Below are 49,764 nucleotides of genomic sequence, written 5' to 3' on the forward strand. Positions count from 1 at the left end.
AATCGCGCTCCACGTCCCCGGGCACACGCCCGCCGATATGGCCTACGTCATCGGTGACCTCGCCTTCGTCGGCGACACGCTGTTCATGCCCGATTATGGCACCGCCCGCGCCGATTTTCCGGGCGGCAACGCACGGACATTGTTTCAGTCGATCCACCGCCTGCTGGGACTCCCCGATCGGACCCGACTGTTTTTGTGCCATGACTATAAGGCGCCGGGGCGCGACAAGTTCGTCTGGGAGACGACCGTAGCCGACGAGCGGCAAGGCAACGTCCATGTCCATCCAGGCGTCACCGAGGAGGCGTTTGTCGCGATGCGTGAAGCGCGCGATGCAACACTCGGCATGCCGCGGCTGATCCTTCCTTCGATTCAGGTGAACATGCGCGGCGGCAACCTGCCCGAGCCCGAGGACAATGGTACCCGCTATCTCAAGCTTCCTTTGAACAGGCTGTAGGGCATTCATGCTCGAGCCAGTCCAATATCTGCTTGGCGCCGCTTCGGGCTCGCTTGTAGGCTTCACGCTCGGTCTGGTCGGAGGCGGGGGCTCCATCCTAGCGGTGCCGTTGATGGTCTATCTGGTCGGCGTTGCGTCGCCACACGTCGCGATCGGCACCAGCGCGCTTGCGGTCGCTGCCAATGCCGGCGCTAACCTCATTCCTCATGCCCGGCAGGGCACGATCAAATGGCGCTGCGCGGGCATGTATGCCCTTGCCGGTGTGCTGGGTGCCTATGGGGGTTCGACGCTTGGCAAGGCGTTCGACGGCCAGCACCTGCTCTTTTTGTTCGCGATCCTCATGCTGGTGGTCGGCGCGCTGATGCTGCGCAATCGCGACAATCTGGGCAATCCTGACGTCCAATGCCGGCGCGAAAATGCCCCCAAGGTCATCGCCTATGGCAGCGCAACGGGTCTGTTTTCAGGCTTCTTCGGCATTGGCGGCGGCTTCCTGATCGTGCCTGGCCTCATGGCATCGACCGGCATGCCGATGATCAATGCGGTAGGATCATCGCTTGTCGCCGTGGCCGCCTTCGGCCTGACAACCGCGCTCAATTATGCGTTTTCCGGTTTGATCGACTGGAGCCTTGCCGCGACGTTCATCGGCGGCGGCATCGTTGGCGGTGTCGTGGGGGCCGCTGCATCGAAACGGATGTCTGCCCGTAAGGGTCTTCTCAACAGCGTATTCGCGGCGCTGATCTTCTGTGTTGCTCTCTACATGATTTGGAGAAGCTGGTCGGCGATGTGACGCCGCGCGGGGAGGATCACGCCGATAGACACATCGGCCAGTGCGGATATTTTTGTTCCTGCCATTTAGAGAAGTCACAATTTCTGCCATATAGAAATGTCACACGTTGAGGACAGCAGGGGCTGCGTGGAGCCCTCGGGATAGCGCAGCGCAGACCCTGCTGATGCGCTGATCTTGGGGTAGTGGCCATGGACCCGCTGCCCTGCAGTGGGCCCGGTCATGTCCTCTGCACGAACCTGAGCGTGCCGCGTTCGTGCAACGCCTCATCACTGAGCCTGGGACCGCGCTTGAGCTTCGAGCCGCCCAGTTTGCGGCGATCGATCTTCGCGGGTGGTTCCGGCTCGGGGAACAGATGCATGGGTTGGTCACGGCGGGCAGGGGCGTCATTGTTGCGTTTGCGATGATGCGGCATGATCGCCTGCATCTGCCGGGCCAGCAGCAACGCTGCGTCCAGATGCTTGTTCTCGACAATGGCAGGCTGGTTCACCTGCCGCATCTTGTCGAACTGACGATAGGGCAGGACATGGCCCTCATGCTCGATCTCCAGTCGACCGTCGGGATATTCGCAGACCGTCACCCGCTTGCGCGCCAGCTTTTCGCTGACATCGTTCGGCTCCAGGATGAACATCGCCTTGTTGTAGTGCAGCGTCAGCGCTGCCGTCACCGTTCGCTGCTCCCGCCAGACCATGATCGAGCGCAGATCGTCATGCGGTGCAAGCGGGCGGTGCAGATCGCGGACATCGAAGGCAGGGCGGGCAAACCGCTCGTTGTGCCTGGCCATATAACTGTCGAGGAAAGCGTTTGCGTCCGCGATCGACGAGATACCCTCCAGTCGCATCGCTTTCACCAGGCGATCCTGCAAGGTGGCGTTGGCCCGCTCGACGCGGCCCTTGGCCTGTGGCGAGTTGGCGCAGATGATCTCGATGTTCAGGGCATCCAGCGCACGGCCAAAATGCGTCATCCCGTCGCCACGCGCGGCGCTGGCCCGCGCGTTCCGGAAAACACTGTGCTTGTCGGAATAAAAGGCCACCGGCTTGCCGTGCCGTTCGATATACGCGCGGGTCGCCTCCATGTAAGCGAAGGTGCTCTCGCTCTCGACCATCCTGAGGTGCATCAGTTCGCTGGTCGCGTCGTCGATATAGACCAGCAATGTGCATTGCGGGCCGCGGTCTTCGAACCACCAATGTTTTGAGCCGTCGATCTGGATCAGTTCGCCCCGACAATCCCGGCGGTAGCGCGGCTGATATGGGCGAGGACGGCGAGCCTGACGATCCTTCCAAATCCCGGCCTCGATCATCATCTGCCGCAGCTTCTCACGCGAAATCCGGAGATCATGCCGTTCGGCCAAATACTCCGCAGCCAATGTAGGCCCAAAATCATGATAATGGGTCCGAACCAGTGCGACAATCTGATCTCTGATGGCATCATCCAAGCGCCGGTTACTTGGTCGACCACGGCGGCGCGACAAAAGCCCGGATGATCCATCGTCAAGGTAACGCGTCAGCAGTCGATGGGCGTGGCGGCGGCTGACGCTCATCAGCCTTGCGGCCTGGGTGACGGTCATGCGACCTGAAACCACATGCATCAGCGTCTCGACCCGCGAAAGCTCCTCGGTACTCATACGCAACACCGCCATGCTCAATACCTCCGAACAGCCGGAGGGCACGGTAGCCCAAGTGAGACATCTCTACTTTGCGCAACTGTGACATCTGAACGTTGCTGCTACAATTTTCCGGATTGATAATAATGGTTATGTTAAATTCGGCCAATTCCGGAGCAATCAGAACGCCAGTTCAGCCTGCTTTGGGACCGCTCTCGGCTGTTCTTGTCTGCCGCCAATCAGACCGCGCGCGCACCCTGCCAAAATATAAACGGCTTGGCGCTGCGCACCGCGATTATGGTGATCGACGCAATAGCCTTGATAGTGCCGCTTGAGCAAGCCAGCGCGCACCAGCTCCGACACCGCCCGGCTCACATTCGTCTTGCCCGAAGCCCGTACCTGCTCACGGATGGCGTCTTCGACCATGGCCGTGGCCTGACCCCCATCCATCGGCAACGCGCCGGACATTGCCAGATCGCTGCGTATCCGTTCTTCCAGGGCCACGCGACGGGGGTCGCGCTGCCCCATCGGCGTCAGTGCATCACAAAGCCAGTCACGCAAGGGAATGAGGCCGCCGCCCTTGGCTACCAGCGGTCCTGCGCGGCCGTCGGAACGGGAAACTTGGGCAATCAGGTTGAGCACCATGAAGGCGTAGCGCGGCCGAGACGAGGACCGCGCAAGCATCTCCAACAAGGACGGCATATCCAGTTGCTGGCGGCTGTCGCCGATGATCGGAGCGTGCAACATAACAGGATTGAATCAAGCACATATGGGGGTTGAAGTGAATCCCATTTGGCCGGTGGCTTCATCATTTTGTCGGCTGTGACACTTTGCCCGAAGGTAAAGTGTCACGCGCGTCCTTTCATCATCGCACCGGGCAGCTCCCGGCTAAGACGACCTGTGCATTTGTTGCGGGGAGCTGCCTGCAGGACGCATCCAGTCTTGTTTTTCAATGGCTTCGCCGAACGGTGACTGGACGAAACCGCTATCGAAATGCGAATCATTCGCACTATGAGCAGTCTTGAAGATGCTGGCCGCTTGGGCGATATCACCGCATTCGAAGCCGAATGCCGGCAGGCGGCGACGCTCGATCAGCTCAAATCCTTGCTCGATGATATTGTCCGCCAGTTCGGGTTCCGCTGGTTCGCATTGGTGCACAATGTCGACTTGAAGCGAACCACTCGGAAAGCCCTGCTGATAACCACCTATCCAGTGCGCTGGATCGAGGAAATTATGGAGTCACGACTCTATCTTGAGGATCCGGTTCACGCCGCTTGCGTCAAAACCGTCTCCGGCCTCACCTGGGATCAAATCGGCGATTATATCGCGCCCAATACCCGCCAGCTTTCGATCCTTGAACGGGGTCGCGGACATGGACTGGTATCTGGGTTTACTATGCCGATCCGGATGCGCGATGAGCCTGACGCGATGTTTACAGTAGCGCGGCAAGGCGATGAGACGATCTCAAGCCCGGACCTTCTCTCTGCCCGATTGATTGGCACGGTTGCGTTCGACCAGGCTCGAGCCCTTCTCGGTCCCGATGAACTGGCAAACGTCCCGATAGCGCTCAGCCCGCGGCAGATCGACTGCATTGATCTGGTGGCACAGGGCAAGAGCGACTGGGAGATCGGACAGATCCTGGGTCTGAGCCGCGACACTGTCCATGAATATGTCGAAGGTGCGCGCCGGCGGTATGGCGTGCGTCGCCGGACCCAGCTTGTGCTTCGCGCTGTCCGAGACGGACATCTGAACATCGACGCGCTCGTCTAGCAGCGTCGCCCCCCACAATAGCGAATAGGCGCTTCAGGTCTCTCCGACTTGAGGCTCAAGGGATGGCTGGCGATCAACGCCGCCCTGCATTCCTGCCGTCTTGCACGACCTTGCACCTCGGCTCCCCCCTTGTGGGGGGATTGCACGAAATGGCCGCACCGAGTTCAAAAGAGAGGTGATTTTCAACGGAGAGTGGTCGGCGCATTTTTAATGCAGCGGCGCTGAAAAGCGGAGAAATCAGATGCGGCGCCTGCGCCTTGCCCTTGCCGTTCCGATCGTGGCGCTGTTCGCCCAGGCGGCTCCTGTGTCCGCCAACGATCTGGGCTGCCAGGTTTTGCTTTGCCTCTCGAACCCGGGCGGTGCGACCCAGTACCCCGCCTGCGTGCCGCCCATGGTGAAGCTCTGGGAGCGTTTGGCATTGGGCGGTTCATTCCCCGGCTGCTCCGGTGGTGGCGTTGCGAAGACCAAGGTCTATGATCGCGATTCCGCTTCGCGGCGCCGGGTGGTGATGACGTTCACCGACGGGCGGCAGCAATCCTATTCGCTTGCGAATATTGAACGCTTGCCAGCGTCTCCCGGCGAACCCGGGGCCACACCACAGTGATCCTGGAGCTCGCAACCGTGGTCGGACTGGCGCAGCAATGCGCACCATCGGTTGCGGTCGAAACGCTTGTGTCGGTCGTCCACACCGAGAGTCATTTCAACCCCTACGCCATCGGCGTGAATGCGAACGGCGTTGCCGCACCCAATCCCAGCGATCGGGTGTCGGCCGCCGCAGTCGCTCGATCGCTGATCGCCCGCGGCTACAACATCGATCTTGGTCTGGGGCAAATCAACAGCGCAAATCTCAGGTGGCTTGGCCTGTCGGTCGAGGACGCCTTCGATCCCTGCCGCAATCTCGCCGCAGCCGCACGCGTGCTGGCTTCCAACTATCTGAGCGTTGCGCGCTCTAGCCCCTCTACAGAGGTGGCCATCGCGACCGCCATGTCGATGTACAATACGGGCAGTCGTTCCCGCGGGTTTGGAAATGGTTATGTCGGCCGCGTCTATGCGTCGTCGAGTGTCGTCGTGCCGGCGATCAGGCGCCAAGCGATCCCAGAACCCGCCGCTTTGCCCGCGCCAGTGAAGCCGGAACCCACAGTCGCGCAGCCTTCGGCGGAGGTTCGCTCACCGCGCGTCCAAGAGGCATGGGACACCACTGCGGGGGCGCAGACGGCATCATTGATGGTCTTTGGGGGAGCATCCAACAGTTCACCGAAAGGACAATCCGAATGACTGCCTTAGCGACCAATTCCAAGATATGGTTGACGCCGCGGCGGCGCACTTTCGCGCAATATCTGGCACTGTTTCTCGCGGTCATTGCGGTGTCGCTCCTGCTCACTGATCCGGCCCATGCCCAAGCGGCCGACGGCGTCACGTCGATGGCCGAGAATATCAAGACCTGGCTGACCGGTACTTTTGCGAAAACGATCGCGGTGATCGCGGTCGTCATCGTGGGTTTCATGTTCTTCACCGGGCGGGCAAGCTTGGGGCTCCTGGTCACCGTCATCGTCGGCATCTTCATCGTGTTCAGCGCACAGTGGATCGTCGATACCATCACTGGCGGCGCGTGAGTGCGCTGTGATGGACGATGAAAAACTCAGGGAAGAAACGCTCTTCCTGGCCGTGACCCGGCCGACGATGTGGTTGGGCGTTCCGATCGAAGCATCGCTGCCGATTGCGCTGGCGGCGTGCCTGACGCTCATCGTCACCGGCAACCCGCTTTACGCTTTTGCGCTAGCCGGGGCCTTTCTGGCCATAGCCCGGCTGATCGTGCGGCACGACGCAAACGCCTTCCGCCTCTTGTGGCTCTGGACAACGACAAAGGCACGATGCCGCAACCGGGGATGGTGGGGCGGTAGCTCTTACTCGCCCCTGCCGATCGATGGGGCGAAACGCCGGGGCTTTGCGCATGGCTAGCCGGGCCAACTCGTTGGGCGGCGCTGCCGCCCGGACGCCGTGGCGGATCCTCAAGAACGAGGCGGACCCCGGGCGCTACCTCCCTTATGCGCGTCATATCGACGACAACGTCATCGCGCTCGACGGGCGCGACCTCATGATGATGTTCAAGCTCGATGGCCTCGCATTCGAGACGGCCGACCCAATCCATCTCAACGACTGGCACGAAAAGCTCAACGGCACGCTGCGTAATATTGCCGACGATCGCCTCGCGATCTGGACCCATATCGTCCGCCGGCCGATCACGGACTATCCCGAAGGCGAGTTTCGCTCGGCCTTTGCGGCCGATCTCGATGCAAAATACCGCGCGCGGGTGACCGCCAAGCGCATGTTCGTGAACGAGCTCTACCTGACGCTCATCATGCGCCCGTCCGTTGGATCGGCTGATCGTACCGGCGTGCTCCTTCGACGTCTGGCATCGGCGCGCAAGGAGCGAGCCGAAGTCGACGAGGACGAGCTTGCGCTCTTCGAGGATAAGGCGCGTGACATCGAGAAGCTCCTCGCACGCTGCCGGCCCCGACGCCTCCACTTGTACGAGTATAATGGCCTGATGTTCTCGCAGCCGCTCGAGGTTCTCGAACTGGTGATGATGGGCCGCGCTGGCAGGGTGCCCCTGGTCCGAGGCCATCTCGGCTCCGCCATCTATGGGGAACGGGTGATCTTCGGTCGCGAGACGGTCGAGGTGCGGGCGCATGACACGAGCCGGTTCGTCGGCCTTTTCGGCATCCGCGAATATCCGGCCATGACGCGGCCAGGACAGATGAACGCGCTCCTCAGCCAGGATTTCGCGTTCGTCGTCACACAGTCCTTCGCGTTCATGGGCAAAGCGCGGGCCTCGGAGCGCTTGCGCCGTCGGCAGAACCAGATGGCATCGACCGAAGATGCCGCTGCGAGCCAAGCGCTTGAGCTGGCCGACGCGGCCGATGATCTTCAGAGCAATCGCTTTGTCCTGGGCGAACATCATTTCTCGCTCGCGGTCTTCGGTGAAAATCAAAAACGCCTCGCCGAAAATCTCTCGACCGCACGGGCCGCCCTTGCCGACGCGGGTCTGGTAGCCGCTCGGGAGGGTCCGGCGCTGGAGGCCGCCTTCTGGTCGCAGCTTCCTGGCAACTTCGCATGGCGTGCGCGGCCTGCGGCTATCACGTCACGCAATTTTGCCGCGCTCTCGCCGTTCCACACTTTCCCCGCCGGCAAGCCCGATGGCAATCACTGGGGTGCTGCGATCGCGTTGATGAAGACCGCAGCCCAGTCTCCCTTCTATTTCAACTTCCATGTGAACGATCTTGGCCACACGCTGATCATCGGCCCGTCGGGCGGCGGCAAGACCGTCGTCCAGAATTTCCTGATGGGGCAGCTCGAGAAAACCGGCGCGCAGCAGATCTTCATCGACAAGGACCGAGGGGCCGAGATCTATGTGCGGTCATCCGGTGGCACGTATCTGGCGCTGCGCAATGGCGTGCCGACCGGGTTCGCGCCACTCCGCGCGCTTGAGCAAACCCCGGGCAACATAGTCTTCCTCGGCAGGTTGATCCGGCATCTGGTGACCCCCTCGGGCATCCAGCTCGGCGTCACGCAGGAGCGGATGATCGACGAGGGTATCCTCTCGATCGGACGCCTTCCCCCGGAGGAGCGGTCCATCCTCGCGCTTCGCCAATTGCTCGGACAGCGCGATCCGGAAGGGATAGGCGCGCGGCTTGAGAAATGGTCGCGCGGCGGCGCACTTGGCTGGGTGTTCGACAATGACCGGGACGAGTTGACGCTCGAGGCCCGGTTCATCGGTTTCGACATGACGGATTTCCTCGACAATCCCGAGATCCGCACGCCGCTCATGATGTACATGTTCCACCGGATCGACGCCCTGCTCGATGGCCGTCGCCTCGTGATCGACATCGACGAGTTCTGGAAGGCGCTGGGCGATGATGCCTTCCGCGCCTTCGCGCAGGATGGCCTGAAGACCTACCGGAAGCAGAATGCCTTTCTGGTGTTCGGGACGCAAAGCCCGGCTGACGCTCTGCGATCGGACATCTCTCATAGCATCATGGAACAGGTCGCCACCAAAATCCTCTTGCCCAACCCCCACGGACGAGAGGTCGATTATATCGATGGACTCGGCCTCACCCGTGCCGAGTTCAAGCTCATCAGAAACGATCTGATCCCCGAAAGTCGTCGGTTTCTGGTCAAACAGGGTCACGATTCCATCGTGGTGGAGCTCGATCTCGGCGGCCTGTCCGACGAGCTGGCCGTCCTCTCGGGCACCACCGAAACCGTCGGAATTCTCGATCAGGTTCGTCGCGAACTTGGTGACGATCCCAGCCATTGGCTGCCCGTTTTTCACGAGCGCCGCCGCGCCACCACCAGAAGGAAAGGATAAGGTCATGAAAGCACTACGAGCGCTCGCGATTGTCAGCGGATTGGCGATCTCCGTGCCGGCGTTCGCGCAGGGCATCCCGGTCTATGATTCCAGCACGTTCCTGCAGACCCTCTCAACGGTGAAGAACACCCTGTCGATGATCGAACAGGGGAAGCAGCAAATCTCCCAGGCCACCGAGATGTTCAACAGCGTCAACAAGCTGACGAACGTCAATCAGATTGCCTCGTCCCTGAACACAGACGCCGTTCGCCACCTCTTGCCAAGCGAGGCACGGGACATTCAGCGCCTTATGTCTTCGGACACGACAGGCCTTGGCAGTCTTGGATCTTCAGCAGATCGGATTCGCAGCAACTACCGGGTCGATCTTCCCGCGCTCCGCCCTGACGCGACCGCTTTCGAGCGCTCGAACCGCGATTCCATTTCTCGTAATGGCGACATGGCGGCGCGCGACGCGGCCATTGCCGAGGCAGCATATGGCGTCACTGCCCAGAGAACGACGGGTCTCGAGGAACTGCGTTCGTCGCTGGACACCGCGTCGGACGCGAAGGACGTGATGGATATCCAAGCCCGTGTTGGCGTGGAAAATGCACATATCCAGAACGATGCGGTCCAGCTTCAGGCGCTTCAGATGCGGCAGACCGCCGAGGCGAGACTGCGTTCGCAGCGAGATGACGAGACCGGCCTCGCCAAGCTTCAGCAGAGCCTGAGTAGCCGGCCGTGAAGGGGATCGCCGCGGCCCTCCCAGTTCTCGCGGCCACGTTCCTGAGTGGTTGCGGGCAGCCGATCGGCAAGGCGGACCTGAAGTCCGATCCCAAGTTACGCGCTGAGATCCTCGCCGCGTGCGCCAACGGCACCCACACCGATGCCCAGGAATGCAGCAACGCAAAGGACGTCGAGAACGCCGACAAGCTCGAGCGTTCGCTGGATCACAAATAGGCGGGGAATTGGCCATGGCGTCCACACTCTTCGCGGATATCTACACCAACATCGACGGGAAGCTCGATCTCTTCCTGAACGAGCGTCTCAACAACGTCATTGATGTCGTGCGGGGACCGCTGGCGCTTGGCTTGGTCATCTACATCGCGCTGTTCGGCTATATGGTGATGCGCGGTATCGTCAGCGAGCCTTGGGGCGAGCTGGTGTACCGGATGGTGAAGCTCTGCCTCCTCTATGTTGCAGCCACAACCGTCGCCTACTCCGAGTGGATCACGAATCCGCTCTTTCATGGGATGCCGGACGCCATCTCACAGGCGCTGGCGGGCAAGACCATCACTAGCGTCGGTTCGGTGTTCGACGATTATTTTGGTCAGGTCGATTCCCTCGTTTTGATCATCCGAACCGAAGCCGCGACCTATCTCGACATTAATCCGTGGAAGCTCGTTCTGCTCACGCTGGCGGTGGCGATTTACGGATTGGCGGGCCTCTCCGCAGCAATCGGATTTGCGATAACCGTGTTCGCGAAGGTGGCGCTCGCCATCGTGATCGCGCTTGGTCCGATCTTCATAGCGTTATCGCTCTTCGAAACCACGCGTCGCTTCTTCTACGGATGGCTCGGGCAGGTATTCAACTACATCGTCCTAATGGCGGTGATCATCGCCATCACGGCTCTGATCACCGATCTTGGTGCCACGGCGCTGACTGCGGCCGAAGGCACCCCGGACGTGACGATCGGCGCTGTCTTGTTTGCGGTCTACATCTTCCTTGGGACGATATTCTTCTTTCAGGCCCCGTCGATCGCGACCGGCATTGCGGGGGGCGCTGCGGCCGGCGTCGGCGCTTTTGCCGGCTCGGCCTGGGGGACCATGGCGGCACCGTTCCAGCAACGCCGCAGCGCTCGCAACAGTCGCAATCTCGAACGTGCCGCCCAGCGCGGTGGTTCGGTGAGCCGCGCATGAGGAAGGAAGACCCTTTGACGAGACCAACCACGATAGTCCGCGCGCTCTGGCGATCAGCCGTCGTCATCGCACTGATCCCGTCACTCGCCCAAGGGGCATCGGGGCCAAAGAAACTACCCGTCTGCAACGGCAAACATCTGCGCGAGGTGAACATCTACGGGAGCGTGCTGCCGGGTTCGCCGCTCCCGGCAATCGTGGCACCCCCTGCCCCGCCGCCCGTGCCGCAGATCAAACAGCCAGTTGATGCCGGCACTCCGCCCCCGCCTGTTCCCGCCCCGCTTCCCGAGAAGACGTCCGCGCGCGCGACCCCCGGCACCCTTGGGAGTTGCTGATCATGCGGAACCAGACCGAAGGCGTGCCGGCAAAAGACGCTGAACTCTATTTCGGGCATGCCCGATCCTGGGATCAGGACCGTCAGCGCAAATCGTTACGATCCGAACGCATCGCCTGGGTCGTGGCCGGCCTGGGGCTGCTTGCCGCGACCGCGGAGGGCTTCGCACTCGCGGGCCTGGCCCCGCTGAAGACGGTCATGCCGTACATTATTCGCGTCAATCAGACGACAGGCGCGGTCGATGTGCAGACCACCCTCACCCAGAAACCGATGCGCTATGACGAGGCGGTCACGAAATTCTTCCTCGCGCAATATGTCCGGACACGGGAAAGCTGGTTGCCAGCGGCGGCCGAAGAGAATTTTCGCGCTGTCACAATCCTGTCCGAACCAGGCGAGCAACAGCGCTGGGGCCGGTTTTTCAGTTCGAACAATGCCGCGAGCCCACAGGTTGTCTGGGGCAAGGGTGCGGTCGTCCAGGCCCGCGTGCGCAATATTGCCTTCATCAACGATCGGGTTGCAAACGTCCGCTTCACGCGGACGGTGCAGACCGACACCGATACGCAGAGCAGCGACTGGATCGCGACCGTCACCTTCCGGTACACGAATGCGCCGATGGCGGAGGGCGACCGCTATCGCAATCCATTGGGCTTCCAGGTCGAGAATTATCGCGCGGACCCCGAGGTGGTGCGATGAACCGCCTTCTCTCTATAGCGAGCCTTCTCGCCATTATAGCGACACCCGCCCTTGGGGAGGACACCCCGCGCGGAGGGCCGGCGGATCCACGTGTAAAGTTCGTCGAATATCAGGAGACCCAGGTCTACCGGATCGTCGGCACATTTCGGACGGCGACCCAGGTGGTGCTCGACGCCGATGAGACAATCGAACATGTCGCGCTCGGCGACACCGTCTCATGGGAAGTGGCGGTTGCCGGTCATATTCTGTTCCTGAAACCCCGCGAGCGTGCGGGACCGACCAACCTCATCGTCACGACCAATCGCGGGGGCGAACTGCGCAACTACGCCTTCGAACTGACCGCGCGCCGGGGACCGATCGGCAGCGGGAGCCGTGACACATTCTTCCAGGTTCGGTTTCACTACCCGCGCGATGAGGCCGATCGTGCCGCTCGCATGCGCGCCACCCAGGAGGCGCAGCGCGTTGCAGCGCTGCAGGCGAGCGCCGTCCGGGGCGCCCTCGACCATGGCGTCATCGATGGACCGCGCAATCTGAATTACAAGGTCCAGGGTGCGAGAGATCTTCAGCCGTCGGAGATCTCCGACAACGGCCAGTTCACGGTCCTGCGCTTCCCCGGCAACCACGAAATCCCGGCGATCTATCTGGTGCGACCGGACGGCTCGGAGTCCTTGGTCCCGTTCGATGTCCGCGACGAGTTTGTGGTCGTCCACGCCGTGGCGGCTCAACTGCGCCTGCGCCGGAACCGGGAGGTGCTGTGCATCTATAACCTCGCGCCGACACCTTATGGCGTCGATCACGGCACCAACACCGCATCGCCGCATGTCGAGCGCACCATACAAGACCCGAAGGAGTGAGTGCGATGGACGAGATTGCGGCCGAAGCCCCTCGCCGCCCGCAGGGCGATCCGACACCCGAACGCGACGAAATCGTCCGCGAGCGCGGCATCGACCCGATCGGGGGGATGACGCCGGCAAAGCGGAATACAGCCCTGATTTTCGCCGGGACGGCGATGGTGCTCGGCATTTTGTGGGTGAACTCGGGACCGAGCAAGACCGGCTCGAGTTTGATGGGAAAGCCCGAGGCAATGGCCAAGCGGCCGGATCTCGCGGCGCGCGAAACGGTCGCTTATGATGCTGTCGCAGCGAAACCCAAGCCGCTCGGCGCCTTGAGCGCCGATCCCAACGCTCCCGTCCTCAATCCTCCACCGACCGTTGGCCCTGACGGACAGATCGTTCCGGCAATAGAGCCCGGAGCGCAGCCAGCGGCGGCGCCGCAGAACACGCGCCAGAACCTGGCCGATCAGGCACGTCGTTCAACATTGATCGCCTATGGCGGCCGCGACGCGCTGCAGGCACCGGGAGGCTCTAACGGTGCTGGCTCCGATACCGGCAATGCGGGCACAGCTGGCGACGGCTCGACCGATCCGGCCGTCCGCAGCGCGCCCAATGCGCTCGATGCGCTTCGTCAGAGTTCGGCCGTTGGCGAGGCACGCGCCTCGATGCTGCCCAATCGCAACTATCTCGTCACCGCCGGCACGCTGATTCCCTGCATTCTTCAGACCGCCATGAATTCGGCGCAGCCGGGTTACACCTCCTGCCTCATTCCGCGGGACGTCTATTCGGAGAATGGCCTCGTCGTGCTGATGGAGAAGGGCACCAAAGTCCTTGGCGAATATCATGGTGGCATCCAGCAGGGGCAGAACCGGCTCTTTGTGCTCTGGACCCGGGCCGTCACGCCGCAGGGCGTGCGCATCGATCTGGCCTCTCCGGGGTCCGATGCGCTCGGGCGTGCCGGCATTGCCGGGTCCGTCGACACCTTCTTTTGGGCGCGGTTTGGCAGCGCACTGCTGCTCTCGCTGGTCGACGACGCCGCCTACATCGCCGGACAGTCCGTCTCCGGCGGGAGTAACAATTTTAACAACACGACACGGACCCCGAGCGAGGGGGCGAGCATCGCGCTACAGAACAGTATCAACATCCGTCCGGTCCTGAAAAAGAACCAGGGCGAGGAAGTCGGCATCTTCGTCGCCAAGGACTTCAATTTCGCCGACGTTTACAATCTCGAGTTGCGGCGCTGAGGATGGGCGATACCGCTGTCCTGCGCCATTATCTCGCACCGATCCTGCCGCTGCTGGAGCCGGTCGAGGTGACTGAGCTTGTCATCAACAAGCCCGGCGAGGTCGGCATTGAGGACCATCTGGGCTGGCATTGGCACAATGTCGCCGAGCTCGATAGCGAATGGCTCGCGACGCTCGCCGTCGCAGCGGCAAGCTTCACCCGGCAGGACGTGAATGCGGAGACGCCGATCTGCTCGACCATCTTGCCAGGGGGTGAGCGCTGTCAGATCGTCATTCCGTCAGTGACACCAACGGGCGCGCCGTCCTTCACCGTCCGCAAGCCTTCGCGCGTAACCCTCGCGATCGACCAGCTCGCAGATTCGGGGCTGTTCATGAGCACGCGCGCCGCTGCGCAAGGCCTTGGCGAAGTCGATGCGCAGCTGATTGCGCAGCGCGATGTCGGCGATTGGCCAGCTTTCTTCCGAACGGCCGTTGCCGCCCGCAAGAATATCCTGGTGAGCGGCGCGACCGGCTCGGGCAAGACCACCTTTGCCAAGGCGCTGATCCAGCTGATCCCGCCGGATGAGCGGCTGCTCACGATCGAGGATACGCGCGAGCTCGTTGTCGAACATCGCAATGTCGTGCACATGGTCTATTCGAGCGAGCGACAGGGGCTCGCGAAGGTCGGCCCCAAGCAATTGCTCGAGAGTGCGCTGCGCATGCGGCCCGATCGCATCCTCCTGCAGGAGCTGCGGGACGGCACGGCCTTCTTTTATCTGCGCAACGTCAACTCGGGCCATCCAGGTTCGATCACGACCGTCCATGCCGGCTCGGCGATGGGCGCGTTCGAGCAGCTGACGTTGCTGGTGAAGGAATCCGAAGGCGGACGCGATCTGGCCCGCGACGATATCCGTGGGCTCTTGCACATGCTCGTCGACGTCGTGGTCCAGACCCGCAAGCGCGCCGGAAAATTCGAAGTCGAGGAGGTGTATTTTGATCCGGCTGTCGGACGCACGACCGCTCACTAGGGTCGCCATCGTCGCGGCGATGCTCGCGACAACCTTTTTGGCGTGCGTCTTGTGCGCGGTACTGGTCGCGCTGGTCGGCTTGAACCAGATCGGCCCGCACATGCAGATCTCGGCGATCCCCGCCTGGCTCTGGTATTACCGAGGCGATCCGCTCCTGCATTTGTGGCTGGAGCGAGGCGCGCTGGTCAGCGGCGCAATCGCTTTCGTCATTCTGCTGGTCATCCTGAAGCGTGAGCGCACGCTTCATGGCGAGGCACGGTTCGCGCGTGAAAGCGAAATTCGGCGCGAACATTTGCGCAGCAACAGTGGGATCATCGTCGGGCAGAAAGGCGGCCGCTATCTCGTTTTCGGCGGCACCGAGCATGTGTTGCTCGAAGCACCGACGCGCGCCGGCAAGGGCGTCGGCGTGGTGATCCCCAATCTTCTGAGTTGGCCAGACTCCGTGGTGGTGCTCGACGTGAAGCGCGAGAATTGGGACATCACCGCTGGTTTTCGCGCACGGCATGGCCAGGCGGTCTATCTGTTCGACCCGCTCGATCCCGAGGGGCGAAGCGCCCGTTACAATCCCTTGAGCTTCATTGACCGGCTCGACGACACCGATGTGATCAATGAACTCCAGAAGATCGGCGGCATGCTGTTTCCGGCACCGGAAAAGGCCGATCCGTTCTGGGCCGAAGCCGCGCGGGCGGCCTTTGTCGGTGTCGGCGCGCTCGTCGCGGCCAATCCCGCCCTCCCCTTCACGATTGGCGAAATCTATCGGCGACTGACGACGGGCGACCCCAAGGTCGAACTGCCCAAGGTCGTCGAAGAGGCCCAGCGCCGCGGCCAGCGGCTGAGCCAGGCCTGCGTGTCGGCGCTGAGCGACTTCACCTCCGCGTCAGACAACACCTTCTCCGGTATCAAACAGACGATCACATCGAAGCTCAATCTGTGGCTCAACCCCTATGTCGATGCCGCGACGTCGGAGACCGATTTCGATCTGCGTCAGGTTAGACGCGAGCGGATTTCAGTCTATCTCGGGGTGTCGCCCGATAATATCGACCGCATCGCTCCGGTCTATAATCTCTTCCTCCAGCAGCTGATCGATCTCAATACGCGGGAACTGCCTGAGAATGGCGGCCGCGTGCCGGTGCTCATTTTGCTCGACGAATTTGCCCGCCTCGGCAAGGCGCCGGTCATCGCGTCGGCCTTTTCCTATGTCGCAGGCTACGGACTTCGCCTGTTGCCCGTGATCCAGAGCCGGTCCCAGCCCCGCGGCATCTATGGCGTCGATGTCACCGACGAGATCATCGCCAATTGCGGACTAGAGATCGTGTTCACCCCCAAGGAGTTGAAGGTTGCCAACGAACTCTCTGAGCGGCTCGGCTTTTTTACGATGAACGTCAAATCGAAGAGCCGGACCATCCATGGCCTGCTCGCCAACCGCAGCATATCGGAGTCGGACCAGCGCCGCGCGCTGATGATGCCGCAGGAGCTGATGCAGATGCCCAAGGGCGAGCTTCTACTGATGCGCGGCGGCATTCCGCCCGTCAGGGGCCGCAAGATCGAGTATTTCCGCTCGAAGCGCTTCACGAGCCGGATCAGTGACCCACCCAAGGTCGCGCCCCGTCCGATCACGATCAACGCCGTGTCGTCAGCCGCCAAATTGGCAGGCAAGGCGAGTGGCAGTGATCCTTTGGCACAGGCCCTTAGCGCGAAGAAGGCCGCCTTGTTGAGCGACGGTCAGGCGATTGCGCAGACAGAACGGGCGCAACCTGCGATGCGCGCGCTCACCGGTGACGAACTCTCGGACTTTGCCGAAATCACCGATGACATGTTGGTGCTGGGCGACATGGTGGATCTACCACCGCCCGGCGACGAACAGGCCGCTATCGCCTTTGTCACGGCGATGACAGCCCGGGCCGTTCTCGAGCCCGTGGGTGCCGGTGTCCAATCTCCAGAATTTGCGACCGAGAGGCATGAACATGGCAGAGAATGATTCCAAGCAACCCAGTATGGCGCGGACTAGTGCCAACAGCGTTGGCCTCGACGACGCCAAACAGCGCAAGGCGGCTGCGCCAGAAAAGTCCTCGCCCGGGGGACCAAAGGACGGGCCCACCGAAGCACCTGATCATGTCGGCGCTGTCGGTGCGTCACGAAGTGCGCCCAAGGTGCATTCCCTCGAGGCGGGCGACGTGCCGGAGAGCGTGCGGAAGCGCTATTATGCCGACAAGGCGAAATGGTCGGGCGAACCCGCCTTTTTCACGACGGCGCAAGCGAAGGATCCCGCGTTTCGCGATCAGGGGCGGCGCCTGGTCACAGCAACGGAGAGTCAGGAGGTCGTCAAGGATCTGGTGGCGATCGCACAACACCGCAATTGGGACCGGATTCACGTCACCGGATCGGAAGAATTTCGGCGATCGGTCTGGATCGAGGCCAGTCAAAAGGGGCTCGAGGTCCGTGGCTACAAGCCCAATGATCGCGATCTCCAAGAGCTCGACCGGCTGCGCGGGGAGACGAGCCGTAACACGATTGCGCCCATGGCAGCAGCCCGTGATCTCGATGCTGTGCGTGGGTCATCCGGGATGAACCGGCAGAGCGACGGCAGTGCTTTGGAACGACCGGATGCCCGGCGCGGCGATCGTGGCAACACGCCGAATGATCGTGCGGCCGACAGCCAGATGCGCGTGATGGAAGCAGTGATCCGACGGACGTTGTTCAACAATCCCGAGGCGGTTGCGCGGGTGATGACCGTCGCGCGCGCACAGCTTGATGCGCATATTGCGGCGGGACGGAACATCCGACCGGCAATGGTCAAGGACGCCTCCCCCAGCGTCAGGCAGGATGTGGTCCGCGGCCGTGACCCAGCTACGCTCCCCATCCCTCGTCCCGGTCGCGAGCCCAAGCCTCAGGAACGCAGCCGCTCTCGGTGACTGGGGATCGGACTTTTGTGCCGCAGCCCCTCTGCGATAAAAGGGGCAGGCGATCGCCTTCTGGCTTAAGAACCGGCACATTTGTTCGGCTTGACCGATCATTTATCGTGATTGAAAACCACGAGCGGTGCAGATCGAGCCTGCCAATATATACTATGCGCGCGAACCGTCCCGCAAAGCGCGACAATCTTGCCAGATAATATAATTACCGTTATATCGAACGCGCCGGACATCGCTCACGGAGGCTCGAATTGCGCGAAGGATATAATCTCAAGACGCTTGGACCTCGGGCCGCCCAGCTGATCGTCGAACTCAACGAGCGCCGTCAGCCGATCTTTTCGCTCGCGGATGTCACCGAGATCACAGGTCTGAGCCCGTCATCGGCACGTAGCCTCGTTGCGAACACCGAAGCGCGCGGCATCGTCACGCGCCTCAAGCCCGGTCTCTACAATCTGGTGCCCTTCGAACGGGGCCGCGACACCGAGCATGTGAGCGATCCTTACCTCATCGCAAGAACGCTGGTGGGCGATGCGGACTACTTCATCTCCCACGGCAGCGCCCTCGAGCTGCACCGCATGGTCACCCAACCGCAGTTGGCCATCATCGTCTCCTGCGCCAAACGGCTGCGCCCGCAGCACATTCACGGGTATGAGTTCCGCTTCGTCGACGTCAAACTAAAGGATTTCTTCGGCCTGACCGAGATCTGGATCACATCCCAAGAGCAGGTCCGGGTCAGCGATCCCGAGCGGACCATCATCGATGGTCTGGACCATCCGCAATATGTCGGTGGCGTCACAGAGGTCGCCAAGGGACTCTGGATGAAGCGCGATACGCTACGGGTCGAGCTGATGATCGACTATGCGCTTCGCCTCGGTGTTGGCGCGGTCATCCGCCGCCTCGGCTATCTGCTGGAATTTTACGGGCTGGCCGATGCAGCCGCACTGGAGCCGTTGCGCGCGCGGCTGACGCCGACCTATCAGCGTCTCGATCCCCTGTTTCCCAATGAGGGCCGGATGCTGGCCCGATGGCGCATCCGACTCAACGTCGAGCCCGACGAACTCAATATAATCCGGAGCAGTTGATGATTCCCCAGCGCGATCTCTCCCGGATCGCCATTGATGATAGACTCAAGATAGGATCTTTCGGTCTATGTGCTCCTCGGTGCCTGAGTGCCGATTGAAATACTGCCGCTCGTGATGTTTTGAGTGGTCACTGTCGGAACGACGGCGCGATAAGACAATTACGACTGCGGTGGCAGCAAGCCCATCATTAGGCTAACGTGGGACAAGCGCCTGCCAGCGTAACCAGATTCCGCGACCGGGGGGACGCCTTTTGCTCGAACGTATTCAATTGCTGCGCAATGTCGGGCAATTCGATTCAGTCAACGCGGGCGGTCAAATCCCGCTCTCGACGCTGACCCTGATCTATGGCGAGAACGGGCGGGGCAAGACTACGCTGTCCTCGATCCTCCGTTCTCTTGGCACCGGCGACGCCGGCTTGGTGCAGGAGCGCCATCGCCTTGGCGCGGCAAACCCGCCCCATGTCGTTCTCGGCTTCGCCGGCAACGTAACGGTGCAGTTTCAAAATAATGGCTGGTCGGCCACCATGCCGCGTATCGCGATTTTTGACGATGCATTTGTCGCAGCCAACGTCTGCTCGGGCGTCGAGATAGCGGCAGGCCACCGCCAGAACCTGCATGAGCTGATCCTTGGCGCGCAGGGGGTGGCCCTGAATGCGGAGCTGCAGGGGCATGTCACCCGCATCGAGGAGCATAACCGCGCGCTCACCCAGCGGAGCAACGCGATCCCGGCGGCCGCGCGGGGCACTATCAATGTTGACGATTTCTGCGCGCTCGCCCCCGATCCCGATATCGAGGCAGCGATCGCCGATGCCGAGCGCGCCTTGGCGGCCGCCCGATCGGCTGACGTGATCCGCCAGCAGGCCACGTTCCTTCCCTTGTCACTGCCCACCTTCGATACCGAGGCGATCAACGCGTTGCTCGCGCGGACGCTGCCCGACCTTGAAGCCGAAGCGGGCGCGCGCGTGCGGGCGCACTTGCGCAGCCTTGGAAGAGGCGGCGAGGCGTGGGTCGGTGAGGGCATGAGCCGCATCGCCGGCGCGTCCCAGGACCAGGGCCACGATGTTTGCCCGTTCTGCGCGCAGGATTTGGCCGGATCGGCGTTGATCGGGCACTATCAGGCCTATTTCAGTGAGGCTTACGAGGGCCTGAAAACAACGATCACGCAGACGGGGCAGGGGATCAACACGGCGCATGCCGGCGAGATACCCGCCGCTTTCGAGCGGGCTGTGCGCATCGCCAGCGACGGGCGCACGTTCTGGAATGCCTTCACCGACATTCCGGCGATCGAGGTGGACACGGCTGCAGTGCTGCGAGACTGGATCGCAGCGCGTGATGCGGTGCTTGTCATCTTGCGGGCGAAAGCGGCGGCACCGCTGGAGGCCATGATCCTTGCGCCGGAAACGATCGCCCTGATTGCCGCTTATGACGTGCGGCGGGATGCCATCGCCGCCCTGTCTGAGGCGCTACAAGCCTGCAACGCTCCGATCGCCATCGTCAAGGAGCAAGCGGCCAACGCAGATGTGGCGGCACGCACCGGCGACCTGGCGCGCCTGCACGCCGTCCGATCGCGTCACAGCGACCCGGTCAGCGGCCTTTGCGACGATTACCTGGGCGAGAAGGCCGCCAAGACGGCGACCGAAGGCTTGCGCGCCCAGGCACGCATTGCCCTCGACAATTACCGCCAGAACATTTTTCCGGCCTATGAGGCCGCGATCAACAACTACCTCCAGCGATTCAACGCTGGCTTCCGGCTCGGTGCCGTCAATCCGGTGAACGCACGCGGCGGCTCGTCCTGCAGCTATAACGTCGTGATTAACAACGTCGCCGTGGCGCTTACGGGCGATGGCGGACCGGCCTTCCGCAATACCTTGAGCGCGGGCGACCGCAACACGCTCGCCCTCGCGTTTTTCTTCGCGTCGCTCGATCAAGACCCCCAGCTTGCGCAGAAGATTCTTGTGGTCGACGACCCCATGACCAGCCTCGACGAACATCGCGCGCTGACCACCGTTCAGGAAATGCGCCGCATGCAGGCGCGCGTCAGCCAGGTCATCGTGCTATCGCACTCGAAACCGTTCCTGTGCCAGCTATGGGAGGGTGCCGATGCCGCTGCACGTCAGGCAATCACGATCCGGCGCGATGCGATCGGATCGACATTCGCCATCTGGGACGTGAATCAGGACTGCATCACGGAGCACGACCGGCGCCACGCGCTCGTGGAGGCCTATCTGCAGGCAGCCGATCCGGCGAACGAGCGTAATGTGGCGGCCGCGCTGCGCCATATTCTCGAAGCCTTCATGCGGGTGGCGTATCCCGCCACGTTCATACCCGGCATGCTGCTCGGGCCGTTCCTCGGGATTTGTCAGCAGCGCGCGGGGCAGCAGAACCAGATATTGGCCCAGGCTGATATTGACGAGCTGCGCGACCTGCTCGCCCATGCGAACCGCTTCCACCACGACACGAACCCCGCCTACATGACGGCGGTGATCAACGATCACGAACTTACTCAATTCAGCGGGCGCGTGCTTGCCTTCGCGCGGCGCGGCTAATCGCCCGCCAGCCTGTAGCGCCGTTCGCCGCCGACATCTTCCACCGCGATATCGCGGCCGCTGGTGCGGAGGGTCGAAAGGGCGGAATGCACGGTATTGGCTTTCCAGCCAGTCAGATCAACGATTTCCCTGATGGTTGCGCCGTGATCACGCGCGAGCATGCCGACTAACATCGCCTGCTTGGTTCCGGCGCGCGCCAAGGCGTCAGCCGCCTTCGATTTGCAGCGGCTTTCCGCTGAAAACGATGAGATTATCCGGCTCGGATGCAAACCACGCATAGCTGCCCCAGGCCAAGCCGCTCACCGTTTTGCGGAAAGGCTGGCCGCCGCGATCGAGGTAGGCGGTCACGAAAGCAACATGCTCGGAAGGGAAGCCGGCACCTTCGGATATCTGCAACAGTGCCGACTTACGGGCATCGTTGACCGGGCCATCCGTGTGAACGACCTCCACGAAAATCAGCAGCGGGTGCGCAGGCCCGAGATCGACAAGCACGATATCGGGCAGGCTCTTGTCAGCAGGGATGGTCAGGCCGATCGACTTGGCCAGATCGTCATCGCGCGCGACAACCTTGTTGCCGCTTTCGCTCAACGAGATCACGCCGGGCTGTTGCAGAAACTTCGAGGCAAAAACCTCGATTACGGCCTTTGAAATGTCGGTGCTCGCACCCGGAATCATGCGGCGCGTTTCCCCATTGGGGAACGTCACCAGCTCATACTCGCCGCCGCCGGCCGCGCCCTTGCGGACGATAGCGAGGCGGGCGAGCGCGCCTTTGTTCAGATGTTTTTCCCGCCATGCCGTTGCCTTGGCGTGGAATGTCGCTTCGTCGAGGTCTGGCGCGAGAAGGTCGGCAAACTCTGCCTGCAGAGCGTAACGGCCGGCCGGCGACGTTGTGGCAAGGCCCGCGCGTTCAATCACCGCGCCGTTCTGGATCAGCGCATAGCGGATTGTGTCGTCGCGGATGGATTCTCGCGTATTGCCGGCATACCAGCGACCGGGCACGTCGGCCTTACTCGGTTTGACCGATAGTTTCGTCCAGGCATCACGGGCGGCGTCATCGGTCTTTGCCGCCTGACTGTCCGTCATGCGCGTGACCTGATCGGGCCGCAGCCAAAGATCGGCACCTTCGACTGCGCCCGTATAGAGCATGACAAAAATGGTCTTGGCCGAAATCTCCCAAACCAGACGCTCACGGTTCGCTGAACCGTCAGGGAAGATAACCGGCAGTCGCCCGTGTATCTCATTCCAAGTTGCGAGGGCTGGCAGCATCATGCCTTCACCCCGTAAAGTGCGCGCAGACTCTTTTCGATAGCGACGCGCGACGCGCCCTTGGCGACCAGCTTCTCGATCGCGGCCATCGCCGAGGCGGGCGGCAGGGGAATGGATTCCAGCTCGAAAGCCGACACCGCGACGCTGCCACTGATGCAGCGAAAAACCTGATCAACGATATCGCTGTTGAGGACAGCCGCGACGGCTGCAGGCGAGACTTTCGCCGCGCCGATCGTCCGCACCATGTTCAGATGGTTTTCGACCACCACCCCACCGTGCGCGTCGATGAACTCCTGCGACAATTCCGCTGCGATCAGGCGGCGGTCCTGTTCTTTGGCCGTCGTGCGCTGCACGAGAACGCAGCTGCGATCCACGACCAGCCAGCCATCGCCGGCTTCCGGCTTGAAATAGGGCGCGTGATTGCGCTTGTCGGCGCGGAAGATAAAGCGGCCGTCAGCCGTTACGGCTTCCGCCCAGATCAGCGGATGCAGACCGCGACCCGCTCGCGTGCGCATCTGCGGCTTGAACCTGTTCCACACCAACGGCCCGGTCGAGACGCCATAGCCCCAATCGGCTAAGCGCGCCGCCATACCTTCGGCGGCTTTGATCAGGCCGATGTGAGCCGGTTCGCGCGGAGCCAGCCACGGTGCAGATGCGTCAGCTGGCAAGCCGACCTTGCCGTTTTTGGTTAAGCGCGCTTCGCGCTCGTTATCGACGTTGAGATAGTGAACTTGGAAACGCTGGCGGGTGCCGCCCTTGCGGTAGAGCGCGAGCAGGGTTTCCTGCAGAACGTCCTCAAATACGCCGCGCCGCGCATGGACGAAGTCGATCGCCACGGGTGGTGCTTCATCGGCAAGGAGCTTGCGGAGGGCCGCATAATACTGCCCGCCGAGCATGCTTGTCGGCGTGAGGTAAGCAATAACGCCGCCCGGACGTGTCCACCGGAGAGCTATATCCGTGAACACCCCATAGAGGTTGGCGTGGCCATAGAGGCTGCGGGCAAAGCGCGCCCGCTGGGAAGCCGTCAGGGCCACGCGACCATAAGGCGGATTGCCGATCACAAGATCGTAAAGCGCTGCGGGCGTTTCTTCGAGCGTATCGCAGACCTTCACGAACACCGGCACGTCGCGGCCGCTTGCTGTGCGAAGGTCGGACAGGAAGATCTCAAGGGCGGCCTGCGAAAGCGAAGCGGCGTGGGGATCTAGCTCAAAACCCGAAAGCCTGTTTCCGAGCTGGGCAAGGATAAACGCGGGTTCGCTGCCATCGAGCGCGCGCCGCATGCGTGCGGCGGCTTCGAGAAGGAAGGCACCGCCGCCACTGGCAGGATCGAGCACGCGCGCCGTTGACCAATCCACGCCGCCTTCGCTCGCAAGATCGAGCAAGCGCTGCGTTAATGCTGGCGGCGTGTAGAATGCGCCAAGGGCGCTCCGTTCCTTGCCCGGCAGGAGTGTCGTGTAGAGGCTCGTCAAGAAGTGACAGCCTTCTAGGACCGGCAGGGCTGCAGCTTCACGGCCGATCGAGGCCGCCAGCTGGCGCGCCATTGCATCGAGCTTGCCGCGCGGGATGATGAAGGGGGCGCTCAGCGCCAAATCTGGCACGACCACGCCCGCGAAGGCTTCGATCGCGCCACGCGCGAAAAGCGCGGCCTGACTCGTGCGCCGGCTTTCAGGGACAGTTTCAGACCAGGCCCGCGCGACGAAACGGGCACGCGCCAGCTCAATGCGCCGGGCTTCGAAATCGATATGCGCCGATAGCGCAATCGGCTTTTTCAGGCGGATAGATGCTTTCATGCGGCTTTGCTCTTGTTGGCATCCAGGGCGCGATAAAGGGTCGATCGGCCGACCTGCATCGTGCGGGCAATGTCGGTCGGTCGCTCGCCGGCTTCGAGCAAAGCCCGCGCATGGCGTATTTGTTCGGCAGACATGGCGCGCTTGCGGCCGATGCGGACACCGCGCATGCGCGCAGCTGCAAGGCCTGCCTTGGTGCGCTCGCCGATCAGAGCGCGCTCAAATTCTGCCAGGGCGCCCATCAGTTGGAAAACAAGGCGGCCGCCTGCAGTCGTCGTGTCGATGTTCTCTGAGAGCGACTGGAATCCGCAACCCTTGGTGCCCAGCTCCTGAATGACTTCGATCAGGTGCGGCAACGATCGGCCGAGGCGATCGAGTTTCCACACCACCAGCACATCGCCATCGCCGCATTTCGCCAGCACATCGTCAAGGCCTGGCCGCTTTGTGGATGCGCCTGATATCTGATCTTCAAACAGCCGATCGCAGCCGGCGGCGTTCAACGCGCGCCGCTGCAGATCGAGGTTCTGATCCTCCGTAGATACCCTGGCATAGCCCCATTTCATGCCGCCATTTTGGGACAGAGTTTTGGGACGCGCAAGCATTTGTTTTTGCTATGTTCGCGAAAGTGTCCCTTAAACGGAGGATTCTGGGACGCTCACCTTCTGCCTTTCACCAGTATTTTTCGCAAGATACATTATGGAACCGGGCGGTTCTCGCTGCCTTCCGACATTGGAAAGCCTGGATATTGGCCGAAGTCGTACTGCGGGTTAACCGCGGTCCCATAGGTGTTCGAGATTCCCGCCTGCTTGGCTGCTTTGCACACTTTAGCGCTCGCGATCATCGGGCTTAAGTTGACCTCGATCGATGATGGATCGTTGTACCGCAGCGCTGTCTTTGTCTCGCCCGTCGCGGTCTGCAACCTCGCTCCGATCGGCGATCATGATCTCCCGCGCCCGCTCCAATCGCCGCGACACCGCCGCCGGCATATCGGCGACGAACCCTGCGATATCCTCGGCCAGCGCGCGATCCTCGGCCTTCCCGGTTGCCGCCAGCGCGGCCGCAGCATCTGCGTAAGCCCCCCGGATCTGCTTTTGGCGGCCGAGCGCCAGCACGTCCTCCACCCGACGCTCCGGGTTCTTCGACCGTGCGAACGCCTGCGCGCGCTCCTCAATCAGCCGGTTAAGATCCAAGTCCCTCCCCTGCCCTGCTGTCCGCGCCTCCAGATGGTGCGCCGGCGACCGCACCCGCTTCTGGACATGGCCGCGCGCGCGCCGCGGCGTCGCTTCGGCGGCGACACCGCGCTGGCGCAATTCATGGGCGAAGCTTTCGCGCCAATGATGAAGGTCTGCCTTGCGCGGATTGAACCGCGCCCCGTCCGCACCTTGGGTCGCGACGGTCAGATGGACATGGGGGTGAGCGGTGTCGGTGTGGAGCGCCACCATATAGCTGAACTGCCCTTCGAACTCGGCGCGCGCGAACGCCTGGACGGCATCATGGATCGTTGCGGCATCGGTCGTACCGCCGGGCATCGACAACACCATCGACATCGAGGTCGGTCGCTCCTTGCCATAAGCATTCATCGCCTGATCGAGCATGTCCCAATCGGCCGCGATCGCCTTCAGGCGCTTTTCGTCGGTGACGATCTCGCCTTCGCTGCTCCGAACCTCGAGCTTCCCGTGCCGCGATATATACCCAAAATGTTCGGCGAGGTGCCTGGCCCCACGCTGCTTGCCCGAGATCTTGACCATGACCTCGGGCGCCTTGCGCACGATCCGCTCAAGCTTGGCGCGCGCCTCGGCCGGCGACAACATCGGCGCAGCGGCGCTCCCGCCCCTCCCCTTGCCGCCCGAGCGGATCCGCAGCGTCGCCCCGCGCAGGCTGCGCTTGCCTCCGGTCGGCGGTCGCCAGGCTTCCATCAGACTGGGGAGCGGCAGGACGCCGTCATCATCCTCAGTCATCGGGCGTATCCCAATAGCTCAGGTCACCTTTGAGCGCGCGGCCAAGCGCGCGCAGCTGGTCGGCCACCTCGTCACGGAAGGAAGCGACCCGCGCGGCCTCGCGCGCCAGGTCGAGACGGGAATCCACCATGGTCGCGGCATGAAGGGCATGGACCGCTTGGTTGAGATTGATGCCAATCCGGTTGAGCTCGCGCCAGGACTGCGCGATCTGCACCCGGTCGGCGCGCGGCGGAAGCGGATGGGTATGAAGCCGCCGACGCAACAGCATGACGAGCCATTCGGTGCGTTTTAGCCCGCGCGCATCGGCGGCCGCATCGAGCCGCTCAATATCCTCGCGCAACAGCCGAAGCTGCAGCCGGTCAGTCGTGCGGGTCCGAGGCGAAGCCGTCTCACTCGACCTGTCCCCGGCGTCCTCAAGCGCACCGTCGATCAGCTTGCGCAGGAGCGCTGAGCGACCACCGGCGGCAGTCGCCCTAGCATCGAAGCGCGCCGCGAGATCATCGGGCAGACGGAGGCCAAAAAACGCCACACCCCATTGCTATTGTTTAACAATGACGGCGCCAAGCCTATCCGGCCCTCACCTAAAACCACTCGTCTTATAGTCTGCTCAAGCAGACTCTGCCCGTCTTCAAGGCAAGTATCTCATCCAATCTGACATCTACAAAAAAGCAGAATATTTCCGAGCGATCCAATCCGCCCGATCCGCGAAAATGAAGACAGCCGCGCCCCTGAAGAAGGGGCGCGGCTGTCAAAATTGTCTGAAAAGCTCGATCGTTTCTACGCGGAGTGAGGGGTGAATGAGTGAGCGCCCGCCCCGCCCCGCCGATGGTTTACCCCACGGCGATGTCAGTTACGGGCGCTTCGATCTCCTCGCCGTCGTCGAACACCACCCGAACCCGCTCGGGCAGGATCAAACGTCCGGTCCGCCCGCCCAATGTCACCCGAACCGCATCGAGGGGCCGGGGCTGCAAAGACACCTCCGTGCCGAACATCGACCGCAGGCCAGCACCGGCACGCACCGACCTTCTCGGCGCAGCGCGCTCGGCACCCTGCCCATTCGACAGGGCAGGCACGACATGCAATCCGGCATCGGGCGAAGCCTCGGATGCCTTGAGCCCTGCGATGAACCGGCCGCCCTCGGCCAAGGTCACGCTTTCATCGCCGAGCCGCTCGACATAGGCGCGCACCGCGCCGCCATGCGTGCGGGCAGCACGGTGGAGGTCGTAAAGCAACCGGATCGGCATCTGATCGATCGCTGCTCGCAACCAGGGCGCCATATCGGCGCAGGCGGCGTAGAGCGATACAAACTGTTTCGAGCGGCCGAGCGCGCGGGCGATCTCCGCCTGGGTGACGCCGGCGGCCAGCATCCGTTCGATGCCGGTCGCGAGATCATGCGAGGTCAGGCCCGCGCGCTGGTCATTCTCGACGATCTGATCGGCGAGCGTGTCGGCCCGATTCACCACCGCCATCACGATCGCCGGAATAGTCTCGCGCCCCGCAAGGCGCGATGCCCGAAAGCGCCGCTCGCCGACGCGAATGACATGAAGCCCGTCCCCATTTTTCGGGGCAACGATGATCGGCTGCAGGACGCCGCGCGCGGCGATCGAAGCGGCAAGATCCTTGAGCTCCGTCTCGTCGAACATGCGGCGCGGATTTTCGGGGTCGGCGATGATCCAGTCGAGCGGCAGATCCTCGACGCGCCGCGCGCTGTCGTGGAGACCGACAAGCAGTCCGAACTCTTCGGCGCGCTGATCGAACTTGCCCATCACGCCGCACTCAGGCGACGGTCATCCATCCGGCGAACGATTTCGGCCAGGATCGGTCGGATTTCGTCAGCCGCCGCTTTCGCGCCGCTGCCTGTTTCGCGCCAGACCGGATGATGCTGTTCGGCCGAATGCTTGTAGGTCGGGCGCGCCTTGATGAAGGCAGGAAACATCAGTTTCTCGCCGACGGCGCGGGCGAGCTTGACCGCATTGTCCATTTCGCGCCGGTCGAACGGATTGACCATCGAGGGCAACAGCCCGAGAAAATCGACCTTGCGCCCGCCTCTCGCCCCTTCCGCTTTTTTGAGCGCGGTGAGCAGCATCTTGGCGCACTCGATCGAATCCTCGGCGACCTGGACCGGTGCGATCACCGCGTCGGCCACCGCCATCGCGCTCAAGGTGAGCTCATCCCATTTGGGACCGGTGTCGATGACGATATGATCGAAATGCGCACCAAGCGCGGGAAACCGGCCGAGGAAATCGCGGACATCCGCGGCTGCCTTGACCATCTGCAGGCGCGGATCGGCGGCGAAAACCGTGATGCCTGGCGCATCGCTCAGGTCGAGCCGCGCCTCGGGATCGAACAGGTCCGCTGCGAACCACCCGGTCCGCTCGCCGGCGAGCCGGCGGGTGGAACTGCCCTGCGGATCGAGGTCGAGAAACGCGACCCGGTTGCCGGCTTGCTCGGCAAGATACCAGGCGAGGTGCGTTGCGAGAAAGGTCTTGCCGACCCCGCCCTTGAGCAGGCTGACGACGATCGTTCGCATCGCCGCCGCGCCGTCAGGATTCATAGTCTTTGGGACCATCGCGCAGGTTGCGCTCATAATGCTCGCGCGACGACCTGTCGCCGCCCCCGCCGATGCCGGGTCCGACATAACGGAACAGGTAGACGGTGATGACGAAGCAGGCGAATGCGAACAGCAACGCATGGTCTGGATGACGCGAAAAATAGTCGGCCACGGCGGGTCTCCTTGGCATGTTCCAGGGAAACCGGTCGGTCCCCTCGCCGCGCAGCAAAACGCGGCCGCTCTCGCCGCACAGCCTCCCCTCTCGTGCCGGGGAGCAAGACCCGGTGGGCGTCAGACGGCACCGGCGATAGTCTGCTCAAGCAGACTTTTCGGCCATCCCCCCGGTTAGGGGGATGGCCGGTGTCACCATCGCTCGGTGAGACATTGTGCGCAGCCCGGCGGCCATGCCAGCGGGCTCGGTTGGCGCGATGCGACGCCTTGGTCAGTCGGCGACCTCACGCAACCGCCACTGGTGGACTAGGGCGACGATCTTGTCCTCATAGCCGAGCTGGTCGGGAAAGATCGCGCCGTGATGACCGCCCAGATAGACGAACACGACGGCCATGTCGGCCGCAACGGCGTGGTCGACGCCGAACAGGTCGGCAAGATCGAACCCGCCATTGTCTTGCGCATTCCACCAGGCGAGCAGGAAGTTGGCAGCGCGGCGCGCTTGCCCCGTGTCCGAGGCGGCCAGATCGAAAAGCCGGTCGAGGGCTTGGATGACAGGCTCGCTCATCTGCGAATCCTTTCGGTAAAAGGTGGCCCCGACAGGGTCGGGGCCATGATAGCTCAATATTCGTGGGTGAGAAGCAGCGTCAGCACGCGGGTGGTGACCTCGGGATCGGTCGGATCGGGCGACCCATAGGTCAGCGCGCGATCATAATAATCGATCTTCCAGTACAAGGCTTCGCCGGCAAATTCGAAGCGCCCGAAATCACGCTCGCCATGGGGATCGACGTCGGGACCAAAGGCGTCATAGTCGCGCACGGTGCGCAGCAATTCGGCGCGACGCTGGAACCCGCGAAACAGGCTGGTATCGCCGATCAGCTCGGCGACGCCGGCGGTCATGACCACCTGGTTGACGCCCGGGCTATGGATGGACTGGCGCAGGGCATCATTGAGCCGCGCGATGGTCGCGACGCGCTGGTCTGCGGATACGGCTTTGTCATTCTGGGGGTCGGCCATGACGTTCGACTTCCTGATCTGTGTCAGACCCCGCCGATCGGGGCCTTTCGACAGGCGACCGGACCGCCGGGGCATAGCGCGCCCGCGCACCCGACAGGGTCGCAACGGATGTGGAGAAGCCCGGCACCGGGCTTGCGCTGGCAAGTGCCGCGGCGAGGACGTCAAGCCAGGAAGGGACCGTCGGTGCGGCGGTCAGAGGGAATAAGGAACGGCATGGCCGACTTTTCAGACGTGCTGCTGGACGCGCGAGCGAGGGCTTCGCTATCATCCGATCATGACAGACACCGCCCGGATCATCGCCCTTTGGCCACGCTGGACATCGAGCGTCGGCGCAATGCAGCGGTTGCAGATCCAGGTTCGTACCCAGTGCCGTCGCTGCGGCGCCCTGATGCGCGCCGATCTCGACGAGCTGGTCGCCCGCTATGGCGGGAATGCGTCGTTGATCGATCGCCAGGAGCAATGCCGCATGGTCGCGTGCGATGGCGCGACCTTCTACCTCGCGGCCCGGCGCTATGGTGGACCGTGGCGGATCCTGGTCGATGATGCGGCGTTGCGCGACGGGCTGAGCCTGTGCCCGCCCGCGCATCTAGCGCATGGGCGACCAGCCCCTGTCGCGAATGCCGCAGACCTGCCGAGTCCACAGCGCCGTTGACGACCTGCCCTCGGCAGGGATCGTGACCCGCATGGGCCGAGACCCGGCACGGGGCTCGGGGCGGTCCGCCTAGAGCCCGGTCCGGCGCAGCCGGAGCCGCCCTGCCCGCTTAAGCCCCCTTCGCGTTAGCCAGATCACCGAACAAACGAAGCAATATCTCGTCCAGGCTGGCGACCTTCTCGAACCTGGATATCCGGACCTTGCGGTGGTTCGGCCGCACATTCTTCTCGCCCTCCGCCGTGCCCTTGCTATGTTTGGCGACGGCGAACGGACTGATATCCGGCAAAGGCTCGCCTGGCTCCGCGCCGAACCACAGATAATGGTCGAAGAGGAGATCCGGCGTCACCACGATCCAGATGACGCATCCGCTCGGCTTCTCCATCAGCTTGAGGCTGATCTTGACCTCATCGGTCTTGCCGCCGACGATTTTGGTCTTGAACTGGATATGGCGGGTCACGCTGCGGCGGGCCATGACCAGATCATAGCCGCCCGCGTCGAATTCGGAGCGCAGCACCTCGACGTCGGTCACACCCAGTTGCCACAGGCGGCGCAGCGCTTCCCCGACAAAGACATGCTCCACGATGCGCTCACGCAGGGTCGAGTGGATGAAATGCGGGCTCGCTTCCTCGGTAAGATCGTCCAATCAGCGCTCGCACAATAAGGGCGGGGGCGGATGCCCCCGCCTGAAGGTTTCAGCTGAACGGATCATATTCGTTGATGACGACCACGTCGCCGTCAAAGTCGTCGGCGGTAATCACGGCGAACTGGTTGCCGATACCGATGACCATCGTTGCGATCATGAGGGTTTTGGAAAGGCCGAGCGCATTGAGGCGGGCGATCTTGATGTCGGTGAACATGTCGAGGCTCCTTGAAAGCCGGCGGGTTCATCCCCGCTCGACTGGCGCCCGAAGTGTTCGGTGGGTGGCCGCGATCACTTTTTGCCGCAGGCCAAAAGCCGTAGCGAAGCGACCGGACCCTTTATGGGTTGATGGCATTAGGCCGCCCGCCGGACCAAGGATTGCGCCTCAAAGAGCGGGGTGAAACTGCTGGCCAGAAGAGGTCATGGCCCCACCGGACGGACATCATGCGATGCGTGGGTCGGCCTCACCGCAGACATGGGTTTGGGTCAGCTGTTGTGATCGCCAATCCGGCCGAACCGGCTGTCATTTTGCGCTAGCAACAGCTTGATCGTGCTTCATTACACCGATTGCGGGATCGAGGGCGGCTACCATCATGCCGCCAACGGCAATCGCGTATCGCGACAAAAGTGCGCATGTTCTGCTTGATGATTGTTCTTTGTTTGTTCTATTCTCCAGCCATGCTCCGAGTCGATGAAGATAGCCTGGCCCTCCATCTCGAGGTGTCGCTCGCAACGGCCGAACCGGCACTAGTGACGGATATTCGCTGCGGTGACGCGACCGCACGGCGGCGTGCGGTCGCGCAGCTGGCCCGGCATCTGGCGGTCCGTTTGCGCTGCTATGATATTCTCGCCGATGAGCCCGCCGCGATGGCGGGGACATTGCCGCTCTTCCCCGACACATGACGAACGATTCGTCCCTGTCCGATCGCTGATGCTCATAGCCTTGCTTCTCGCTGTCGCGACCGTACCCGCCGGGCAGGCATTCATTTGCACGCCCATCAGGGTGTGGGACGGCGATGGACCGGTGTGGTGCCGGGAGGGACCACGGATTCGGCTTGGCGGAATAGCGGCGCGCGAAATCGACGGCTCATGCCGGCGGGGACAACCCTGCCCGCGCGCCAGCGGCATTGCCGCGCGGGACGCGCTGGTCCGATTGCTTGGCGGCGCCAGGGGCAAAAGCGGCACCGGCCATACCCTTGTCACTGGTCCGACGCTCCAATGCCGGTCAACCGGCAACGCGAAAGGGGATCGCACCGGGGCCTGGTGTTCTGCGCCGGGGATCGGTGACCTGAGCTGCGCGATGATCGCGACGGGCACAGTGCTGCGATGGCAGCGCTATGCGGCAGGCCATTGCCGCTGACAGGGCGCAAAGGGCAGACCGAGAAATTTGTCCGAAATCTGCGTACAAATTTCGGACGGGTTCGATTTACTCTTGTCCGAAATTTGTATAGGTATTTCGGACATGGCCATTGATGCTACCGACCTAAAAGCCGCCATTCTCCAGCGGATCGACGCGCGCGTGCCCAAAGCGGTGTGGACGCCGGGGGATTTCCTTGACCTCGGCAGCCGCGATGCGGTCGACAAGACACTGCAACGCCTAGTGACCGCCGGCATGCTCCGCCGGATCGATCGCGGACTCTACGACAAGCCAGGGCGCAACAGCCTGACCCAGCAAAGCAGCCCGCCCGATCCGCGCGAGGTCATCGACGCGGTCGCCCGCCGCGATCAGATCCGGGTGCTGGTCGACGGCATGACCGCCGCCAATGATCTGGGTCTCACCAATGCGGTCCCGGCCAGGATCGTCGTTCATACCGATGCGCGGCTCAAGACAATCCATCTCGGCCATCTCACCATCAGCTTCCGCCTGACCGCTGCCAGCAAGCTCTTCTGGGCGGGGCGGCCCGCGATGCGTATAGTCCAGGCACTCCATTGGCTGCGCGATACGATGGGCGGTGACAGTCAGGACGATGCCATGGTCAACCGGCGGCTCAGGACGCTGCTGCATGACTCCCGGCAGGGCAAAACCCTGCGCGACGATCTGGCCGATGGCCTTTCGACTTTGCCAGCATGGATGCAGGCATATCTCAAGCCGATGCTGGCCAGCCAGGCATCGGCCGCATGATGAACCCTGATTATGACCGGATCATCAGCGCAGACGACGAGACCCGTCTCGGCCTGTTCACGACAACCGCGCAACGCATCGGCACGACGCCCCAGAATGTCGAAAAGGATTTCTGGGTCTGCTGGACGCTCGACGCCTTGTTCAACGGATTGCCGTCAGGTCCACGCCTGCTGTTCAAGGGTGGTACCTCGCTGTCGAAGGGCTTCGGGCTCATTCGGCGCTTCTCCGAGGATATCGACGTCACCGTCTTTCGCGACGATCTGGGGCAGACCGCGTCGATCGCCGAACTCGAGGCGATGAGCGGAAAGAAACGGCAAGGCGCGCTCGACGCAATCGGCAAGGCCTGCGAGGCGTATATTCAGGGACCGCTGCACGACCAGCTCGCCACGCTCGTTGGCGAAGCCGCAGACCGCCTGAACATCGCCACCGGGCAATGGCGCGTCGAACCGGACCCCGAGGACGCGCAGGCGCTTTATCTAAGCTATCCTACGGTCACGCCTGTCGACGCCTATGTCGGCAAGGCGGTGAAGATCGAGTCTGGCGCGAAGTCCGCGCTCGATCCTCACGCATTACAGACGGTCCGGCCCTATCTCGAAAGCGACGTGCCGGGGATCGATCTGGCCATCACCAATATCACGATCGTCGATGCGGAGCGGACCTTCTGGGACAAGGTGGTCATCCTCCATGGCCTGCGGCGCTGGTTCGAAATTCGCGGAGTACTGCGCGGCAATGGCCAGCGCGTATCGCGTCATTATTATGATCTTCACGAGCTGTTGCAGTCCGACGCCGGTAAACGCGCGCTGACCGACCCGGCGCTCGGCCGTGACTGTGTCGCCCATGCTCGGCTGTTCTTCAACCGGCCGGCTTTCGATCTGGCGACGGCCGTGGCGGGAAGCTTCGCGCTATGTCCGGAAGGCAATATGGTCGATGATCTGCGCCGTGATTATCGCGCCATGACCGGTATGGTCTTCGGTGATGCGCCAAGTTTCGACACCGTGATCGAAAGCATCGCTGAACTGCAGAACAAGCTGAACACCGACACCCAGATGACCTGATAAGGAAGCGGCAAAAACAGCAAAAAGGCCCGGCGGCGTGAGCCGCCGGGCCTTGCCGGTCTCAGAAGGGAATTTCGTCGTCATCGACCGAGCTGTCATTACCGCCTTGGTCGCCACTGGCGGGCTTGGCGCGGGTGAGGAAGGTCACCTCGTCGGCGATGATCTCGACGCCGTACCGCTCGATATTCTCGTTGTCGGTCCAGCGGGTGTAGTGGATGCGACCGCGCACCATCACCTTCATTCCCTTGTCGACATATTGCTCGACGGTCTTGCCGACGCCGTTGAAGCAGGTGATCCGGTGCCATTCGGTATCTTCGATCCGGCGGCCATTGTCGTCCTTGACGATCTTGCCGTTGCTGTCGCGCTTGGGCCGCGAGGTCGCGAGGCTGAAGTGGGTGATCTTGGTGCCGCCCTGGGTGGTGCGGGCTTCCGGCGTGGCGCCGACATTGCCGGCGAGGATGACGAGGTTCTGCATGTCGAGGTTCCTTTTTTGAGTGCCGAAGGGACCGTCCCTTCGACTGACCCCCAAAAAAGGCGGGCATGGGCGGTGCTTCCACCGGAGCGCGTCAGCCGCGCAGGGGAACCCCGACACAAGGGGTGGTGCGGGCAGCCGTGGCACACGGCAACTCGGCCCGAAGGGGAGCGGGTTGGAAGAACCGAACGACCGACTTAGGGATCAGGTCAAAAAGAAGGGATGGTGACTTTGGTTCTATGAACCCAAGAACCGGTGCAGAAACCTTGCCCTATCGCCGCGGCATGTCCCCGCCAGGCAGAGACTCCACAACTGGCCGTCAGCGCTCTTCCCACCTTGGACTGTCGTCCGCAGCGAAGCGACGGCAACCCTCAAGGCGACAGACATAATGGCCGTCTGACGCACGGTACGCCGCAGGCCACCCCCATCCCCGGCTTCATGCGATCGGCGAGCGCCTTTTCAAACCGCGCACAGGATGAGGCGGTGGCGCGCCGTCACGCGATCTGCGCCCTGATCACGGCAAGGAGACGGTCGACGCAGTGAGAGGCGTCAGCCACATCGAAGGGTGACGCTCCGGCCCGGAACAAGGCGTCGATCTGGTGGCAGCGATAGGCCGGCGAAAGGATTGCGGCGAGTGCCGGCAATTCCGCAGGCAAACCAGACAGGCCCGCCTCCATCGCAAGCGCCAGGGCCTTTTCGAGGTCATGCCGAATATGGACACGGTTCCAGTCGTCGGCATAGCCGGCCTTCATCAGAAAGGCTTTGAGACCGAGTTCGATCGCGATCGCCAGCGAATGTGCGGCACTCGCGGGGGCGATCTTCACGCTACCCGCCGCACCGCGGGCAAATTCCCCAGCATTCGCCATGAAAATGGCGACCAGCGCCGGATCGGCGATCCCGGCGAAACGGCGCGCGGCCTCATCGAGCGTAACGGCAGGAAGTCCGATCAACCAGCGCGGCCCCGCGATATTGCGCAGATGGCGCAAATGCGCCGAATCTGGTTCATCGGTGTCCGTGCCGGCCGACCAGCGTAGCAGCAGCGCGGCCTTCCAGCAGCGCCCGTGACGCTGCCTGAAGGCCAGCAGCGCGCGCAGCTCCTCATCATGCAAATCGCGCATCATCATCTCTCTCTAGTTCGTGGTAAGGGCGACAGCCGGCAAAGCGTCGGCAACGCGGATGGCTGGTGGACTTTGAACCGCGTCCCGGCCGCCAGCACGGCCGACGGGTTCCAGTGCTATTCAGCGACACCAAAAGGGCCTCGGCACCCTCCCCTCTCGCCTGCGGGAATCTCGAGAGGACGACGGTGAACGGAGCGAAAAAGGGCCGCCGGAAAACCGGCGGCCCGCGGCTTCAGCCCGCACCGCGACAGGCAGCTGCAGGAGGGCTTCCCAATGGGCCGCGGCGATCAACGACACGCAGTCCCCGAGCCTTGGCTTCGATGACAAGCCGCTCCGTCACGCCGTTGCCCTGGAAGGCGACCACGAACCGCGGCTTGAGCGAGAGCATCTGCTCGTTGCGACGGAAGCCCGCGCGATCTCCGAGTTTGCGATCGAGACCGAACCGCACCTGCTGGATGCCATTCTGCTCGGCCCAGGACGCTGCAAGCCGCTCGATCCCCTTCATATCGCCGCCGTGTACGAGATACATGTCCCCGACATGAGCGCGAACCTTGTTGAGAGTGGCCAGCAGGTTATCGGCGAACGTCTTCATATCTTCGTCGTTGGCGAAGGTGAGGCGGCCACCGGCGAACACAACGGGCGTACCCTGCGCGGTGTTGGCGTTCAGAGCCCGCTCGCGGCGCGCTCGCAGGAAGGCATGGCCATCGACGATCCCGGCGGTGACCCCGAGCGAGATGCGGTTGCCGGACGATGGCACCCACGATCTCCCGGTCTCCCGGATATAGTGCGCGGCGGCGGCATCGCGCATGATCTCGAAGGCACCAGCGGATTCCTCGACCTTCTTGGCGAGATCGATCTTTTCTTCCAAATTGGCCGTGCTGATTTCGGAGCCGTCCTGTTCGGCAAGGAGAAGGCGGATGTCGTCGGTCAACCGATCGACCAATCCGTGTTTCTTGGCGGCGGCGCGGTGGAAGAGGTTCACCAGGCCCCAGCCCAGGTCTTCGATGTCGCGCTCCAGCGAGGTGTTTCCCATCGTCGTGAAGAGATCGCTCCAGATTGCGGTAACGGTCTGCTCCAGCGCCTCGGTTGGTGGCGGCGCCATGCCAATGAGGTCTTCAGCGCGGGGTTCGAGGTGCCCTAGCTCCAGTGCCGCGAGTGCGGCTGCAAGCGATGTGGACATGATAGCGAGCCTTTCTGTCTGTGCCGGCGGCCTCTCCGCCGGATGCGCATCCTCCAGGCGCTCGCAAAAGAGGGGCTGGCACCGAGGCACAGCCGAGGGGAACTCGGGAACAAGGGGTGGTGCGGGCAGCCGTGGCACACGGCAACTCGGCCCGCCGTTCGCGGGTTGCCAGCGCCTCGCGGGCGCCCATATGCGGCATCCTCTGGCGGGGAGGTGTCGGCACAGGCCGGTTTCGCCTTGTCTTCAGATACTGACGGATATCCGAAACGGAGGTATCTCCAACTCTGCCGCTGCGAGATGCGACAGCACCGCCGCATAGCTCCCGAGGCCGCGCACCGTTTCCGCCGAGATCAGGATCTCGTCATCGTCAGAGGCACTGAAACGCCGAATGGTCGTGCCGTCAAAGACCACCCGCTCCGGGCCGAACGCCCCAGGAGCGCCGCCAGCCCAGCGGGCGAAGACCAGGGCATGATCGACACAGAAAGTCTCGATCGCCTCGAACCGGCCCCAGGCGACCTCATGGTCGGCTAGGTATAGGGGAACGCTCGTATCGAGATCGTCCGGATCGAACGCGGTCCCCTCCCAATCCGTGAAGGCACCGTCGCTCGCGACGGCAGCACAGAAGTCGGGGAGGAGGTCAGGGGACAGCGATCCGCCGATGCGGATCGCGACAGAAGCGCGATCGGCCATGAGAGTCTCCGTAGCTAGTGAGGGGGTCAGCCTGCGGACTGACCCCGGTGGAATGCGTCGAGCCAGCGCGCCATCGACATACGCTGCTCGACGGGCTTGCGGGCTTGCGCCGCCTGGAACGCGACCAGCGCGAGCGGTGCATCCGCAACGATCCGATCAACCTCGCACGGCGAGAGAAGGCCGTGTTGACGGATATAGGCGGTGATATTGCCCGGTCTCGGTGTCGCCCCGCCTCGCCCGACAACGGGCTTGCGCCAGAGGCCATCGATCGTGCGCAAGCGCGGTTTTGCGCGAGCCTCCATCAGAACGATGGTGCGAAGCTCATCCTTGGAGAGCACATCCACCTCGTGCGGCCGCATTGCGGGACAGAAGAAACATGAGGATTTGGGCGGTATAGGGAGGCCCGCACGCTCAATGCGCGCAGTGCAATCCGCCCGGGTCCAACCCAGTTCACGAAGGGGATACCGATAATCATAGCGAGGGTCGGCATATCCTTCGGCATGCGCGTAGCGTCGCTGATCGGCACTGGAACAGTCATAGCCGATCAGTTTGACGACACGTCCGCCTTCTCTCCAGCACCGTATCGCGGGCGCCCATTGCGCCGTCCATTTGTCCTGGGGCGCCACCTTCCATTTGAGCGAGCACGACCCCCGCCCAAATGCCTTGGACGGCAGGGTGGCGTTGGTCAGCATGTTGGTGCCCAAGCTATCATAGGGCGGCCAATGCTTGAAATTTCGCGGTTCGTAGCGGACGATGTCGGACGCGACATCGTGACGGTCCATCCAACGACGAAAGACAGGGATGAACGCGTAGGTATCGGTCTTCTCGGAACCGGTATCGGCGAACAACACCATATCGATCGGCTCGCCTCGTTCGACGAGCTCGATGATCATGGCGGTAGAATCGACGCCCGCGCCCCAGGCCGCGATCACCGGGGCGCGCTCAACCATCGGTCGAGTCCTTCGGGACAATGGCCGGGTTGATAAGCCGGTATGCGCGCGTCCTGAGCTTTGCGATCCGGCACACGGCGCCGGTTGTGGGATCGCGAAACAGCGGTGCCTTGCCCTTCGGATTGGCAATGACCGTGAAGCGGTTGCGATCTTCGCCGTCATTGAAACGGATGGACTCGTCGAACACGATGGTCTGTCCCGGTTTCGGGGCCGGCTTCGCGCGTTCGAGCTTGCGGCGAACCAGGTTGGCACGACAGCGTGCGCGCCATTCGGAAGCGTAGAGGCTGTCGGTCTCGGTCAATTCATCGAGAATTGCAGCAGGGCAGTCGCTTTCGCACGGTCCCATCGTTTCCGTCATGTCTTTGTAGCCGAACGTGCAGCCCTCGCGCGCGCCGGTGCTTTGCCGGGTCAGGCACACGACGGCGAATACGGCCCGAGCGCCGGACGCCTCGATCCGTTCGCATGCCGCGTAATAGGTCGAGCCGACCATCGAAGACGCGAGAACCGTGAGACGATGATCCGCGTGCGCATAGGTGAACTGGTTGTCGAGATAGGAGCGCGGGGTGGCGTAGCAACCCATATCGCGCATGAAGAGCCAACCCATGAGAGATCTCCTGCAATTGCGGGGTTCAGGCGGCGGCCGCGAGGCGCACAGCGCCGATATCGACGGGCGTGCCGGCAAGCCGGCGCTGGAACGCGGCCACGTCGAGCAATTCAGCGATTGGCGCGCGGTGGGGCTTGCCAACCTCCTGCCCGTCGCGACACCGGCTGATCGATACTTCGCTGTCCGGAAGGAAGCCGCGCGGGACGACGCGAACGGCGAGATCCGCGTGACGCAGCTCTGTTGTGCCGTCTTCGTGATCGGCACCCATGACGGTGTTGATACGAGCCTCGTCCGCGTCGAGGCCGATAGCCGTCGCGAGACGTGCAAGCGCGCGGCGCGCCTGATAGTGGAAGGTACGTTTGGCGTGGTAGTTTCCGCCGACGCTCTGCCCGGCGATGTCGAGCAGCGCTGGCGCGGCGGCGACCGCCAGGCGATCCGCTTCGCAACGGAGGCGAAGGGCGTTCACGCTGGGCGTATCGCGTTCGGCAACGTCTGCCAGATGGCGGATGAGAAGAAGGATTGCCGCGTCGCCGGCGACAGGCTTGCCGGCACGCTGACAATCGTCGACGGCGGCGTTGAGGGCGTGGAGCGCCGCCGGCAGATGGTCCAGACCGGCGGGGGAAAGGGCCTGATTGTGGCGGTAGAGCGTATCGTAGAACATGGGAGCCTCCCTCTGAGCGCCCTGGCGCGCTCAAAAAGCCGAAGGCTCCCTCTCCTCCCCTGTCCTTGCGTGGCTGAACGCTGCGGCGAACCGTCGGTAGCCGACGGGGCCTGGGCGGGTGATCGCGGCGATCATGCTGCTTCACGGATCTGTTCCTGAACGTCGTCCGACGTGGCGAGGCCAGTTGCGCGGAGCAGAAAGGCGGCGGCCGCTTCGGCTTTTGCCGCAGCCGTCATGATGGCACGGGAATCCTTGCGCAGCACCGCGAGCCACGAGCCGATATACGCTGCATGATCGTCAATATGGGTGGTCGGGAGGCCGAGATCCGCGCCGAGCAAGGCGGATGTCATCTCGGCGCAAAGCTCTTCGAAAGCGTAGGCGTTGTCGCCGAATTTCCTGCCGAACTCTCGGTTTAGCCGGTCAGGATGGCCGGTCCAATGCCCTGCCTCATGCGCCAACGTCGACGCGAAATACGCGCGGGTGGAAAACAACGCGACGGGCGGCATCGTGATGCTATCGGCCACGCGGTCATAAAAAGCCCGATCGCCGCTCTGGTGAACCTTCGCCGGAAGGGCATCGAGAAAGCGCTCCGCGCGATCCGGCAACTCGTCGTCAGGGGCGACCACGTTGACCGGGCATGGATAAAATTTCTCCGGCAGCCCCTCGATCTGATCGGCATTGAAGACGGCATAGGATCGCAGCACCCGGCGCATTTCGTCGGTGGTGTCCCCGGTAACGGGCGATTCCACGATCTTGCTGTACGATTTGTAGAAGATGGCGATCTGCGACCGCTCGCCTTCGCGCACCTGACCGCCCAGCGCCTGCGACTGCTTGTAGGTCATCCAGGTGCGCGAATGGTAGCCCGCCCCTTCGGCGCAGAGCCACAGCCAGAAGCAATTGATGCCCTTGTACGGGTCGCCGGTCGCGCGAAGTGGACGGCCGCCAAGGCCAGGTCGCCACGGCTTCACCCAAGGGCGCACGCCGGATTCGAGTTTGTCGATGATCGCGTTTGTGATGGTGTCGGCGGGCGACGGTTTATCGGTGGTCTTTGCCACAGCAATTTCTCCTGATCTGGTAGAGGCGAGCCCGGAGCAGCGCCCTCCCCTCTGAGAGGCCGCCGTCGGGGCACAAAAGGAGGGGCGGCACTCCGCGAAGAGTGCCGCCCCCAGTCGCCTCGAACTGTGCAAGCGGGCGTCAGGCCGCCTCGCTCAAATCCTCCTGACCGTCGTGCGTCGCATCATCAGGGTCGGACTCCTCGTCACCATCATCGCCGGGATCGACGTCATCGCCCTCGTCGATGAAGGTCGAGCGCAGCGCGATGGTCTCTGGCGTTTCGATGGCATCGAAGCGCATCGCATCCGGCAGCCAAGCCGCCGCCTTTTCGCGGACCTCGGCCTCGACGATCCCCTGCCCGTTGCAGAGCGAGGCGCAGGTCGCGGCAAGGTCGCCCTTCTTGGCGTCCTTGTAGCGCCCGCGCAGGATCGGCCCGCCAATGTCCTCGAGCGCGTCGAGCATGACGTCCTTTTTGACGCGGCCGAAGAAATTCTCGGCCGTGGGGCGCCACCAATGCTCGACCTGGATGTCGAGCGCGCGGCCAAGATGGTCGTGGAATCCGTTTGACCGTCCGCCCTCGGCAACATTCAGGCTCGGCTCCAGCGTGCGAGCGATCGAGAAGGCCACCCAATTGCCGCGGGCCTCGTCGTCGAGCGCGCGGAAGGCGTCGAACCGTTCGGTCATGGTCTTGTGACCGGCCCAGCTCGTATCGAGACGCTGGCGCTGGTCCTCGATGGTCTGCGACGCCATCGACCCTTCGTCACGGAAGCCGAAGATCGGGAATTGCGCCCCGCTAGACTTGAGCGTCGAGTGATTGCGGACGTAGTTCTGCTCGAAGACGACATTCTGCGCCATCAGGAAGATGGTCAGGTCCAGCGCCAGCGCCGGATCGCTGGCGATGTGGGCGACGAGGATCTGTCGCCGCTGGGTCGCCAGCTCGTCGATCAGCGTAGCACTGAGTTTGGGTCCATGGTCGATGTCGCCGGCGCCGTCGTCACCATTGCCACCGCCCGTCACCTTGGGCGGAGCATTTGGATCGACGACTGGCTTCTCACTGAACATGCGGGTGTGAACGCGGGCTTCCCCATCACCGCCGATATAGACAAACGTCCCGATCTGCCCCCGGACCGCCGGATCGATCTCGCGACGGCATTTCTCGATGCTTTCAAGTTCCCGTTCGATTTCGTCGAGACGATCGTTCGCGGCCTCGGCTTCCGGCGTCCCGTCGGTCAGTTCGCCTTCAAGCTGCTCGACGAGTTGGTCATTTTCGGCCGAAAGCGCATCGACACGCGCGCTTTCCGCTTCGCTGAGCGGCCGCGCGGGCGCGTGAAACTCGTGAAGCTGTCGCTCGAGATCATAGGGAACGTGGGTGGCCGCGATCGGCGTCACGAAGGCAAGGCCCTCGGCCTGTGCGAGTTCGGCTGCGGCCGCCTCCAGTTTTTTGCCGGCAAGATCTTCGAGAAGATCGACGTCGATCCAGTTCTCGTCCCCCTCGGCGGCAAAGAGATCACCTTCGATGCGGCCGCCTGCCGCGACATAGGCATCGCGACCGATGAACCGCGCCTTGGCATCGTTCGCCTTGATCGTGCCGTTGAGGATCGCACGCCGGATGTTGTCGGGCTGATCGCCATAATAGGAGGTGCTCATCTGTGCGAAGACGCGAGCCTGACGATCGATGTCGCTCGTCACGGCATAGGCCTGGGCGACACCCAGGGTGATTTCGCCGGCGGCGAGAGCCTGGAACACGCTTGGTGCAAGCTCGGCAAGCCGCACCCGCTGCTCGACGAAGCGGGTGGTGACGCCCTGTCGCTTGGCAACGTCCTCGGCGGTCATCCCCTTCTGGATGAGGAAGTTGAACGCGGTGCTTTCATCCGCCGGGTTCATCGGAACGCGCTGAAAATTCTCGGTGAGGCTCGCCTCGACCGAGTTGTCGTCGTCGGTAAGGACGAGGACGGGCACGACATGGTCGACGGGCAGAGTGCCCTGTTCGATCAGGCTCTGGAGTGCGCGCAGCCGGCGCCCGCCCGCCTTGACGGTGAAATGGCCCGCTTTTTTGAGCGGGGTAACGATGAGATTCTGCAACAAGCCTTGCGTTGCGATGCTGGCGGCTAGGGCTTCGATACCGGCCTCCCGGCTCGATTTACGGACATTGTCTTTCGACAGCGAGAGGTTCTTGACCTTCACGGACTGGATCATCTTTCGTCTCCATCTGGAACTGGCGCGCCGCCTCGACGGTCACGCGAGCCTGCTCACCAGGCCCACAAAGCCGAAGGCCCCCTCCCCTCTCCTGCGCTGGGCGCGGAGAGAGGACCTGGATCGTCAGGCGGCGATGCGCTCGATGACGGCAGCGGCATTCGCGACGGGAACGAACATCCGCGTCCTGTGCTGGATGATATCGGTAAAACAGCCGGCCGCCTTGAGTTCGGCAAGCCGCGTGTGCGGCCAATCGAGCAGTTCGAGGCGCTGCTGCCCGGCGACCAAGCTGCGCTTGAGCCGGTAGGCTCCAACGGACGATATCTCGCCGGTCGTCATCACATGCTTTGCGGTATCGTCGCCCGACACGGTGATGGCGGCATTGATCCCGAAGGCGTCCGCGAGCTTCGACACCAGCGGTGCAGGGACGATCCGGCCGAGGAAGGACTGGCCGTCATCGGTGTTCAGCCGCCAGACCTGAACATGATCGTCGGGCAGACGATCCCAGACCGGCAGGAGCAGACCCGCGACCAAATAGAGCGTGCTGGTGCGGGTCTTGCCCTGCATCTCTTCGACCTCGGCCTGCCACAGCGCCGAAAATTCCTCCTCGCTGGTTTCTTCCCACATCGTTTCGAGCAGCAAGTCTTGCCGCATCCGCTCGGAACTGGTCGGCCGAACCAGCTCGTAGCGGCGAACGATCTCGCCATCGTCGTCGGTGAGCGAATAGGTGCTGCACCGGATCGCGGCCCTGCCGGACTTGCGATTGACGATCGGGCGCGCGTCGTCGCCGAGGATCCGCAACGCGCGGTCCAGCGGGACCGGCTTGTAGCGCTCCTCCGTTTCGAGGCGCAGGATCTCGGTTTCCGCGCCGCTCGTCTCGTCGCGCCGGATCACCGTGCGATCGAGGATCGTGATGCGTTCGGCATTGATGCTCTCGACACCAAGATCGAGCGTGCCGGCTTCGCGCGCCGCCTCGATCCGGGCCTCGATCAGACCGAGATATTCATCGAAGATCGCATTCTGCAGCGTGATGCGCAGCGCGAGAATGCGATTGAGCCAGCGCTGAATGGGCGGCAGCTCCTCCTTTAGCCCGCCGCCTTCGCCCTCCAGTTCAAGTCCGGTGAGGGTCTGGAATTCCTCAAGCGTGGTCGAGCGCAGCTTGCCGTCGGCCAAAAGGCGAAACCATGTTTCGAGGGATTCCTTGGCATAGTCGCTTTCAAGATTGTCCCGCGGGTCGAACAGACCCTGGCCGCCCGTCTGGCGCTGGCCCCGTGTCAGGGCGCCAAGGCTGTCGAGGCGGCGGGCGATCGTCGAGATGAAGCGCCGCTCGCCGCGGCAGTCGGTCGATACCGGACGAAACAGCGGCGCGGTTGCCTGATGCGTGCGGTGGGTACGGCCAAGACCCTGGATGGCCGCGTCGGCGCGCCAACCGGGCTCGAGCAGATAATGGTTGCGGCGCGACTGGTTCTCGGCGGTGAGGCTAGCGTGATAGCTGCGCCCCGTGCCGCCTGCATCCGAGAAGATCAGGATCTTCTTCTCGTTCCGCATGAAGGCGTCGGTCTCGGCAAGGTTTGTTCGCGGCGAACGGCTCTCGATACGCTGGCGACCGTGCGCATCGACGACGATACGCCGGCTGCGTCCCGTAACCTCGGCGACCGCATCGCTCCCGAAATGCCCGATAATATGATCAAGGGCGGACCCCACGATCGGCAGGGAGCAGAACCGCTCGACGAGATTGTCGCGCATCTCGATCGCTTCCTGGCTGAAGATGGGGCGGCCTTCCTCGTCGGACATCGGCTCGGAGCGGGTCTTCCCAGTGTCATCGACGAAGGTCTTCATCTGTCGGACGGGAAAGGCCGCCGTGAGATAGGACATGACGAACTCTTTGGGCGAAAGCTCGATGTCCAGATTCGCCCGGTCCTCGGCATTCAGCGCGGCCAGTGCCCGGTTGAGCATCGCCTCGGACGTCGAGACCAGCTGGATCACGACACTCTCGCCCCGGGCCAGATCCGCACGGATCGCCGGGATCAGCGATGGCAGCTTCATGCCGATCAGGATCTGGCCGAAGAAACGCTGCTTGGTGGATTCGAAGATCGACAGGGCAGCGGCCTTCGCGCCGCTGTTGTAGGTGTCGTTGGAAAAGCTGTCCGTCACCCGGGTGGCATCGAGCGCGGTGCGCAAATTGGCGTGGATAATCGCTTATCGCGAGGAAGCGGTAATGCGGAGGAGCGCGGCGTAACCGGCGAATTCCCATGATAGTGTGCGCAGTTGCTGCGCATTATATTGGTTGCGNAATCGCTTATCGCGAGGAAGCGGTAATGCGGAGGAGCGCGGCGTAACCGGCGAATTCCCATGATAGTGTGCGCAGTTGCTGCGCATTATATTGGTTGCGAACCTCGGCGGTCCCTGGACCAGCTGAGGAGGCAATCATGTTGAAGTTGCATGACGAGTTGATCACCGAACTCTCGAATTCGCTCACCACACAGAATTACAATCCCGTGGTCGTGGCGAACCACCGTCTCTACGCCCGCGCGTTTCTCGATTATCTGGCCGAGTGCGATATACAGGTCGAGACTGTGACGCCGCAGCAGGTCGATCAGTATTTTGGCTATGCGGTTCAGGATTTTGAGATCCAGTACGGTCGGCCTCCCAGTGCGCGTTGGCACATGTTGCCCCGCACCGCGATCGCCAAGCTCCTCCGGCTTGCTCAAGGCAATTGGCCCCCGGACGCAGAAATGATCGGTCCCGATGACGAGCATCGACATGAAATTTGCCGCGAATACGAGGCATGGCTGCGCGAGGAGCGCGGTTTGGCAAGCGCGTCCATTGCGGCGCTGATGTGGGAGGCGCGAAACTTCCTGCGATGGCAGTTCGACCGGGCCGGTGCCGCCAGCCTCGAAACGTTGAGCATCGTGGACATCGATCTCTACATGGACATGCGCGCGCCTGGTTTACGGCGCAAATCATTGGCCGATGTCGCTGAGCGTCTCCGTTCGGTGGTTCGCCATCTGCATCGGACGGGTCGCATCCCGACCGATCTGACGCCACACATCATCGGCCCCATGCTCTATGCCTACGAAGATGTGCCGTCGACGCTGGAAAGGAGCCAAATCGCCGCGGTTCTGGCGACAACGCAGGAGGACAGATCGCCACGCGGACTACGCGATTATGCGATACTTCAGCTGCTTGCCACGTATGGGCTGCGCGAAGGTGAGATATGCCGCCTTCGGCTCGATGACGTGGACTGGCGCGCAGAATCCCTCCGGATCTGCCACACCAAGACCAACGCGTACTCGTACATGCCGCTAATGGTGACTGTTGGTGAAGCGCTGCTGGATTATCTGCGCCTTGGGCGGCCCCAGGTTGAAGTGCGGGAAATCTTCGTCCGATCCTGCGCACCCTATATCGCAATGACGAACCTGTACGGCATGATCCGCGGTCGGTTGGCCGCCGCAGGCGTAGTGCCAGCAGGAAAGCGGGGGCCGCATGTCTTCCGCCACGCACGTGCGGTCGAAATGCTGCGGGCATCGGTCCCGCAAAAGATCATCGGCGACGTGCTCGGGCATCGATCCACCGAATCCACCAATACTTATCTCAAACTGGCAACAGATGATCTCCGAGCCGTGGCACTCGAGGTGCCTGGAATGGAGGTGCTGTCATGAGCGCCTGGCACGATCCCGATCGCACCGTCGTCGACGCCTTCCTGGTAAAATCGCAGTTCCGGCCGGGAAGCGTACCGACATATCGCTGGTTCCTTTGCACCTTCGAAGATGTTGCCCGCCGGCATCCGGCGGTGGACCGGCAGATGCTCGACGCCTGGCTGAAGGAGATGCAAAAACGTTGGCGATTGTCGACGCTGCTCAATCAGGTCTGCATTGTCGACCGCTTCCTCGACCACCTCGTCGAAATCGGGCTGATCGCCGACAACCCTGTTGCTGCACTTCGCCGTCGGTACAACGTCAAGCAAAGCAAGCCGATCTGGCGGGCCTTGGCTTCCCCGAATCCCGACGAATCCTTGGCCGCGTTACGACGGCCTGCGCCCTTCGGCAGCGTGCTGGGTGACTTCATGCAAGACCATGTCATGCTGATGCGCAGCCGGGGATATCAATATGAAGCGCAGGCTCACTGGCTGCTGCGGTTCGATCGGTTCCTTCAGGCCCGTCCCGACCTCGCGGAGCAACCACTTGAGGCAATGATTGCGAGCTGGGCGGCTGCCAAGCCGACCCGCAACCACGCGGCTGAATGCCAGAAGCTGGCGCGCATCCTGACCAAGGCGCGGTTCCGCCTCGATCCGACTATCCCGCCAAAGCGCTTCAATCCCCGGCCAGAGCGGGAAGTAGCGCGGGAGCATCGGCAACCGCATATCTTCAGCCCGGCTGACGTTCGGCGTATGCTCGATACCGCACGGACTTATCCGTCGCCGGACGCTCCGCTGCGGCCGTTGACCCTCTACACCATGATCATGCTGGCCTATTGTGCCGGGCTACGGCGAAGCGAGCTGGCATGGCTCGATCTTGGTGACGTGGACCTGCAATCAAGCACGATCACGATCCGGGAAACGAAGTTCTACAAGACCAGGATCTTGCCTCTATCCGACAGTGTCGCGGTCGAACTGCGCGCGTACATCGATGCGAGGCGGCGCGCTGGCGGCCCACAGAACCCGAAATCAGGGCTGTTCTGGCATGCCCACTTAAATGACCGCTACAGGCCCGAGGCGGTTACGACAATGATTACCAACGTCATGCGCCGTGCTGGGCTCAAGCCCGCTTCGGGCCGGACCGGGCCGCGGGTCCATGACCTTCGTCACTCGATGGTGGTGAACCGCATCCTCCAGTGGTACCGGTCCGGCATTAACCCTCAGGAAAAACTGCACTTCCTCTCGACCTACATGGGGCACCGGGATCTCCACTCCACGCTGGTCTACATCACCGTCACGCAGGATCTGTTGCAGGAAGCCAGTGAACGGTTCCGCGCGCTCGGCGCCCCGTGCCTTGTCACGGAGGCGCGGCCATGAGGAAAGGCAATCCATTGCCCGCGTTGTTGCGGGCGTTCTTCCAGGAGTGGCTGGCCGAGCAGCGCAGCGCGTCAATCCACACGATCCGCTCTTATCGCGACACCTGGCGGCTGCTGCTTCGGTTCGTCGCGGAGCGAAAAGGCTGCGGGGTCGCGCGGCTGACGCTCACCGACGTCTCGGCCGGCGAGGTGCGCGCGTTCCTTCATCATACCGAGCATGGCCGCAAGACCACGATCGGCACGCGGAACTGCCGACTGGCCGCCATCCGCAGCTTCTTCAGCTTCGTGGCGGACAAGAATCCGGAATACATCGCGCAGTGCTCAGAGGTCCTGGCTGTTCCGTTGAAGCGGGAGCCCACCTCCGCGCCGTGCTACCTCGAGCCCGAGGAGGTCGAGGCCATCCTCGCCCAGCCCAACCGATCGACACTCGAAGGGCTGCGCGACCATGTACTGCTCTCGTTCCTCTATAACAGTGGCGCGCGAATCCAAGAGGCGCTTGACCTCTGTCCCGAAGCAATCCGGTTCGATGCACCGAACTTCGTGCGTCTTTACGGCAAGGGGCGCAAGGAACGCATCTGCCCGCTCTGGCCAGAAACCGTGGCATTGCTCAGGAAGCTACTGGAGCGACAGCCGCGTGCGCCCGATGAGCGGATCTTCGTCAATCGATACGGTGAACCGCTAGGGGCGTCAGGGGTGCGGTTCAAGCTCAACGCCTACGTGGAACAAGCCGCGAAATCGACGCTGACCCTCCAGTCAAAACACGTTACGCCTCACAGCTTCCGGCACGCGACCGCCGTCCACCTCGTTGCCGCCGGGGTCGATATCACCGTCATCCGCAGTTGGCTCGGGCACGTCAGTCTCGATACGACCAATCACTATGCTCAGGCCAATCTGGAGACCAAACGAAAGGCGCTGGAACAGGTTGGCGCCCCGGCGGCGAGCAACGTGCCACCTTCGTGGAAGCGAGATGCCAATCTGATGGGATGGCTCGACACCCTATAGAATAATGTGAAGGACGTGGCGAAATGTTCCGCAGCTTTGCAGGACTACGCCGCGTTCCTCCGCATTACCGCTTCCTCGCGATAAGCGATC

At 62.8% G+C, this 49,764-nt stretch carries 51 protein-coding genes and 1 pseudogene (1 of these 52 cut by a window edge); 27 read left to right on the forward strand and 25 right to left on the reverse strand.

Features of this window, described 5'->3' with window-relative positions; genetic code table 11:
* Together ASE22_RS25690 and ASE22_RS25695 are read left to right on the forward strand one after the other, a co-directional pair.
* A pseudogene (locus ASE22_RS25690) lies at nt 1-454 on the forward strand (MBL fold metallo-hydrolase) (its annotated part extends 44 nt beyond the left edge of the window); the annotation flags it as partial.
* Nucleotides 455-461: 7 nt separating this feature from the next.
* Entirely contained in the window at nt 462-1,241 is a 780-nt protein-coding gene (locus ASE22_RS25695; RefSeq protein ID WP_056366769.1) for a sulfite exporter TauE/SafE family protein, read from the forward strand.
* 217 nt (nt 1,242-1,458) lie between these two features.
* Here the strand turns inward: ASE22_RS25695 and ASE22_RS25700 are convergent, their stop codons facing one another.
* Nucleotides 1,459-2,877 (reverse strand): ISNCY family transposase, encoded by a 1,419-nt coding sequence (locus ASE22_RS25700; RefSeq protein WP_056366771.1) that lies wholly within the window; start codon nt 2,875-2,877, stop codon nt 1,459-1,461.
* Nucleotides 2,878-3,021: 144 nt separating this feature from the next.
* Complete coding sequence (locus ASE22_RS25705) at nt 3,022-3,588, reverse strand: hypothetical protein (protein WP_056366774.1); 567 nt, start codon at nt 3,586-3,588, stop codon at nt 3,022-3,024.
* A gap of 264 nt (nt 3,589-3,852) precedes the next feature.
* On the opposite strand from ASE22_RS25705, the gene ASE22_RS25710 reads away from it, so the two are divergent.
* The 17 genes from ASE22_RS25710 (at nt 3,853) to ASE22_RS25785 (ending at nt 21,522) form a co-directional block, all read left to right on the forward strand.
* Nucleotides 3,853-4,611, forward strand: coding sequence for an autoinducer binding domain-containing protein (locus ASE22_RS25710; protein WP_056366890.1), 759 nt, complete (start codon nt 3,853-3,855; stop codon nt 4,609-4,611).
* Between the two features lie 241 nt (nt 4,612-4,852).
* A complete protein-coding gene (locus tag ASE22_RS25715; RefSeq protein ID WP_056366777.1) occupies nt 4,853-5,215 on the forward strand; it encodes a hypothetical protein in 363 nt (120 codons plus the stop codon).
* Entirely contained in the window at nt 5,212-5,886 is a 675-nt protein-coding gene (locus ASE22_RS26490) for a lytic transglycosylase domain-containing protein (RefSeq protein WP_082545418.1), read from the forward strand. Before ASE22_RS25715 ends, ASE22_RS26490 begins: the two co-directional genes overlap by 4 nt.
* Nucleotides 5,883-6,224: a TrbC/VirB2 family protein gene (locus ASE22_RS25720; protein WP_056366780.1), complete on the forward strand. Its 342-nt coding sequence runs from the start codon at nt 5,883-5,885 to the stop codon at nt 6,222-6,224. Before ASE22_RS26490 ends, ASE22_RS25720 begins: the two co-directional genes overlap by 4 nt.
* A gap of 10 nt (nt 6,225-6,234) precedes the next feature.
* The gene (locus ASE22_RS25725; RefSeq protein WP_056366786.1) at nt 6,235-6,570 is read left to right on the forward strand and encodes a type IV secretion system protein VirB3; all 336 of its coding nucleotides are present in this window, start codon (nt 6,235-6,237) and stop codon (nt 6,568-6,570) included.
* Nucleotides 6,563-8,980 (forward strand): VirB4 family type IV secretion/conjugal transfer ATPase, encoded by a 2,418-nt coding sequence (locus tag ASE22_RS25730; protein WP_056366788.1) that lies wholly within the window; start codon nt 6,563-6,565, stop codon nt 8,978-8,980. The genes ASE22_RS25725 and ASE22_RS25730 overlap by 8 nt, the downstream gene beginning before the upstream one ends.
* Nucleotides 8,981-8,984: 4 nt before the next feature.
* Nucleotides 8,985-9,701 carry a type IV secretion system protein gene (locus ASE22_RS25735; protein WP_056366790.1) on the forward strand — a complete coding sequence of 239 codons (717 nt, stop codon included), beginning with the start codon at nt 8,985-8,987 and terminating at the stop codon, nt 9,699-9,701.
* Nucleotides 9,698-9,916, forward strand: coding sequence for an EexN family lipoprotein (locus ASE22_RS25740; protein WP_056366793.1), 219 nt, complete (start codon nt 9,698-9,700; stop codon nt 9,914-9,916). Before ASE22_RS25735 ends, ASE22_RS25740 begins: the two co-directional genes overlap by 4 nt.
* A 14-nt stretch (nt 9,917-9,930) precedes the next feature.
* Nucleotides 9,931-10,875, forward strand: a complete 945-nt coding sequence (locus ASE22_RS25745; protein WP_056366796.1) for a type IV secretion system protein — start codon at nt 9,931-9,933, stop codon at nt 10,873-10,875.
* A gap of 334 nt (nt 10,876-11,209) precedes the next feature.
* Nucleotides 11,210-11,899: a virB8 family protein gene (locus ASE22_RS25750; RefSeq protein WP_056366893.1), complete on the forward strand. Its 690-nt coding sequence runs from the start codon at nt 11,210-11,212 to the stop codon at nt 11,897-11,899.
* Nucleotides 11,896-12,753, forward strand: a complete 858-nt coding sequence (virB9, locus tag ASE22_RS25755) for a P-type conjugative transfer protein VirB9 (protein ID WP_056366798.1) — start codon at nt 11,896-11,898, stop codon at nt 12,751-12,753. The genes ASE22_RS25750 and virB9 overlap by 4 nt, the downstream gene beginning before the upstream one ends.
* 5 nt (nt 12,754-12,758) lie before the next feature.
* On the forward strand, nt 12,759-13,976 hold the full coding sequence (virB10, locus tag ASE22_RS25760) for a type IV secretion system protein VirB10 (protein WP_056366896.1): 1,218 nt from the start codon (nt 12,759-12,761) through the stop codon (nt 13,974-13,976).
* Nucleotides 13,977-13,978: 2 nt separating this feature from the next.
* Complete coding sequence (gene virB11 / locus ASE22_RS25765) at nt 13,979-14,983, forward strand: P-type DNA transfer ATPase VirB11 (protein WP_056366802.1); 1,005 nt, start codon at nt 13,979-13,981, stop codon at nt 14,981-14,983.
* Nucleotides 14,984-15,002: 19 nt separating this feature from the next.
* Entirely contained in the window at nt 15,003-16,961 is a 1,959-nt protein-coding gene (locus tag ASE22_RS25770) for a type IV secretory system conjugative DNA transfer family protein (RefSeq protein ID WP_056366805.1), read from the forward strand.
* The gene (locus tag ASE22_RS25775; RefSeq protein ID WP_056366809.1) at nt 16,942-17,895 is read left to right on the forward strand and encodes an LPD7 domain-containing protein; all 954 of its coding nucleotides are present in this window, start codon (nt 16,942-16,944) and stop codon (nt 17,893-17,895) included. The genes ASE22_RS25770 and ASE22_RS25775 overlap by 20 nt, the downstream gene beginning before the upstream one ends.
* Before the next feature lie 251 nt (nt 17,896-18,146).
* Entirely contained in the window at nt 18,147-18,977 is an 831-nt protein-coding gene (locus ASE22_RS25780) for a type IV toxin-antitoxin system AbiEi family antitoxin domain-containing protein (protein WP_056366812.1), read from the forward strand.
* Between the two features lie 250 nt (nt 18,978-19,227).
* Nucleotides 19,228-21,522 (forward strand): AAA family ATPase, encoded by a 2,295-nt coding sequence (locus tag ASE22_RS25785; protein ID WP_056366815.1) that lies wholly within the window; start codon nt 19,228-19,230, stop codon nt 21,520-21,522.
* Here ASE22_RS25785 and ASE22_RS25790 read toward each other — a convergent pair.
* The 11 genes from ASE22_RS25790 to ASE22_RS25840 all read right to left on the reverse strand — a co-directional run bounded on the left by ASE22_RS25790 (nt 21,519) and on the right by ASE22_RS25840 (nt 30,269).
* Complete coding sequence (locus ASE22_RS25790; RefSeq protein WP_056366817.1) at nt 21,519-21,722, reverse strand: DUF3489 domain-containing protein; 204 nt, start codon at nt 21,720-21,722, stop codon at nt 21,519-21,521. The genes ASE22_RS25785 and ASE22_RS25790 overlap by 4 nt on opposite strands.
* A 4-nt stretch (nt 21,723-21,726) precedes the next feature.
* The gene (locus ASE22_RS25795) at nt 21,727-22,791 is read right to left on the reverse strand and encodes a BsuBI/PstI family type II restriction endonuclease (RefSeq protein WP_056366821.1); all 1,065 of its coding nucleotides are present in this window, start codon (nt 22,789-22,791) and stop codon (nt 21,727-21,729) included.
* Nucleotides 22,788-24,578 carry an HsdM family class I SAM-dependent methyltransferase gene (locus ASE22_RS25800; RefSeq protein ID WP_056366824.1) on the reverse strand — a complete coding sequence of 597 codons (1,791 nt, stop codon included), beginning with the start codon at nt 24,576-24,578 and terminating at the stop codon, nt 22,788-22,790. Before ASE22_RS25800 ends, ASE22_RS25795 begins: the two co-directional genes overlap by 4 nt.
* On the reverse strand, nt 24,575-25,138 hold the full coding sequence (locus tag ASE22_RS25805) for a recombinase family protein (RefSeq protein WP_056366827.1): 564 nt from the start codon (nt 25,136-25,138) through the stop codon (nt 24,575-24,577). Before ASE22_RS25805 ends, ASE22_RS25800 begins: the two co-directional genes overlap by 4 nt.
* A gap of 261 nt (nt 25,139-25,399) precedes the next feature.
* Nucleotides 25,400-26,533: a relaxase/mobilization nuclease domain-containing protein gene (locus ASE22_RS25810; protein ID WP_056366830.1), complete on the reverse strand. Its 1,134-nt coding sequence runs from the start codon at nt 26,531-26,533 to the stop codon at nt 25,400-25,402.
* Nucleotides 26,526-27,062 (reverse strand): hypothetical protein, encoded by a 537-nt coding sequence (locus ASE22_RS25815; protein ID WP_056366833.1) that lies wholly within the window; start codon nt 27,060-27,062, stop codon nt 26,526-26,528. The genes ASE22_RS25810 and ASE22_RS25815 overlap by 8 nt, the downstream gene beginning before the upstream one ends.
* 301 nt (nt 27,063-27,363) lie before the next feature.
* On the reverse strand, nt 27,364-28,299 hold the full coding sequence (locus tag ASE22_RS25820; protein WP_056366835.1) for a ParB/RepB/Spo0J family partition protein: 936 nt from the start codon (nt 28,297-28,299) through the stop codon (nt 27,364-27,366).
* The gene (locus ASE22_RS25825) at nt 28,299-29,063 is read right to left on the reverse strand and encodes a ParA family protein (protein WP_056366897.1); all 765 of its coding nucleotides are present in this window, start codon (nt 29,061-29,063) and stop codon (nt 28,299-28,301) included. The genes ASE22_RS25820 and ASE22_RS25825 overlap by 1 nt, the downstream gene beginning before the upstream one ends.
* A 13-nt stretch (nt 29,064-29,076) precedes the next feature.
* Entirely contained in the window at nt 29,077-29,256 is a 180-nt protein-coding gene (locus ASE22_RS25830) for a hypothetical protein (protein WP_056366837.1), read from the reverse strand.
* A 270-nt stretch (nt 29,257-29,526) separates the two neighbouring features.
* Nucleotides 29,527-29,820, reverse strand: coding sequence for a DUF7673 family protein (locus ASE22_RS25835; RefSeq protein ID WP_056366900.1), 294 nt, complete (start codon nt 29,818-29,820; stop codon nt 29,527-29,529).
* 53 nt (nt 29,821-29,873) lie between these two features.
* Nucleotides 29,874-30,269, reverse strand: coding sequence for a DUF3768 domain-containing protein (locus tag ASE22_RS25840; RefSeq protein WP_056366840.1), 396 nt, complete (start codon nt 30,267-30,269; stop codon nt 29,874-29,876).
* A 274-nt stretch (nt 30,270-30,543) separates the two neighbouring features.
* Between ASE22_RS25840 and ASE22_RS25845 the strand changes: the two genes are divergently transcribed.
* Nucleotides 30,544-30,921: a hypothetical protein gene (locus ASE22_RS25845; RefSeq protein WP_056366843.1), complete on the forward strand. Its 378-nt coding sequence runs from the start codon at nt 30,544-30,546 to the stop codon at nt 30,919-30,921.
* A 109-nt stretch (nt 30,922-31,030) separates the two neighbouring features.
* Here ASE22_RS25845 and ASE22_RS25850 read toward each other — a convergent pair whose 3' ends face one another.
* Both ASE22_RS25850 and ASE22_RS27415 read right to left on the reverse strand, forming a co-directional pair.
* Nucleotides 31,031-31,564, reverse strand: a complete 534-nt coding sequence (locus ASE22_RS25850) for a hypothetical protein (RefSeq protein WP_056366846.1) — start codon at nt 31,562-31,564, stop codon at nt 31,031-31,033.
* A gap of 49 nt (nt 31,565-31,613) precedes the next feature.
* Complete coding sequence (locus tag ASE22_RS27415) at nt 31,614-31,778, reverse strand: hypothetical protein (protein WP_181316822.1); 165 nt, start codon at nt 31,776-31,778, stop codon at nt 31,614-31,616.
* A gap of 416 nt (nt 31,779-32,194) precedes the next feature.
* Here ASE22_RS27415 and ASE22_RS25855 point away from each other — a divergent pair, with 416 nt between their 5' ends.
* From ASE22_RS25855 to ASE22_RS25865, 4 genes are read left to right on the forward strand one after another with little or no spacing between them, the layout of a single operon-like run.
* On the forward strand, nt 32,195-32,464 hold the full coding sequence (locus ASE22_RS25855; protein ID WP_056366849.1) for a hypothetical protein: 270 nt from the start codon (nt 32,195-32,197) through the stop codon (nt 32,462-32,464).
* A gap of 28 nt (nt 32,465-32,492) precedes the next feature.
* Nucleotides 32,493-32,921 (forward strand): thermonuclease family protein, encoded by a 429-nt coding sequence (locus ASE22_RS27830; protein WP_082545415.1) that lies wholly within the window; start codon nt 32,493-32,495, stop codon nt 32,919-32,921.
* A gap of 27 nt (nt 32,922-32,948) precedes the next feature.
* Entirely contained in the window at nt 32,949-33,683 is a 735-nt protein-coding gene (locus tag ASE22_RS25860; RefSeq protein ID WP_235536264.1) for a DUF6088 family protein, read from the forward strand.
* Nucleotides 33,680-34,738 carry a nucleotidyl transferase AbiEii/AbiGii toxin family protein gene (locus ASE22_RS25865; protein WP_235536265.1) on the forward strand — a complete coding sequence of 353 codons (1,059 nt, stop codon included), beginning with the start codon at nt 33,680-33,682 and terminating at the stop codon, nt 34,736-34,738. The genes ASE22_RS25860 and ASE22_RS25865 overlap by 4 nt, the downstream gene beginning before the upstream one ends.
* A gap of 61 nt (nt 34,739-34,799) precedes the next feature.
* Here the strand turns inward: ASE22_RS25865 and ASE22_RS25870 are convergent, their stop codons facing one another.
* From ASE22_RS25870 to ASE22_RS25915, 10 genes are all read right to left on the reverse strand, one after another.
* Nucleotides 34,800-35,213 carry a single-stranded DNA-binding protein gene (locus ASE22_RS25870; protein ID WP_056366854.1) on the reverse strand — a complete coding sequence of 138 codons (414 nt, stop codon included), beginning with the start codon at nt 35,211-35,213 and terminating at the stop codon, nt 34,800-34,802.
* 491 nt (nt 35,214-35,704) lie between these two features.
* Nucleotides 35,705-36,334, reverse strand: coding sequence for a hypothetical protein (locus ASE22_RS25875; RefSeq protein WP_056366857.1), 630 nt, complete (start codon nt 36,332-36,334; stop codon nt 35,705-35,707).
* Nucleotides 36,335-36,560: 226 nt separating this feature from the next.
* Nucleotides 36,561-37,508: a DUF2493 domain-containing protein gene (locus ASE22_RS25880; protein WP_056366861.1), complete on the reverse strand. Its 948-nt coding sequence runs from the start codon at nt 37,506-37,508 to the stop codon at nt 36,561-36,563.
* Between the two features lie 243 nt (nt 37,509-37,751).
* Nucleotides 37,752-38,198, reverse strand: a complete 447-nt coding sequence (locus ASE22_RS25885; protein ID WP_056366864.1) for a hypothetical protein — start codon at nt 38,196-38,198, stop codon at nt 37,752-37,754.
* Between the two features lie 26 nt (nt 38,199-38,224).
* Nucleotides 38,225-39,148, reverse strand: coding sequence for a hypothetical protein (locus ASE22_RS25890; protein WP_056366867.1), 924 nt, complete (start codon nt 39,146-39,148; stop codon nt 38,225-38,227).
* Nucleotides 39,141-39,752 carry a DUF6927 domain-containing protein gene (locus ASE22_RS25895; RefSeq protein ID WP_056366869.1) on the reverse strand — a complete coding sequence of 204 codons (612 nt, stop codon included), beginning with the start codon at nt 39,750-39,752 and terminating at the stop codon, nt 39,141-39,143. Before ASE22_RS25895 ends, ASE22_RS25890 begins: the two co-directional genes overlap by 8 nt.
* Before the next feature lie 25 nt (nt 39,753-39,777).
* The gene (locus ASE22_RS25900; protein ID WP_056366872.1) at nt 39,778-40,413 is read right to left on the reverse strand and encodes a hypothetical protein; all 636 of its coding nucleotides are present in this window, start codon (nt 40,411-40,413) and stop codon (nt 39,778-39,780) included.
* Nucleotides 40,414-40,544: 131 nt separating this feature from the next.
* Nucleotides 40,545-41,468: an ArdC family protein gene (locus ASE22_RS25905; protein ID WP_056366875.1), complete on the reverse strand. Its 924-nt coding sequence runs from the start codon at nt 41,466-41,468 to the stop codon at nt 40,545-40,547.
* Nucleotides 41,469-41,607: 139 nt separating this feature from the next.
* On the reverse strand, nt 41,608-43,662 hold the full coding sequence (locus tag ASE22_RS25910) for a ParB/RepB/Spo0J family partition protein (RefSeq protein ID WP_056366877.1): 2,055 nt from the start codon (nt 43,660-43,662) through the stop codon (nt 41,608-41,610).
* A 123-nt stretch (nt 43,663-43,785) separates the two neighbouring features.
* Nucleotides 43,786-45,705: a strawberry notch C-terminal domain-containing protein gene (locus tag ASE22_RS25915; protein ID WP_235536270.1), complete on the reverse strand. Its 1,920-nt coding sequence runs from the start codon at nt 45,703-45,705 to the stop codon at nt 43,786-43,788.
* Nucleotides 45,706-46,088: 383 nt separating this feature from the next.
* Between ASE22_RS25915 and ASE22_RS25920 the strand changes: the two genes are divergently transcribed.
* The 3 genes from ASE22_RS25920 to ASE22_RS25930 are packed head-to-tail and all read left to right on the forward strand — an operon-like array spanning nt 46,089 to nt 49,674.
* A complete protein-coding gene (locus tag ASE22_RS25920) occupies nt 46,089-47,321 on the forward strand; it encodes a site-specific integrase (RefSeq protein ID WP_007015824.1) in 1,233 nt (410 codons plus the stop codon).
* Nucleotides 47,318-48,673 carry a tyrosine-type recombinase/integrase gene (locus ASE22_RS25925; RefSeq protein ID WP_009823940.1) on the forward strand — a complete coding sequence of 452 codons (1,356 nt, stop codon included), beginning with the start codon at nt 47,318-47,320 and terminating at the stop codon, nt 48,671-48,673. Before ASE22_RS25920 ends, ASE22_RS25925 begins: the two co-directional genes overlap by 4 nt.
* Nucleotides 48,670-49,674, forward strand: coding sequence for a site-specific integrase (locus ASE22_RS25930; protein ID WP_009823939.1), 1,005 nt, complete (start codon nt 48,670-48,672; stop codon nt 49,672-49,674). The genes ASE22_RS25925 and ASE22_RS25930 overlap by 4 nt, the downstream gene beginning before the upstream one ends.
* Nucleotides 49,675-49,764: the final 90 nt, after the last annotated feature.

The organism is Sphingomonas sp. Root720, assembly GCF_001428605.1.
Classification (GTDB): Bacteria; Pseudomonadota; Alphaproteobacteria; order Sphingomonadales; family Sphingomonadaceae; genus Rhizorhabdus.

Bases quoted from the DNA above. Each gene is read 5' to 3' on its own strand.
- ASE22_RS25725 (WP_056366786.1), top strand. From the start codon at position 6,235: ATGGACGATGAAAAACTCAGGGAAGAAACGCTCTTCCTGGCCGTGACC.
- ASE22_RS25845 (WP_056366843.1), top strand. From the start codon at position 30,544: ATGACAGACACCGCCCGGATCATCGCCCTTTGGCCACGCTGGACATCG.
- ASE22_RS25870 (WP_056366854.1), bottom strand. From the start codon at position 35,213: ATGCAGAACCTCGTCATCCTCGCCGGCAATGTCGGCGCCACGCCGGAA.
- ASE22_RS25720 (WP_056366780.1), top strand. From the start codon at position 5,883: ATGACTGCCTTAGCGACCAATTCCAAGATATGGTTGACGCCGCGGCGG.
- ASE22_RS25895 (WP_056366869.1), bottom strand. From the start codon at position 39,752: ATGGGTTGGCTCTTCATGCGCGATATGGGTTGCTACGCCACCCCGCGC.
- ASE22_RS25880 (WP_056366861.1), bottom strand. From the start codon at position 37,508: ATGTCCACATCGCTTGCAGCCGCACTCGCGGCACTGGAGCTAGGGCAC.
- ASE22_RS25705 (WP_056366774.1), bottom strand. From the start codon at position 3,588: ATGTTGCACGCTCCGATCATCGGCGACAGCCGCCAGCAACTGGATATG.
- ASE22_RS25925 (WP_009823940.1), top strand. From the start codon at position 47,318: ATGAGCGCCTGGCACGATCCCGATCGCACCGTCGTCGACGCCTTCCTG.
- ASE22_RS25715 (WP_056366777.1), top strand. From the start codon at position 4,853: ATGCGGCGCCTGCGCCTTGCCCTTGCCGTTCCGATCGTGGCGCTGTTC.
- ASE22_RS25795 (WP_056366821.1), bottom strand. From the start codon at position 22,791: ATGATGCTGCCAGCCCTCGCAACTTGGAATGAGATACACGGGCGACTG.
- ASE22_RS25770 (WP_056366805.1), top strand. From the start codon at position 15,003: ATGCTCGCGACAACCTTTTTGGCGTGCGTCTTGTGCGCGGTACTGGTC.
- virB10 (WP_056366896.1), top strand. From the start codon at position 12,759: ATGGACGAGATTGCGGCCGAAGCCCCTCGCCGCCCGCAGGGCGATCCG.
- ASE22_RS25865 (WP_235536265.1), top strand. From the start codon at position 33,680: ATGATGAACCCTGATTATGACCGGATCATCAGCGCAGACGACGAGACC.
- ASE22_RS25930 (WP_009823939.1), top strand. From the start codon at position 48,670: ATGAGGAAAGGCAATCCATTGCCCGCGTTGTTGCGGGCGTTCTTCCAG.
- ASE22_RS25910 (WP_056366877.1), bottom strand. From the start codon at position 43,662: ATGATCCAGTCCGTGAAGGTCAAGAACCTCTCGCTGTCGAAAGACAAT.
- ASE22_RS25820 (WP_056366835.1), bottom strand. From the start codon at position 28,299: ATGGGCAAGTTCGATCAGCGCGCCGAAGAGTTCGGACTGCTTGTCGGT.
- ASE22_RS25810 (WP_056366830.1), bottom strand. From the start codon at position 26,533: ATGACTGAGGATGATGACGGCGTCCTGCCGCTCCCCAGTCTGATGGAA.
- ASE22_RS25900 (WP_056366872.1), bottom strand. From the start codon at position 40,413: ATGTTCTACGATACGCTCTACCGCCACAATCAGGCCCTTTCCCCCGCC.
- ASE22_RS25735 (WP_056366790.1), top strand. From the start codon at position 8,985: ATGAAAGCACTACGAGCGCTCGCGATTGTCAGCGGATTGGCGATCTCC.
- ASE22_RS25890 (WP_056366867.1), bottom strand. From the start codon at position 39,148: ATGGTTGAGCGCGCCCCGGTGATCGCGGCCTGGGGCGCGGGCGTCGAT.
- ASE22_RS27830 (WP_082545415.1), top strand. From the start codon at position 32,493: ATGCTCATAGCCTTGCTTCTCGCTGTCGCGACCGTACCCGCCGGGCAG.
- ASE22_RS25800 (WP_056366824.1), bottom strand. From the start codon at position 24,578: ATGAAAGCATCTATCCGCCTGAAAAAGCCGATTGCGCTATCGGCGCAT.
- ASE22_RS25835 (WP_056366900.1), bottom strand. From the start codon at position 29,820: ATGAGCGAGCCTGTCATCCAAGCCCTCGACCGGCTTTTCGATCTGGCC.
- ASE22_RS25915 (WP_235536270.1), bottom strand. From the start codon at position 45,705: ATGAAGCTGCCATCGCTGATCCCGGCGATCCGTGCGGATCTGGCCCGG.
- ASE22_RS25920 (WP_007015824.1), top strand. From the start codon at position 46,089: ATGTTGAAGTTGCATGACGAGTTGATCACCGAACTCTCGAATTCGCTC.
- ASE22_RS25745 (WP_056366796.1), top strand. From the start codon at position 9,931: ATGGCGTCCACACTCTTCGCGGATATCTACACCAACATCGACGGGAAG.
- ASE22_RS25875 (WP_056366857.1), bottom strand. From the start codon at position 36,334: ATGATGATGCGCGATTTGCATGATGAGGAGCTGCGCGCGCTGCTGGCC.
- ASE22_RS25840 (WP_056366840.1), bottom strand. From the start codon at position 30,269: ATGGCCGACCCCCAGAATGACAAAGCCGTATCCGCAGACCAGCGCGTC.
- virB9 (WP_056366798.1), top strand. From the start codon at position 11,896: ATGAACCGCCTTCTCTCTATAGCGAGCCTTCTCGCCATTATAGCGACA.
- ASE22_RS25730 (WP_056366788.1), top strand. From the start codon at position 6,563: ATGGCTAGCCGGGCCAACTCGTTGGGCGGCGCTGCCGCCCGGACGCCG.
- ASE22_RS25710 (WP_056366890.1), top strand. From the start codon at position 3,853: ATGAGCAGTCTTGAAGATGCTGGCCGCTTGGGCGATATCACCGCATTC.
- ASE22_RS27415 (WP_181316822.1), bottom strand. From the start codon at position 31,778: ATGTTCACCGACATCAAGATCGCCCGCCTCAATGCGCTCGGCCTTTCC.
- ASE22_RS25750 (WP_056366893.1), top strand. From the start codon at position 11,210: ATGCGGAACCAGACCGAAGGCGTGCCGGCAAAAGACGCTGAACTCTAT.
- ASE22_RS25695 (WP_056366769.1), top strand. From the start codon at position 462: ATGCTCGAGCCAGTCCAATATCTGCTTGGCGCCGCTTCGGGCTCGCTT.
- ASE22_RS25885 (WP_056366864.1), bottom strand. From the start codon at position 38,198: ATGGCCGATCGCGCTTCTGTCGCGATCCGCATCGGCGGATCGCTGTCC.
- ASE22_RS25855 (WP_056366849.1), top strand. From the start codon at position 32,195: ATGTTCTGCTTGATGATTGTTCTTTGTTTGTTCTATTCTCCAGCCATG.
- virB11 (WP_056366802.1), top strand. From the start codon at position 13,979: ATGGGCGATACCGCTGTCCTGCGCCATTATCTCGCACCGATCCTGCCG.
- ASE22_RS25700 (WP_056366771.1), bottom strand. From the start codon at position 2,877: ATGGCGGTGTTGCGTATGAGTACCGAGGAGCTTTCGCGGGTCGAGACG.
- ASE22_RS25805 (WP_056366827.1), bottom strand. From the start codon at position 25,138: ATGAAATGGGGCTATGCCAGGGTATCTACGGAGGATCAGAACCTCGAT.
- ASE22_RS25825 (WP_056366897.1), bottom strand. From the start codon at position 29,063: ATGCGAACGATCGTCGTCAGCCTGCTCAAGGGCGGGGTCGGCAAGACC.
- ASE22_RS25775 (WP_056366809.1), top strand. From the start codon at position 16,942: ATGAACATGGCAGAGAATGATTCCAAGCAACCCAGTATGGCGCGGACT.